The organism is Kitasatospora gansuensis (assembly GCF_014203705.1).
Lineage (GTDB): Bacteria > Actinomycetota > Actinomycetes > Streptomycetales > Streptomycetaceae > Kitasatospora > Kitasatospora gansuensis.
The window spans coordinates 2,569,825-2,625,482 of record NZ_JACHJR010000001.1; the positions used below are offsets into that span (position 1 = coordinate 2,569,825).

Below are 55,658 nucleotides of genomic sequence, written 5' to 3' on the forward strand. Positions count from 1 at the left end.
TCGAGACCACCGAACCGAACCGCTCGGAGAACAGCTGGGACATGATCTTCGGGATCGGCTCCCTGGGCTGCTCACCGTCCAGCCAGCGGCGCACCCGGGAGGTGTCGGTGCTGACGTGGTGCGCCCCGATCTGCCGGGCCCTGCGGTTCACCTGACGGGCCAACTCACCCTTGGACCAGCCGCTCCGGCCGAACCACGAGGTCAGCTTCTCGTTCGGTTGCTTCTCTGCCATGGGAACGTCCCCATCCCGCCCGGCCCCGCACAAGAGGCCCCGCTCGTCTTCGCCCGCTTCGCCCGCCTCTTACCCGCCCGAATGTGGACGGTCCGCTGCGTTCCGTGTGCTGAACGTAACGCGACAACCGCCATCCGGGGGAGCATCACCCGAGAATCGCCACCTTTCGCCACCCCCACGAGTGAACTACGCGAGGGCACCGCGCGCTTCACTGGTAGTCAACGAAGCAGCGGCCCAACTCGCCGAGCTCATAGGGATCTTGACGGCCGGACAGGCCACCGGCCAGGAAGGGGACTCCCATGCAGCACCGACGATCCGGCATCCGTGACACCGGTGCAAGGAGCCTCCTGACCCTGACCGCGCGAATCGGAGCACTCCGGTTGCTGCGCGCCGCCAACGCGCGACCCGCTTCACGCCGGACAATCGACGGACCGTCACAGTCCCGTAACCACCGGCAATCCGAACCTGTTGGGGGAGGCATGGACAACCTCTTCGGCGAGCTGCGCTTCGGCTCCCGCCGCCGCCTGCGCGGTACCGCGTTCGAAGCGGCCGCGGAGTACACCGGCCGCTGGGGCTGGGCGGTGACGATCGGCACCGGCACCACCCGCGCCGACGGCCGCTGCAGCTGCCAGGCCGCCCACTGCGCCGCACCCGGCCTGCACCAGGGGCTCGGCCCCGCGCACACCGTCGACCCCGCCACCGGCGCGGGCGCCGCCGACCTGAACCGGCTGCGCGGCGGTGAGACCGCCCTGCTGCTGCCGACCGGCCACTCCTTCGACGTCCTCGACGTCCCCGCCCAGCCCGGCCTGCAGGCCCTGGTCCGACTGGAACGGATGGGCACCCAGGTCGGCCCCGTCCTCGGCCTGCCGACCGGCCGCCTGCTCTTCTTCGTGGCCCCCGGCGCCGCCCAGCGACTCCCCGAACTCCTGTACCGGATGGGCTGGGACGACACCACCCTCGACCTCGCCTGCCACGGCGAGGGCGACTACGTGGCCGCCCCGCCCACCGTCCTCGGCCCCCTCGGCCCGGCCCGCTGGCTCCGCCACCCCTGTCGCGACAGCGCCGCCTGCCCCCCGGAGGCCCGCCTCCTGCTCGGCACCATCGCCTACGCCTGCCACCGCACCCGCGAGCGCACGGCCGAACCGGCCTGGACGGCCTGACCGCGTTGCTCGGCCAGAGCTGACCAGGGGCTCGGGGAACTGCGACGCCGACCTCGTACAAGGTGATCCGTGCGTAGCGGGTCAGGCACTTTCGCAGTGACCCACACGCCAGATCTCGTCGCCGTTCCCCGAGCCCCTGGATAGTGCAACCTCGGGCTCCGCCGGACGCTAGTCCCCGATGAGCGCGTCCACGAACGCCCCCGCCTCGAACGGCGCCAGATCGTCCGCACCCTCGCCGAGCCCGATCAACTTGACCGGCACGCCCAGCTCCCGCTGCACCGCGATCACGATCCCGCCCTTCGCGGTCCCGTCCAGCTTGGTGAGCACGATCCCGGTGATGTCCACCACCTCGGCGAACACCCGCGCCTGCACCAGCCCGTTCTGGCCGGTGGTGGCGTCCAGCACCAGCAGCACCTCGTCCACCGGACCGTGCTTCTCGACGACCCGCTTGACCTTGCCGAGCTCGTCCATCAGGCCGGTCTTGGTGTGCAGCCGGCCTGCGGTGTCGATCAGCACGGTGTCCGCGCCCTCGGCGATGCCCTCCTTGACCGCGTCGAACGCGACCGAGGCGGGGTCACCGCCCTCGGGGCCGCGGACGGTGGCGGCGCCGACCCGCTCGCCCCAGGTCTGCAGCTGGTCGGCGGCGGCCGCGCGGAAGGTGTCGGCGGCGCCGAGCACCACCTTGCGTCCGTCGGCGACCAGCACCCGGCCGAGCTTGCCCGAGGTGGTGGTCTTGCCCACACCGTTCACGCCGACCACCAGCACCACGGCCGGACGGCCGTCCTCGTGCTTGGCGGTCTTCAGCGAACGGTCCGCCTCGGTGCCGATCAGGGCGACCAGTTCCTCGTGCAGCAGGGCCCGCAGCTCGTCGGGGGTCCGGGTGCCGAGCACCTTCACCCGGGTGCGCAGTCGCTCCACCAGCTCCTGGGTGGGCGTCACGCCGACGTCGGCGGTGAGCAGGATCTCCTCGATCTCCTCCCAGGTGTCCTCGTCGAGCCGCTCGCGCGAGAGCAGCGTGAGCAGGCCCTTGCCGAGCGAGTTCTGCGAACGGGAGAGTCGGCCGCGCAGCCGGACCAGTCGCCCGGCGGTGGGCTCCGGCACCTCGAGCGCGGGAGCAGCCGGCGGGAGCGTCACCTCCTCGACGGTCTTGACCGGCTCGGGAGTCGGTACGGCTGACTCCTCGCCGATCCCGGGCTCGCGCGGGGGCGTGATGACGGGCGCCTCGGCCTGGGGAGGCAGTTGCTTACGTCGTCTGCCGCTGACGACGAGGCCCGCGATCGCACCGACGGCGACCACGGCGATGACTACGGCAAGGATCAGATATTCCATAACGGGACCCAGTATCCGCGACAGACCCGTCCCCGAGAACGGGGACATTCGCCCCTTATGACTTATCCGGGGCAACCTATACCTTTTTGTCCCATGAGCGAGAAGCACGCCGTCGAGACCCGCGGCATCGAACCCGTCCCCGACAGCGAGCGCCACGGCCGGGTGCGCGAGCTCTTCCACACCTGGTTCGCCGCCAACATCAGCGTGCTGCTGCTCACCATGGGCGCCGGACTGATCGTCTTCAACGGCCTGAACCTCTGGCAGGTCCTGCTGGTCGCGCTCTGCGCGGCGGTGGTCTCGTACGGGATCGTCGGGCTGCTCACCGTCTCCGGCAAGTGGGGCGGTGCCCCGGCCATGACGCTCTCCCGCTCGGTCTTCGGCACCCGGGGCAACCTGGTGCCGGGCGCGGTGACCTGGGTGGCCCGGTTCGGCTGGGAGACGGTGAACGCCGTCACCGGCGCGTACGCGCTGCTCTCGGTGCTCGACCTGCTGTTCGGGATCAGGAGCAACACCGCGCTGATCGTGGTCACCCTGCTGCTCTTCGTCGGCACCACCTTCCTGGTCTCCGGCCTCGGCCGGAACGCGCTGCTCTGGTGCAACCGCTGGTCGGCGTACCTGTTCGGGATCTTCAGCGTGCTGGTGCTCGGCTACCTGGTGGCCACCGTCGACTGGTCGGCCGTGTTCAGCCGGCCGTCCGGCACCACCGCGATGGTGATCGCGGGCATCGGCACCATCGCGGCCGGCGGGCTCAGCTGGGCACCGTCCGGCGCGGACTTCGCCCGCTACCTGCCGCGCGGCACCCGCAGCCGGGGCATCGTCGGCACCGCGATCGGCGGCGCGGGGGTCGTGGTGGTCCCGATGGTGCTGATGGGCGCCGTGATGGCGGTCGGCACCCCGGACCTGGCCACCGCCTCCGACCCGGTCTCCTTCATCGGCGACCTGCTGCCGATCTGGCTGGCGGTGCCGTACCTGCTGATCGCACTGGTCGGGATGGTGCTGATCAACAGCCTCTCGATGTACTCGGCCGGCTTCACCGCGCAGACCATGGGCGTGAAGCTGCCGCGGGCCTGGGCGGTCTCCATCAACGCGGTGATCAGCCTGGTCGGCGGTCTGCTGCTGATGCTGGTGGCGACCAGCTTCTACGGCTCGTTCATCACCTTCCTGACCATCCTGGCGGTCTCCTTCTCGGCCTGGATCGGCGTCTACGGCGCGGACATGCTGCGTCGATACCGAGGGGGCCGCCACCGCCAGGGCCGGACCCGCTACGACGAGGCCGCGCTGCTCGACACCACCCCGCGCAGCGCGTACTGGTTCAAGGGCGGGTTCTGCTGGCAGGCGCTCACCGCCTGGGTGCTGGCGATCGGCACCGGACTGATGTTCACCCGGGCCGCGCTGAGCCCCACCGACGTCTGGTTCGCCGGCCCGTGGGCGGACAGCTGGATCGGCCGCAACGGCCTGGCCTGGGTGGTCACCATCGTCGTCGGCGCGCTGGTCTACTCGCTGCTCCCGCAGGCGAGCACGGGTGCCGTGGAGACCGAGCCGGAGCCCGAGCAGCCCCACGCGCTCATTCCGAGCTGACCTGGGCCTCCGAGGACTGCCGGGGCACCGCGCGCGCCGGACGCTCGCGGTGCTCCTCGCGCAGCCGCTGGCTGATCACCTGGGAGATCCCGTCGCCCTTCATGGTGACGCCGTACAGCGCGTCCGCCGACTCCATGGTGAGTTTCTGATGGGTGATCACGATCAGCTGTGAACTCTCCCGCAGCTCCTCCATGATGGCGATCAGCCGGCGCAGGTTGGTCTCGTCGAGGGCCGCCTCCACCTCGTCCATCACATAGAACGGGCTGGGGCGGGCCTTGAAGATCGACACCAGCAGCGCCACCGCCGTCAGCGAGCGCTCACCGCCGGAGAGCAGCGAGAGCCGCTTCACCTTCTTCCCCGGCGGCCTGGCCTCCACCTCCACCCCGGTGGTCAGCATGTTCTCGGGGTCGGTCAGCACCAACCGCCCCTCCCCGCCCGGGAAGAGCCGCGAGAACACGCCCTCGAACTGCGCCGCCGTGTCGTGGTACGCGGCGGTGAACAGCTGCTCCACCCGGACGTCCACGTCCTTGACGATCTCCAGCAGGTCCCGCCGGCTCCGCTTCAGGTCGTCCAGCTGCTCACCGAGGAACTGGTGCCGCTCCTCCAGCGCCGCGAACTCCTCCAGCGCCAGCGGGTTGACCTTGCCGAGCTGCTGGTACGCCTTCTCGGCGGCCCGCAGCCGCTTCTCCTGCTCGGCCCGGACGTACGGGCGTGGCTCGCCCGGCTCCTGCCCTTCCTCCGGCAGCGGCGGGGGCACCAGCTGCGCGGGGCCGTACGCGGCGAGCAGCTCCTCGCCCTCGATGCCGAACTCCTCGAGCGCCTTGGCCTCCAACTGCTCGATCCGCAGCCGCTTCTCCGCCCGCAGCACCTCGTCCCGGTGGCCCGCGTCGACCAGCTTGTCCAGCTCGCCCTTGAGTTCACGGCCGTGCTCGCGGCCGGCCCGCAGCTCGGTCTCCCGCTCGGCCCTGGCCTGCTCCACCTCGGTCCGCTCGGCTTCGGCCCGGGTCAGCGAGACCTCCAGCCGGGCCAGCAACTGCCGCGCCCCGGCCGCCACCGCACCCGCCACCGCGGCCTCGTGGCGGGCCCGCTCGCGTCGTTCGGCGGCCCTGGCCCTGGTCTCCCGCTCGGCTCTGGCCGCCCGGTCGAGCTGGTCGGCCCGGCCGCTCAGGCCACGGACCCGCTCCTCGTGGGTACGGACCGCGAGCCTGGCCTCCAGCTCGGCCTGCCGGGACTCGGCGGCACCTCCGGCTAGCTCGTCCCGCCGGGCGCCGTCCGGCTCGTCCTCTCCGGAGTCGGCCAACTCCTCGGCCACCGCCAGCCGTTCGGTCAGCTCCTCGGCCGCCGCCAGCGCCTGGGCCAGCCCCTCCTCGGCGCGGAGTGCCGAGGAGGCCAGCCGCTCGGCCTCCCCCGCCGCCGCCCTGGCCTGCCCGCCGAGCCGCCCGAGCGCCCCGGCGACCCCGGCCCGCTCCTTCTCGGCGGCCCGCCGCCGGGCCGCCAACTCCTCCACCTCGGCGGCAAGTTCACGCTTCTCGGCGGCGACCGAGGCCAGCTCGCCGGCCAGCCGCTCGCACCGCTCGGCCAGCAGCTCGATCTTCCCGGCCGCCTCGTCCACCGCCGCCTGGGTCTCCAGCAGGCTCGGCGCCCCGGCCGCACCGCCCTGCGCGTAGCCGGTGCCGAGCAGGTCACCGTCCCGCGTGACGGCGGTCAACTCCGGACGGTCCCGCACCAGTTGGCGCGCCTCGTCCAGCCCGTCCACCACCACGGTCCGGGCCAGCAGCGCGGCCACCGCGGGCATCAGCTCGGCCGGGCCGGTCACCAGCTCGACCGCCCCGCCCCGCTCACCACCCACCGCCCCCGCTCCGGCGATCAGCAGCGCCGCCCGCCCGGCGTCCTCGCCACGCAGCAGCCGCAGGGCGGCCACCGCCGCGTCCAGCCCGTCCACCGCGACGGCCTCCGCCGCCGCGCCGAGCGCCGCCGCCACCGCCGTCTCGTACCCGGGCTCGACCTTGAGCAGTTCGGCGGCCGGGCCGAGCAGGCCGGTCAGCCGCTCCCCCGCCGCCAGCAGCGCCCCGCTGCCGTCCTTGCGCCGCAGCCCGAGCGAGAGCGCCTCGTGCCGGGCCAGCAGCCCGGCCCGCTCCCGCTCGGCCAGCCCGAGCGCGTCCCGGACGGCGGCCACCCCGGCCTCGGCCCCCGCCACCGAGGCCCGGGCCCGCTCGTACCCCGCGTCCAACTCCTCGCCCCCGGCGGCCTGTTCGTCCACTTGCGCCTGGAGCTCCTCGAACTCCGCCTGCGCCGCCTCGGCCCGCAGCACCGCCTCGTCCCTGGCCTCGGCCAGCCGGCCGATCTCGGCCGCCGCCCCGGCCGCCTTCGAGCGGGCGGCGGCGACCTGGCCCTGCAGCCGCGCCAGACCCTCCCTGCGGTCCGCGATGGCACGCGCCGCGGCCTTCAACCGGCCTTCCTCGGCCGCCAGTTCACGTTCCAGCTCGCCCCGCCGCTCGACTGCCTCGGCCAGCGCGTACCGCGCCTCCTCCAGCGCCTCGGTCAGCGCGGCCTCCTCCTCGCGGACCCGCTCGGCCTCCCGCTCCAGCTCCTCCGGATCCCGCCCGCGCCGCTCCTCGCCCTGCGCGCTGCTGACCGCGTGCCGTACCCGGGCCTCGGCCAGGCCGATCGTCCCCCTGGTCCGCTCGGCCAGCGCGGAGAGCCGGTACCAGGTCTGCCGGGTCTCCTCCAACTGCGGCCCGAGCTGCTGGACCTGGGCCTCCAGCACGGCTTCGCGCTGCTGCGCCCGGCTCAGCTCCTGCTCGACGGTGGAGCGCCGCAGCCGGAGCGCCAGCTCGTCCGCGATCTCGGCCTCGACCGCCTTGCGCAGGGTGAGCAGGTCGTCGGCGAGCAACCGCAGCCGGGCGTCCCGCAGTTCGGCCTGGATCCCGGCGGCCCGCCGGGCGATCTTCGCCTGCCGGCCCAACGGGCCGAGCTGGCGGCGCAGTTCGGCCACCAGGTCCTGCACCCGGTTGAGGTTGGCGGCCATCGAGTCCAGCTTCCGCAGCGCCTTCTCCTTGCGCTTGCGGTGCTTGAGCACCCCGGCCGCCTCCTCGATGAAGGCCCGGCGGCCCATCGGGTCGGCGTGCAGCACGGAGTCGAGCTGGCCCTGCCCGACGATCACGTGCATCTCCCGGCCGATGCCGGAGTCGGAGAGCAGCTCCTGGATGTCCAGCAGCCGGCAGGTGTCGCCGTTCAGCGCGTACTCGCTGCCACCGTTGCGGAACATCGTCCGGGTGATGGTGACTTCGGCGTAGTCGATCGGCAGCGCGCCGTCGGAGTTGTCGATGGTGAGGCTGACCTCGGCCCGGCCGAGCGGCTGGCGTCCGCTGGTGCCGGCGAAGATGACGTCCTCCATCTTGCCGCCGCGCAGCGACTTGGCGCCCTGCTCGCCCATCACCCAGCTGAGCGCGTCCACCACGTTCGACTTGCCGGAGCCGTTCGGCCCGACCACGCAGGTGATGCCGGGCTCGAAGCGCAGCGTGGTGGCGGAGGCGAAGGACTTGAACCCGCGCAGCGTCAGACTCTTCAGATGCACGCGCCCGCTCTCCTCACCTCGGCTTCTTCCTCCGTTTGCCGACTGTATCCGGCAGTGCGGACGACGAGCGGGGAGGCGGCGGTTTGGCCACGCCGGGGTTGGGCACTCTCCTGGCAAAAGGTTTCGGATACGACGAAGGGACGCCACGCGGGCGTCCCTCGAAAGCTGCGACCCCGTACGGGAAGCTCAGTGCGCAGCAGCGTCGATCAGTGATCGGGTCCGGATCAGGTGAGTGCCGGCTCCCGCTGATCCAACTCGATGCTGCTGAGCAGCGAGTGCTCGTCAGCGACAGCGATGAGTGCGTCGTTCTCCGCCTGCATCCGAGTGAGCTCGGACTCCAGGTCCTGGACGCGCTGCTGAAGCCGTCGCATCTCGGAAAGCATTCGCGGGTCGGGGCCGCCGACGTACCCGAGAAGCGCCTTTGCCATGATGAATGGTCCTCCACGCTGAGTGACCGAACCTTTGCGGTACAGGTCTAGGGGGAAGGTGAGTCACGCACCCGTCCGCGGGCCGGAAGTGCTGGCTGGGCACTACGGGAGAGCCGTGTGAGCTGGGCTCACGACGGCATGACCCTGCCGGGAGAACGCATATTGGTGCGCGGGCTTTCAGCGTCTCACCAAAGACGGTACGGGTCAACACGATCACCGCACGCTACCGCGACCCTGTCACCTGCATGGCGGGAAGGACACGCCGTGCGGCCGGGCGGGGGCCCATCGTGTTCGGAGATGGATCACTGCTCGCTGCGGAGTCAACCACGAGTCTGCCCAGAAGGCAACCGCCTGACACCGGCAGTTGTGGCGAGGACTCCGGGTGGGCCCGGTCAGCGGATCGCGAAGCTGTCGTAACCGTCGCCGGTCGCGCTCCAGATCTCGGTGACACCGGTGACGGCGCCCGGGGTGCCGGGCCCGCGGAGCAGGGCCAGCAGCCGTTCGCAGTCCTGGTGACTGCCCTCCGCCACCACCTGCACCCGGCCGTCGCCGAGGTTGCTGGTGTACCCGGTCAGCCCGATCTCCATCGCCCGGGCCCGTGTCCACCAGCGGAAGCCGACCTCCTGGACCTTGCCGCGCACCCAGGCGGTGCAGCGGACCGGATCATCGCTGTGCATGGCGAGAACCCTATGCCCCGGAGCCACCAGCCCCGGGGCACAGGGGTCAGCGGGCGGTGCCGGCCAGCACCTGCGCCTGCTGGGCGTCCATCTCGATCGCGGCCAGCGAGCCGTCGGCGAAGTGCAGGTCGACCCGGTCGGACATCGAGTGGTGCCGCAGCTCGACCTTGCGCAGCTGCCCGTACGGGAGCTCGCCGAGCACAGCGACCCTGCCGATCGCGCCCTCGAAGATCACTGTCCGGCTGCCGGTGAGGACCAGCAGGGCACCGTCGTTGTCGGGCTGGCCGCCACCGATCGGGCTGTGCCGGACCGCGATCACGAACTGGCCGGCCTGGCTGGTCCAGCCGCCTTGCAGGCCACGGCCGCGGAACAACCGCCGAAGGTTGCGGAAGAAGCCGAAGATGCTTTCGTAGATCGCCTCGACGATCACCGCGATCAGGTCCAGCAGCACCATCAACCCGAGCAGGGCGGCCGGCGCGGGCTTCCCCCGCTGGTGCTTGCGCGGCACCCGGCGGATCAGGTCGCTGAGCTTCAGCTCCAGCACGGCGTGGATCTGCTCGTTCGGGTGCAGGTACGGCGCGACCAGCGGGCGGTACGAGTCACCGCCCAGTGGCCTGGGTTCGGTGAAGCCCTGGGGTGCTCCGTACTGACTCTGCATCATCCGAATGCCTCCTCGAGCCGGGCCTTGTCGACCCGGAACGGCTCTCCCTTGGGGCCGCCGTCCAGCTCACCGGTGACGGCGTCCACGGTGGCGTCGTCGGTGGCCGCGTCCAGCAGCGAGCCGGTGTAGTCGCCCGCGCCGATCACGGCGCCGACCCCGGTCGCGATGCCGCCCTTGACCGCGCCGAACACCATCTTGGTGCCCTGGGCGGCGGCGAACTCGCCGAGGTTGGCCACCGAGGGAGAGAGGAGCATGTCCTTGGTGGACTTCATCCGGTTCCCCATCCCACCGATCTTGCGGACCGCCTTCGCCGCCTTCAGCCCGTCCTTGATGGTCCTGAAGGACTTGCCGGCGCTCTGGATCGTCCGCACCTCCTCCATCAGCTTCTCCAGCGTTTTGGCGAGCCGCAGGGAGACCTGGGAAACCCGGGCGATGAAGACGGTGACCTCGGCCTCGACCACCAGCGCGTTGGCCACCGCGGCCAGGCCCAGGGTGAGGATGTCGACCAGGATCATCGCCGCCAGGGTGGCGATCAGGACCTCGATCGCCTCCCGGATCAGCTCGATCACCAGGTTCTCGGCCAGCTCGCAGGCGGCGGCGGCCTGGCTGATGATCTGGGCGACCTGGTTCATGTCGGCGGCGGTGGCGTCGATCGCCTCCACCACCTTGCCCATGTGGTTGCCGAACGCGACCGAGGCCTCGCCCTCCCACTGACCGGCCAGGGTCGAACCGCCCTGGCGCAGCTCGGTCGCGATGTCCTGCATGGCCTTGGCCTGGGCCTGCCACTCCTCGGCGGCGTTGGTGAGGGTCTCCAGCTCGCCGGTGACCTCCTCCAGCATGCTCATCAGCCCGGTGAACTCCAGGGCCTCGCGGACGATGTCGTCCAGGCCCGCGTCCAGCCCGTCGGCCACCGGGTTGCTGAAGCTCGGTAGCGGCAGGAGCGGCTCGTTGACGAAGTCCCGGGTCCACTTGAAGCCCGCGCCCACGTCCCCGAACGAGACGTCCGTACCGGCGATCACCGGGCACCCCCGTAGACCGAGGCGATCGCGTCGTCGTGGCTCGCGTAGTTGTCCGCCGAGTGCTGGAGGCCCTCGGCGGTCCCCGTGAGCACCTCCCGCAGGTCGGCGAAGTTCTGCTGCTCCGCCTCGGCGTGCTCCTGGTACGCCTCGAAGAGGTTCTGCGCGTCCGGCAGCTTGCCGAAGTCGTTCGAGTTCAGCGGCACCGAGGCCAGCCGGGACTGGATCTCGGCGATCCGCTCCGCCTGTGCGTCGATCAGTGCCGCGTACGCCCTGAGTGCGCCCGGTTCTACCCGGAAGCCTTGCTCCCCCATGAAACTGCCCCTTGCTGCTGTGCTGGCTGATCATCGTACTGTTAGCTCCCCGATGATCAGCGGGCAAGGGGCTTCACACCACCTGCCTCAGAAGCCCCCGAAGTCCCCTCCGCCTCCGAAGTCACCCCCGCCACCGCCGTCGAAGCCACCGAAGTCCGACGGGTTGAAGTCCGCACCGGAGTCGTCGCCGCCCTGGTAGCCCTCCCCGCCGGCCGCCCAGGCCGTGCCGGGCGAGGCGATCATCGAGCCGAGCATGGTGCCCACCAGCAGCCCCGGCAGCATCCCGCCGCCGAAGTACCCACCGGCCCACGGGCTGTACGCCGGGCCCGCGTTCCAGTACGGCTCCCGGCCGTGCTCGGTCTCCACCGTCCGGACCTCCGGCTCCTGACCCGCCGCCAGCCGAGCCGCGTCCGCCGCGCAGACCGGTACGGTCCGCCGGGCAGCGCCGACCGGGGCCCAGTCCGCGTCCTTGGCGGACGGGCCGTGCCGCGGGTCGAAGAAGCACGGCGGCCGGCGGTCCGGCAGCGGTCGCTGCTCCCGACGGGCCGTCAGGGTGGCCAGCGCGAACCGGCCGTCGGCCAGCGCCTCGGTCACCGGCCGGACCTGCTCCGGGGCGGTCGCCCGGCCCATCGCCAGCTTGGCCCCGTCGTAGCAGTCCAGCGCGTGCGCGTAGTCGGCCCGCTGGGCGTCGTCCGCCGAGGGGTCGCCGGGGGCGAAGTCCAGCCGGTCCAGCTCCTCGCCGAACGCGGTGATGTCCTCGTCCACCACCACCCGCAGCTTGGCGAGCGCGGCCTGCGCCTCCTCCTCCTTGCGCCGCTTCGACCGGCGGAACAGCAGGAACACGCCGGTGCCGGCCAGCGCCAGCAGGGCCACCGGCACCACGATCGCCGCCACCCCGACCCCGCCGTCGTCGGAGGAGGCCACCACGCCCTTGCCCTTGACCTGGCCGACCGCCTGGCCGACGAAGTCGTTCAACGTGCCGTTGATGTCGCCCGGGTGGGCCCGCAGCGCGGCACCCGCCAGGCTGTTCGCAGCGGCCGGGGAGATCGCCGCCGGGTCCGCGAAGGCCTTGAACTCCTCGCCCCGCCAGATCGCGTACAGGCCGGTCACCCCGACCCTGGTCCGCAGATCACGGGCCACCGTCTGGGCCGGGTACTGCTCGCTCGCCGGGACCACCGCGACGAAGACCGGCTTGTCGGCCGTCCTGATCCGCGCGGTCAGCGCGGCCGCGTCGGCCGCGGAGAACCGCCCGGTCATCGCCGGATCGACGTAGACCTGACCCTGTTTCAGCACCCGGGCCGCCTCCTCCACCCCGCTCGCCGCCGCCGAGGCGGCGGTGGCGGGCAGGAGCAGCAGAGCGGCCAGCACCAGCGCGAGGAGGGCGGTGGCTTTCGAGCGGCAGAGCTGCGTGGTTCTCATGTTTCGACGCTACTCGTGCGCACGGCCTTCGGCCCCATACCTCCGGTCGGCGTCTCCCCCGCCTTCGGGACGACCCCCGGTCCTCCTGGTGGCTGACTCGACCACCCGCCCGAGCGGGCATAGTGGTGCCTGATCCACCACGCCTGCCACATCCAGATCGGAGCACCCGGTGATCCTGGGCCTCGTCACCGCCGTCGCGGCATCCGCCTGCTACGGCATCGGCTCGGTACTCCAGGCGGTCGGCTCACGCCGCTCCGCCCGCGAGGAGGCGGCCGCCAACGGCCGCTCCGCCGGAGTCACCGAACACGGCGGACCCAACCTCTCCTCCACCGCCAAGGCCGCCGTCACCTGGGAGTTCATCCTCGGCACGGTGCTCGACCTGATCGGCTTCGGGCTCGGCGCACTGGCCGCCCGGCTGCTCCCGCTGTTCCTCTCCCAGACCATCATCAGCGCCAACCTGGTGGTCACCGCCGTGCTCAGCATCAAGCTGCTCGGCATCCGGCTGAAGCGGCCCGAATGGGCCTCGATCGCGATCCTGTGCGCCGCCCTGGTCCTGCTCGCGGTGGCGGCCGGGCCCGAGGGCGGGCACCACGCCGCGATGGCCGTGCACTGGTGGCTGCTGGGCGCCTCGATCGCCATCATCGGCGGCGGCGCGCTGATCGTCCGGCTGCTCGGGGCGAGCGGCGCGATCGTGGCCGGCCTGCTCTCCGGGCTCGGCTTCGGCGCACTCGGCGTCGGCGTCCGGATCCTGAACGGCATCGAGCCGTTCGACCTCGGGAAGCTGCTCTCCGACCCGGCCCTGTACGCGATCCTGATCGGCGGCATCGGCGGGATGTACCTGCACACCATCGCGCTGCAGATCGGCTCGGTGAACGGGGCGACCGCCGCCCTGGTGGTCGGCGAGACCGTCATCCCCGGCGCGGTCGGCGTCATCTGGCTCGGCGACTCCTCCCGGGCCGGCCTCGGCTGGCTGGCCGCCTTCGGCTTCGTCCTCGCCGTCGTCAGCGCGGTCGGCGTCGCCTACTACGGCCAGGGCGAACAGGACCTCTCCGAGGAAGCTGAACTCACCTCGGCGCTCAAGTGAGACGAGCCCCGCAGGGGCTCGGGGAACGGCGACGAGATCTGGCGTGCGGGTCAAAAAGCGAAAGTGCCTGACCACTTACGCACGGATCACCTTTTACGAGGTCGGCGTCGCGGTTCCCCGAGCCCCTGATGGCTGATGCCCGGAGGGCTTAGCGAGGCGGGCGTTGGCACTTGGGGCAGAAGTAGCTGGAGCGGTTCATCCACGGCTCGCGCCGGATGGCGGTGCCGCAGCGGCGGCACGGTTCGCCCTCGCGGCCGTAGGCGTCCAGCTCGCGGGAGAAGTAGCCGCTCTCGCCGTTCACGTTGACGTAGAGGCTGTCGAAGCTGGTGCCGCCCACCGCGAGGGCGGCGTTCATCACGTCGCGGGCGTGGCCGAGCAGGGTGGCGGCCTGGGGCCGGGTGAGGGTGGCGGTGGGGCGCTCGTAGTGCAGCTTGGCGCGCCAGAGCGACTCGTCGGCGTAGATGTTGCCGACCCCGCTGATCAGCGTCTGGTCGAGCAGGGCCCGCTTCACGGTGGTGCGCTTGGCCCGCAGCGCGGCTGTGAAGGCGGCGTCGTCGAAGCGGGCGTCCAGCGGGTCACGGGCGATGTGCGCGATCGAGAGCGGGGTGGACTCGGGGTCGCCGGGCTCGGACTCCTCGACCGCGAGGCCGCCGAAGGTGCGCTGGTCGACGAAGCGCAGTTCGCTCCCGCCGTCGGTGAACCGGAGTCGGACCCGCAGGTGGGTCTCGTCCGGCACCGAGGCGTCCTGGACCAGGAGTTGGCCGCTCATGCCGAGGTGGCCGATCAGCGCCTGGTCGCCGCCGAGCGGCACCCAGAGGTACTTGCCGCGGCGCTGCGCCTCCCCCAGGGTCGTCCCGGTCAGCCGGGCGGCGAACTCGTCCGCGCCGCCGGGCTGACGCCGGACCGACCGTGGGTGCAGCACCTGGGCCTCGGCCACGGTACGGCCTGCGGCCCAGCGGGCCAGGCCGCGCCTGACCACCTCGACCTCGGGTAGCTCGGGCACGCCTGCCGCCTCGACTCTGGTGTCAGCTGGTGGGGTTGAGCTGGTCCGCGTACTTGGCGCGGATGGCTCGCCAGGCGCTCTCGGCGGCCTTCTGCTCGGCTTCCTTCTTCGACCGCCCACTGCCGTGCCCGAAGTCCTCGCCGGCCACCCGGGCGGCGGCGTTGAAGGTCTTCTCGTGGTCCGGACCGGACTCGGCGACCACGTACTCGGGCACGCCGATACCCACCGAGGCGGTGAGTTCCTGGAGGCTGGTCTTCCAGTCCAGGCCCGCGCCCAGCTGAGAGGACTCCTCGATCAGCGGGTCGAACAGGCGGTGGACGAAGTCGGTCGCGGCGTCCAGCCCCTGGTCGAGGTAGATGGCGCCGATGACGGCTTCGACGGTGTCGGCGAGGATCGACGACTTGTCACGGCCACCGGTCCCCTCCTCGCCCTTGCCGAGCCTGATGAAGGTGCCCAGTTCGAGGCCGCGGCCGACCTCGGCCAGGGCACGCGAATTGACCACCGCGGCGCGCAGTTTGGCGAGCGTGCCCTCGGCGACCTCCGGGTGGAGGCGGTAGAGCGTGTCCGTCACGACCAGGCCCAGCACCGAGTCGCCGAGGAACTCCAGGCGCTCGTTGGTGGGCAGCCCGCCGTTCTCGTAGGCGAAGCTACGGTGCGTCAGGGCACGCACCAGAAGGGCGCGCTCGAGTACGAACCCGAGGCGCCCTTCCAGAACGTCGTATTCGGTCGAAGCCGGACCGCCGGCCTTGCTCCCGTTGGCAGGAGCCGACTTGCGGGGTGAGTTACTGTCCGACATCGATCCGTACACCCGCCGATCAGACCGAGAGGACCTGGCGACGGTTGTACGTGCCGCAGCTCGGGCACGCGATGTGACCCAGCTTCGGCTCGTGGCAGCGGTCACACGCCACCAGGGCCGGAACAACGGCCTTCCAGTTGGACCGACGGTGGCGCGTGTTGCTGCGCGACATCTTCCGCTTCGGAACAGCCACGGCTACTTCTCCTGGTTCTCGGCTCCACCCTCACGGGTGTCGCTGTTCTTGATTCCGTCACCCTCGTCGCCGGGGGCGGCGGAGAGTCCCTGCAGAGCCGCCCACCGGGGGTCGGCGGCGTCGTGGTGGTGGTCCGGGTCGTCGCTCAGGCGCGCTCCGCATTCGGAGCACAGGCCCAGGCAGTCTTCCTGGCACACCGGCTGCAACGGCAGTGCGAGCACCACCGCGTCACGCAGCACCGGCTGGAGGTCGAAGAAATCGCCCTCCAGGCGGTAAGTCTCGTCTTCCGAGTCCTCGTCGAGGTCGTCGGCCCCGGCGGTCCGGGCGCGGTGACGCTCGTCGGACTCGGGGTAGTAGTACAGCTCCTGGAACTCGACCCGCAGGCGGTCCTCGACCGGCTCCAGGCAGCGGACGCACTCGCCCTCGACCCCGGCCCGGGCGCGGCCGGTCACCAGCACGCCCTCGACCACGGACTCCAGCCGGAGCTCGATCGCGATCTCGCTCTTCACCGGGACGGCGATGACATCGATGATGCCCAGCCCCTCCGGGGCCTCCACGACGCGTTCGACCTTGCGCAGCGATCCCGGGCGACGGCCGAGCTCATGCGTGTCGAACACGAGCGGGTCGCGGTGGTCGAGGCGGTTCAAGGTGTCCTGACTTCCTGGAGGCGGCACGCATCCCTGCGTGGCGCGGATTTGGTTCGATCCGGCTGCTTCGAGGCAGCAGAACAGCCCAGCAACGAACAGGCCGGAGTGGTCAGACTACCGGACACTCCGGCCTGGCCCAACTTCACCTGCCGCCGAGCTCCCGGAGCCGGGTCATGTCGATCATGCTGGTGTCGAAGAAGCTGGTCTCGTCCAGCGCGGCCTGCTGCGGCACCTGGGCGGCCTGCTGCGGGTAGCCGTAGGCGTCGTACGCCTGCTGCTCCTGCGGCTGCTCCTGGTAGACCGGCTGCTGCTGGTAGCCGTAGTCGAAGCCCTGGGTGCCCTGGGTGTCGAAGCCCTGGCCGCCGTAACTGGGCTGCGGCTGCTGCGGGTAGCCGTACGGGTCGGTCTGCGGCTGGCCGGCCGGGTCGTAGCCGCCGCCGTAGACCTCGTTGTACTGCGGGGCCGCGTACTGGTCGGCCTCCGGGGCCTGCCAGCCGGCCGCCGCCGGGGTCGGCTCGGGCCAGCTCTGCTGCTGCGGGACCTCGGCCCGGTACCAGGGCTGCTCCTCGCCGTTGGCGTCGAAGCCACCGCCGCCGGCCGGGTCGAAGCCGCCCTCGGAGAAGCCGGCCGCGACCGCCTCGGCCCGGTCCTTGAGCTGCTGGGCCTCGTCGGCGGCGGCCAGGTAGGCGCCCAGCTCGTCGATCGAGGCCTTGCCGAGCAGCTTGTCCCGGCCCTTGCCGACCGCTTCGAGGGTCTTGCTGAGCACCGTCTCCAGGGTGGCCAGCTTCACATCGACGTACTCGTCGACCTCGGGGCTCGGGCTGACCCGGGAGCGGAACTCCTCGCCGTCGGTCTCGGCCTCGTCGAAGGGCTGCTCGAAGACGCTGGCGTCGCCGCGCAGCTTGGTCCGGCCGCGGCCGACCGCGCCGAGCGTCTTGGTGAGCACCACCTCGAAGTTGGCCAGCTTGGAGTCGACGTAGTCGTCCGCCTCGGCCAGCTTGGTCTGCACCTCGGCCTTGGCCTCGCCGAGGATCCGGTCCGCCTCGGCCTGGGCGCGCAGCACCACCTCGGTGTCGGAGATCAGCGAGCCGCGCTCGCTGTGCGCACCCTGGATGATCTGGTCGGCCTGGGCCTGGGCGTCCGCGACCACCTGCTCGTGGTCGGCCATCACCGACTGGGCCTGGGCGAGTTCGGCGGGCAGCGCCTCACGGAGCTGCTGGAGCAGGCCGACCAGCTCGGCCCGGTTCACCACGCAGGACGCCGACATGGGCATCGAGCGGGCGTTCTCCACCGCCGTGACGATCGCGTCAAGTCTGTTCTGCACGTCCACGGGGGCTTCTGTCTTTCCGTGTGCCGCCGAGCTGCGGCGGAGGCAGTGCCCTTCGGCGTGGCGCCTCCGGGCAGGAGTACAGACTGTACGTCCAGAGCGGGGGGAGCTCACAACGCCCGAGGCCAGCCGCTCGGCCGGGCGGGGGACGGTATGTGACGCTTCGCCAGCGCTCACCCGATTTGTTCGGGTGCTACTGCTTCGCCCGCTCGGCGATCCGCTCGACCAGCCGGCGGTTCACCGTCTCCGGCAGCAGGTGCGAGACGTCGCCCCCGTACGAGGCGACCTCCTTGACCAGGGTGGAGGAGAGGAAGCTGTAGGTCGGCGAGGTCGGCACGAAGAGCGTCTCGACACCGCTCAGGCCGCGGTTCATCTGAGCCATCTGCAGCTCGTAGTCGAAGTCGCTGACCGCCCGCAGGCCCTTGATGATCGCCGGGATGCCGCGCTCCCGGCAGAAGTCCACCAGCAGGCCGTAGTGCGACTCGACCACGATGTTGCCGTACTGGGCGGTGGTCTCCTCGATCAGCGCGATCCGCTCCTCGACGGTGAACATGCCCTGCTTGTTCTTGTTGATCGCCACGGCGACATGGACCACGTCGTACAGCTTCGAAGCACGCTCGATGATGTCGAGGTGCCCGTTGGTGATGGGGTCGAAGGAACCCGGGCAGACGGCGCGGCGCATGGCATGGACTCCCTTGTGGGGCCTGATGGGTGGGCTGCTACGAGTCTTCGGCAGGTCCGTTGGCGGCGCGACCGTACCAGAGGGTCCCCTCGCCGTAGCGGCGGGAGCGCTCGGCCTCGAAACCCTCGGGCCAGCCGAACTCGCCGCCCCTCGTGCTGCGTTCCACGGTGACGAGTGCGTCCGGCGTGAGCCAGCCCCCGGCCAGGAGTGTGACCAGTATCTCCCGCACCTCGTCGTCGGTGACGGAGTACGGCGGGTCCAGGAAGAGCAGGTCGTACGGCGCCTCCGGGGCCCGGCCCGCGATCACCCGTTCGGCCCGGTCGGCCCGCACCTCGGCGCCCGGCAGGGCGACGATCCGGACGTTCTCCCGGATCACCTTCGCGGCGCCGGCGTCCGCCTCCACCAGCAGGACGTGCGCGGCGCCCCGGGACAGCGCCTCCAGGCCGACCGCGCCCGATCCGCCGAACAGGTCGAGCATCCGGGCCCCGTGCAGGGTGCCGCGCAGCGAGGCCAGGGTGGAGAACATCGCCTCCCGCGCCTTGTCGGAGGTCGGGCGGGTGGTCCGTCCTGGCAGTACGGACAGACGGCGGCCACCGGCCACCCCGGCGATCACGCGGGTCATGAGAAGTGCGGTCCCTTCCTGGGTGCACCCTGCCTGGATGCACCTGACACGCTATCCGCTGGCCGGCCGCCGGGCGCACGCGCAGCGGCGCGGGCGCCCACCGACCGCCGTCGGTGAACGCCCGCGCCGCTGACTACGGAGGGGCCTACTCGGCCGCGCCGACGATGCTCGGCGAGGCGTACCGGGACCAGGACAGGCAGCCGTCGGGCGGGCAGTACTCGGGCTTGCGCGGGTCGTGGCCGAGCTCGCGCAGCTTGGTGCGGACGGAGTCGGGCGTCCGGCCGAAGCGGGCGGCGATCCGGGCCACCGTGTCGCCGTCGTGGAACCGGCGGGTCAGCTCCTCCTCGTGCTGCGGCACCCAGGGGGCACCGTGGCCGGGGTACAGCTCGCGCAGCACGTCGCGGTCGGGGATGGGCTCGGAGACGTCGGCGACGATGGCCATCGCCCGCAGCGCGCGGTTCAGCGCGATCCGCAGGTTGGCCACGTCCTCCACCGGCAGGCGCAGCTTGCCGGTGGCGAGCGGGGTGGCGGCGGCGCCCTCGCGCCAGCCGGTCAGGGTGAGCGTGACCTCACGGTCGTCCTCGCTGGCCAGCTCGATCCGGAAGACCTTGTCGCCCAGCGGAAGCTCGTTGAGATGACGGAAAGCCAAGGCGGAACCCCCAGGTGTCGTGCCGGGAACGCACCTTGGGGGTGCGTCCCGAACAACTACATTCTCTCCTCCGGCACTGACAATTCCGGGGCTCCAACAGCCTTGCCGAGCAGGGGAATTAGCCCTTTTCCAGGTACTCCGCGCGGTCCTCGTCGAGCAGGCTCTCCAGGGCGGTGCGCAGCTCCGGATGAGCGGCCAGCGTCGGGTCCTCGGCGACCAGCTTGGCGGCCTCCTCGCGGGCGGTCGCGATGACCTCCTCGTCGTCCAGCACCGAGAGCACCTTGAGCGAGGACTTCACCCCGGACTGCGCCTGGCCGAGCACGTCGCCCTCGCGGCGCTGCTCCAGGTCGATCCGGGACAGCTCGAAGCCGTCCAGGGTGCCGGCCACCGCGTCCAGCCGGGCCCGGGCCGCGCTGGCCGCGGGCATGTCGCTGACCAGCAGGCAGAGCCCGGGGGCCGAGCCGCGGCCGACCCGGCCGCGCAGCTGGTGCAGCTGGGAGACGCCGAACCGGTCGGCGTCCAGGATCACCATCGCGGTCGAGTTGGGGACGTTTACGCCGACCTCGATCACCGTGGTGGCGACCAGCACGTCGACCTGCCCGGCCGCGAACCGGCGCATCACGTCGTCCTTGGCCTCCGGCGTCAGCCGCCCGTGCAGGATCTCCACCCGCAGCCCGGCCAGCGGCCCCTTGGTGAGCATCTCGGCGGTCTCCACCACCGAGAGTGGCGGCCGCTTCTCGTCGCTCGCGGCGCCGAGGTCCTCCGGGTCGTCCGTCACCGCCTTGCGCTTCTTCTTCCCCGGCGCGTCCGGCGGCTCGTCGCCGATCCGGGGGCAGACCACGTACGCCTGGTGGCCCTTGCCGACCTCCTCGCGGACCCGCTCCCAGGCCCGGGCCAGGAAGTTGGGCTTCTCCACGGCGGGCACCACATGGGTGGAGATCGGCGAACGCCCGGCCGGCAGCTGGTCCAGCACCGAGGTCTCCAGGTCGCCGAAGACCGTCATCGCCACCGTGCGCGGGATCGGCGTGGCCGTCATCACCAGCAGGTGCGGCGGCTGCTCCCCCTTGGCCCGCAGCGCGTCCCGCTGCTCGACGCCGAACCGGTGCTGCTCGTCCACCACCACCAGGCCGAGGTCCTGGAACTGCACCTTGTCCTCGATCAGCGCGTGCGTCCCGATCGCGATCCCGGCGTCCCCGCAGGCCATGTCGAGCATCGCCTGCCGCCGCGCGGCCGTCCCCATCGACCCGGTCAGCAGCACCACCTTCGTCCCCAGGTCGGAGCCGCCCAGCATGCCGCCCTCCGCCAAGTCCCCCATCATCTCGACGATCGACCGGTGGTGCTGCTGCGCCAGCACCTCGGTCGGCGCCAGCAGCACCGCCTGCCCACCCGCGTCCACCACGGCCAGCATGGCCCGCAGCGCCACCATGGTCTTTCCAGAACCGACCTCGCCCTGGAGCAGGCGGTGCATCGGGTGTTCGGTGGCCAGGTCAGTGAAGATCTCGGCGGAGACGGTCTTCTGTCCGTCCGTCAGCTCGAACGGGAGGCGGGCGTCGAAGGCGTCCAGCAGGCCGTCGGGGACGGGCTTGCGGGCGATGGCGGGGAGGGCGGAGTCGGCGGCCCGGCGCTGGGCCAGGGCAACCTGGAGGACGAAGGCCTCGTCCCAGCGCAGGCGGTCCTGGGCGCGCTCCTTGTCGGCCTGGTTGCGCGGGCGGTGGATCAGCTCCAGGGCCTCGGGGAGCGGGATCAGCTCGTGCTTCTCCCGCAGCTCGGCGGGGAGCGGTTCGCCGACGTCGGCGAGGTGCTTGTCGAGGGCCACCTCGACGCAGAGCGAGAGCTTCCAGCTGGGCATCTGGGCGCTCGCGGGGTAGACCGGGATCAGCCGTCCGGCGAACTTGTCGGCCTCCGGGGCGCCGTCCTCGGCGTCGATCAACTGGTAGTCGGGCGAGGCGAGTTGGCGCTTGCCGTTGAAGACGCCGACCTTGCCGGCGAACAGGCCCTGGGAGCCGGTGCGGAGGTCCTTCTGCCGCCAGCCCTGGTTGAAGAAGACCAGGCTGAGCCGCCCGCGCCCGTCGGTGACCACCACTTCGAGGCGGTCGCCCTTGCGGGCCTTGAACGGGATCAGGGTGACCTTCTCGATCCGGGCCAGCACGGTGACGTGCTCGTCCACCTCGAGGTCGTCCAGGCTGGTGAGCTGGCCGCGTTCCACGTACCGCCGGGGGTAGTGGTGCAGCAGGTCGCCGACCGTGCGCAGCTTGAGGCTGTCGGCCAGCACCTTGGCGGTGCGGTCGCCGACCAGCTTGGTCAGAGATTCATCGAGAGCGCCCATCGGACCTATTGGACACCACGGGGGCGACAGCCCGGATCACTCCACCCCGATCAGCAGGGTGGCCGACTGCTGGCGGCCGTCGTAGACCACGGTGTCGACCTCGGGGCGCTGCCGGCGGGCGTGCGCGACCAGCCGGTCGGCCAGCTCGGCGGGGGCGCCCTCGCCGAGCACCAGGGTGACCAGTTCGCCGCCGGCCGCGAGCATCCTGCCGAGCAGTTCCTCGCCGATGGCGACCAGGTCGGCGCCGATCACCACCACGTCGCCGTCGATCAGGCCGAGCACGTCCCCGGCCTGGCAGACCCCGGCCATGGTCCAGGACTCACCCTCGGCGACCGCGAGTTCGGCGTACCGGGTGGCCCCGGCGGCCGAGGTCATCGCGACCACGTCCTCGTCGAACCGGCGGGCGGGCTCGTGCACGGCCAGCGCGGCCAGGCCCTGGACCGGCGAGCGGGTGGGCAGCACCGCGATCCGTACGCCGTCCTGCCGGAGCTGGTCGGCGGCGGCTCCGGCGGCGGCGCGCAGCTCGGGGTCGTTGAGCAGCAGGATCACCTCGCGCGCGGCGCAGCGGCGGACGGCGGTGACCAGTTCGGCGCTGGCGGGCGGCCGGTCCGGGTCGGCGTGCAGGACGTGGGCGCCGGCCTGTTCGCAGAGTTCGGCCAGTCCGGCGCCGGTGACCACGCTGAGCACGGCCCGGCCCGCGGTGGTCTCCCGGTCGCGCTCCCCGGCCCGGGCGGCGGCCTCGGCGAAGTGGGTGATCCGGATCTGGTACGGCCGTCCGGCCCGGACCCCGGCCTCGACGGCGGCGCCCGCGTCGTCCACGTGGACGTGCACGTTCCACAGGCCGTCGCCGCCGCCGACCACCAGGGAGTCGCCGAGTCCGGCCAGTTCGGCGCGGAGCGTCGGCAGGGCCTGGTCGGGGGCGTCCAGCAGGTAGATCACCTCGAAGGCGGGGTGGCCGGGGCCCGGCGGGCGTTCGTGGCCCTCGCAGCCCCCGAGCGGCCGGACCGGGCGGTCGAACTCGCGGCGCTGGGCCACCGGGCCCATCGGGGTCTGGCCGGTGACGGCGTCCGAGAGGGTGCCGAGGATGGCGACCAGGCCGCGGCCGCCGGCGTCCACCACGCCGGCCTCGGCGAGCACGGCGAGCTGGGAGGGGGTGCGCAGCAGCGCCTCGCGGGCGGCCCGGTAGGCGGTGTCGGTGGCCTCGGCCAGCGAGCCCGCGCCCTGGGCGGCGGCCCGGGCGGCGGCGGCCGCGACGGTGAGCAGGGTGCCCTCGACCGGTTCGGCGACCGCCTGGTAGGCGGACTCGGCGGCCCGCAGCAGGCCCTTGCGCAGGTCGGCGGGCTCACCGCCGAGCGCGAGCACCTCGGCCAGGCCGCGCAGCCACTGGGCCAGGATCACCCCGGAGTTGCCCTGGGCGCCGATCAGCGCGCCCCGGGCGCCGGCCGCCATCGCGCTGCCGAGCTCGGGTTCGGCCTGCTCGGCGAAGCACCGTTCGACGGCCTCGGCGGCGGACTCCACGGTGAGGTAGAGGTTGGTGCCGGTGTCCCCGTCCGGGACGGGGTAGACGTTGAGCGCGTCGATCTCCTCGCGGGCCTGGCCGAGCGCGGTCAGGGCGAGGCGGCACCAGGTGCGGACGGTGGTGGCGTCGAGCGTGTCCAGCACCAGGTCTCTCCTCCGGGTGAACGCCACCGGAACCCTGGGCGGGGACACGGGTGAACGCGGTGGCAAGGGGCGATGCTGGCAGGTTATCGGGCCGGGGTCGGAATCGGCGCTGGCCGGAGGGCCGCAGGAGATGATCAAGGGCGGGATCGTGGTAGTTTCGTTGAACGGGATTCGGCGTTGTATGCTCTCCCGGTTGCCCGGAACAGTCCGGGCTCACCCCTTGAAGCGGTCCGGTCCACGCGAGTGGAGCGGTTGGTTCAGCCGGGGTTTTCGAACGTAAATGATCTGAAGTCTTGGAGTGACTCCTGTGGCTGCCAACTGCGACGTCTGCGGCAAGGGGCCGGGCTTCGGCAACAGCATCTCCCACTCGCACCGCCGTACTCCCCGTCGTTGGAACCCCAACATTCAGACGGTGCGTGCGACGGTCGGTCGGACGCCGAAGCGGCTCAACGTCTGCACCTCGTGCATCAAGGCCGGTAAGGTCTCGCGCTGACGCGCAGACCGGTTAGCCGGTCCTCCAGATCGCCGATTCACCCTCGGGTGGGTCGGCTTTCTGTCTTACTGCCTCACCTGCACCGGTTGAAGGGCGGACCCTCGGGTCCGCCCTTCGGTCGTTTTTCGTACGGGGTCAGCGCCAGCGCCAGGCGTGGTCCACCGGCCCGATGCCCGCGCCCAGCGCGAAGCCGCCCCGGATCGCGCCGGTGACGTACTCCTTCGCGCCCGCCACCGCCTCCGGCATCGCGGCGCCCTTGGCCAGTTCGGCCGCGATCGCGCTGGCCAGGGTGCAGCCGGTGCCGTGGGTGTGCCGGTTGTCGTACCGGGACGCCCGGTACCAGTGCGCGGAGCCGTCCGCGCCGACCAGCAGGTCGGCGGCCTCCCCTTCGAGGTGGCCGCCCTTGATCAGCACCCAGGCCGGGCCGTACCCGAGCAGCGCCTCGGCGGCCGCCGCCATGTCCCGTTCGCCCGTCACCTCCAGGCCGGTGAGCTGCGTCACCTCGTGCAGGTTGGGCGTGGCGAGGGTGGCCACCGGCAGCAGCCGCTCCCGGACGGTGGCCACCGCCTCGGCGGCGAGCAGCGCGTCCCCGTGCTTGGAGACGCCGACCGGGTCGACCACGACCGGGGCGTCGACCCCGGCGAGCAGGTCGGCGACGGTCTCCACCAGCTCGACCGAGGCCAGCATGCCGGTCTTCACGGCCTGGACGCCGATGTCGTCGACCACGCTGCGGAACTGGGCCCGGACCGCCTCGGCCGGCAGCTCCCAGTAGCCCTGGACCCCGACTGAGTTCTGCGCGGTGACGGCGGTGATCACGCTCATGCCGTGCGTGCCGAGCGCGAGCATCGTCTTGAGATCGGCCTGAATGCCGGCGCCGCCGCCGGAATCGGAGCCGGCCACGGTGAGTACGCGAGGAGGAGCAACCATGCCGCCAACCTACCGAACAACCGTCAGAGGACGGCTTCGGACTCCGCCCAGCGGTCCTGCGGCACGGTCTTCAGCTGGGTGACCGCCTCGGCGACCGGGGCCAGCACGATCTCGGTGCCGCGCAGCGCGGTGAAGTGCCCGAAGGCGCCCTTGTGCACCGCCTCCACGGCGTGCCAGCCGAACCGGGTGGCCAGCACCCGGTCCCGCGCGGTGGGGGTGCCGCCGCGCTGGGTGTGACCGAGGATGACCGGCCGGGACTCCTTGCCGAGCAGGTCCTCCAGCTCGTGCGCGAGCTTGGTGCCGATCCCGCCGAAGGTCTGGTGGCCGTACTGGTCGACCGCGCCGTGGTCGAAGCGGAGCGTGCCCGGCATCGGCTTGGCGCCCTCGGCGACCGCGATGATGGCGAACTTCTTGCCGCGCCGGAAGCGCTCCTCGATCATCCGGGCCACCGCCTCGATGTCGAACGGCTTCTCCGGGATCAGGATGCCGTGCGCGCCGCCGGCCATCCCGGCGGTGAGCGTGATCCAGCCGGTGTGGCGGCCCATCAGCTCGACCACCATCACCCGCTGGTGCGACTCGGCGGTGGTCTTCAGCCGGTCGATCGCCTCGGTGGCCACGTGCACGGCGGTGTCGAAGCCGAAGGTCACGTCGGTGGCGTCGATGTCGTTGTCGATGGTCTTCGGTACGCCGACCACCGGCAGCCCGGCGTCACTGAACATCTTGGCGGCGGTCAGCGTGCCCTCGCCGCCGATCGCGATCAGCGCGTCGATGCCGATGTTCTTCGCCAGCCGCTCGGCGTTCTCCACGGCCCAGTTGATCCGGTCCCGCTGCACCCGGGCCGAGCCCAGGATGGTCCCGCCGAGGGTGAGCAGACCGGTCACGTCGTCGTGCGAGACCGGCCGGGCGCGGCCCTCGATCAGACCGAGGAAGCCGTCCTCGATCCCGACGATCTCGTCGCCGTGCACGTCGGTGCCACGGTGCACCACCGAGCGGATCACCGCGTTGAGGCCGGGGCAGTCTCCGCCGCTGGTCAGGACACCGATTCTCATGGGGGCGTGCTCTCCCGCTCCTGGGGCAGCGCAGGCCCCCGAGTTGTTGGATTCTCGTACGAACCGGACACCCGGGACAGACCGGACATGCCGACAGCGACAGGCTACCCGTCCGACCTGTCGTCAGCTCAAATCCCGCGCCTCTTGCCCGTTACTCCGCGGCGAAGTGGTCCCAACCGCCGGCCCGGTCCCACGGAGCGCCGTCCACCGTGACCTGTCCGCCCCGGGCCGTACGCGCCGTACGCACCACCTCGCCGACCACACGCCATCGGGCGGGCAGCTGGACGGTGCTCGGGAAGGTGGCCACGATCGCGTGGTCCTCCCCACCGGACAGCACCCATACAAGCGGATCGACCCCGACCGCCTGACCGATGTCCGCCATCTGGGCAGGCACGTCGAAGTCGGCCGCGCGCAGGTCGATGTCCACCCCGCTGGCCTTGGCGACATGGCCGAGGTCGGCCACCAGCCCGTCGCTCACGTCGATCATCGAGGTGGCGCCGAGATCGGCCCCGGCCGGGCCCGCGTGGTACGGCGGCTCCGGGCGGCGGTGCGCCTCGACGAAGGCCCGCGGCGAGCGGAAGCCCCGGGACAGCACGGTCAGCCCGGCGGCCGACCAGCCCAGCCAGCCGGTCACCGCGACCACGTCGCCGACCTGGGCGCCGGAACGCTTCACCGGGGCCCGGCCCTGCAGGTCGCCGAGGGCGGTGATGGCCAGCGTGATGGTCTCGCCGCGCACCACGTCGCCGCCGACCACGGTCGCCCCGGCCACCTGGCACTCGTCCCGCAGGCCGTCCATCAACTCGGTGGCCCAGGTGGTCGGCAGGTCGGCGGGGGTGACCAGACCGAGCAGGATCGCGGTCGGCACGGCGCCCATCGCGGCGATGTCGGCCAGGTTCTGCGCGGCGCACTTGCGGCCCACGTCGTACGCGGTGGACCAGTCCCGGCGGAAGTGCCGGCCCTCGATCAGCACGTCGGTGGTGGCCACCACCCGGCCGTCGGGCGTCCGCACCACGGCCGCGTCGTCGCCCGGCCCGAGCTCCACGGCCGGGGTGAGCGGCAGCCGGGCGGTGAGCTCCCTGATGAGTCCGAACTCGCCGAGCTCGCCCACGGTCCCCTGCATCTGCCGTCCTCTCTCACTGACCTGACTCCAGGCCGCTCCTGCGCGCCCCCGCGCGCAGCGTACGCCCTCGGGCCGTGCCGAGGTCTCCCGTACCTGGCCCACCGGGCGGTAGCGTGGTGATCAGACTGCCGATCAGCCCACCCCGCTGGAGGTCCCCCGTGGTACAGGCATACATCCTGATCCAGACCGAGGTGGGCAAGGCCACCGCGGTGGCCCAGTCGATCGCCAAGATCGACGGAGTGCTCACCGCCGAGGACGTCACCGGTCCGTACGACGTGATCGTGCGCGCCGAGGCCGAGACCATCGACGACCTCGGCCGGCTGGTGGTCGCCCAGGTCCAGCAGGTCGAGGGGATCACCCGGACGCTGACCTGCCCGGTGGTCCGGCTGTAAGGGCCAGGGGCTGTCTCCCGACGCCCACCCGGCGGGAATCGGGAGACAGCCCCTGGCTACCATCGGCGGGTGAGCCGTCTCCGCAGCCTGCCTGCCACCGTCCGCTGGGGTGTCCCGCCCGCCGCTCTGCTGACCTGCGCCGGTCTGCTCGGCTGGAGCTGGAGCCTGCCCGCCGACGTCACTCCCCCGACGCCCCGGGCCGCCGAGGCGGGCTTCTGCGAAGCACTCGACAAGGCACTGCCCGGGGCCGTGCTCGGCCACGACCGTGACGACCCGTCACCCGCCTCGCCGTACACCGCCGCCTGGGGCAGCTCGCCGCGGACGGTGCTGCGGTGCGGGCTGCCCCGGCCCGGCTACCTGGACGACAACCCGCTGGCCGCCGCCCCGGAGGTCAACGACGTCCAGTGGGGCATGACCCAGGACCCGGACGGCGGCTACCGCTTCGTCACCACGCTGCGGAAGACGTACGTCGAGGTGACGGTGCCCAAGGGCGCGTACCCCAACTACGCGGACCCGCTCAGCTCGTTGACGGACGCCATCAAGGCCACCGTCCCCGAAGGACTCTAGGCAGCATCCGAGGTTGCACTATCCAGGGGCTCGGGGAACTGCGAGGAGATCTGGCGCCGGGGTCAAAGAGCGAAAGTGCCTGACCATCCACGCACGGATCACCATTTCCGAGGTCGGCGTCGCAGTTCCCCGAGCCCCTGATGGCTGATGCCCGGAGGGCCTAGCGGAGGCCGGTGGAGCGGTTCAGGGCTGCGGTGAGGAGTCGGTCGATCAGTTCCGGGTAGGGCAGGCCGGTGGCTTCCCACATCTTCGGGTAGGCGGAGATGGGGGTGAAGCCGGGCATGGTGTTGATCTCGTTGACGATCCAGCTGCCGTCGGGGAGCAGGAAGAAGTCGACCCGGGCCAGGCCCTCGCAGCCGAGGGCGTCGAAGGCGAGCACCGCCTGCCGGCGGATCTCGGCCGTCTCACGCTCCGTCAGTCGAGCGGGGATCTGCACCTCGGAGGAGTCGATGTACTTCGCCTCGAAGTCGTAGAACTCGAAGTCCCCGTCGATCAGCACCTCGGCCGGCAGGCTGGCCTTCGGGCCGTCCTCGAACTCCAGCACGCCGCACTCGATCTCGCGGCCCTGGACGCCGAGTTCGACGATCACCTTGGGGTCGTGCCGGCGGGCCTCGTCCATCGCGGCGTCCAGGTCGGCCAGGTCCTTGACCTTGCTGATGCCCATGCTGGAGCCGGCCCGGCAGGGCTTCACGAAGAGCGGCAGGCCGAGGGCGGCGATCCGCTCCCGGGCGGCGGCGCGGCCGGTCTCGGTCTCCCACTCGCGCGGGCGGACCACGGTGTAGCTGCCGACGCCGATGCCGTGCGACTCCAGGATCCGCTTGGTGAACTCCTTGTCCATGCCGGCCGCGCTGGCCAGCACGCCGGAGCCGACGTACGGGACGCCGGAGAGCTCCAGCAGGCCCTGGATGGTGCCGTCCTCGCCCCAGGGGCCGTGCAGCAGCGGCAGCACCACGTCCACCTCGCCGAGCACCTTGGGTGCGGCGCCGGGCTCGCTCCAGACCACCTCGCGGCTGGTCGGGTTGCTGGGCAGCGTGATCTGGCCCTCGGTGGACTCGGCGACGCCGTCCACGTCGGGGAGCTGCCGGTCCGTGATGGCCATCCGGGACGGTTCGTCGCCGACCAGGGCCCAGCGGCCCTCATGGGTGATGCCGATCGGCAGCACCTCGTACTTGCTCCGGTCGATCGCCCTGAGCACGCTGCCGGCCGTGACGACCGAGATGCCGTGCTCGGAGCTGCGGCCGCCGAAGACGATCGCAACGCGCGGCTTGGCCGCGTTGGGGGAGGTCTTTTCGATGCTCATATCGTGTTCGAGACTACCGTGCGGGTGTTTCGGCGAAAGTCACCCGCGCGGTAGCGAGTTCAGTGGCGTTCGGGCTTCGCCGACCTGGCCATCAGCCCGGCCAGCACTTCCTGGGTGGGCCGCCCGTGGTGCACCACGTCCACCACGGCCGCCACGATCGGCATGTCGACCCCGTGCCGGCGGGCCAGGTCGAGCACCGACTCACAGGACTTGACGCCCTCGGCGGTCTGCTTGGTGGCGGCGATGGTCTCCTCGACCGTCATGCCGCGGCCGAGGTTGGTGCCGAAGGTGTGGTTGCGGGAGAGCGGCGAGGAGCAGGTCGCCACCAGGTCGCCCATCCCGGCCAGCCCGGCGAAGGTGTGCGGGTCGGCGCCCAGGGTCAGCCCGAGCCGGGTGATCTCGGCCAGTCCGCGGGTCATCAGGGTGGCCTTGGTGTTGTCGCCCAGGCCCATCCCGTCGGCCATCCCGACCGCCAGGCCGATCACGTTCTTCACCGCGCCGCCGAGCTCGCAGCCGACCACGTCGGTGTTGGTGTACGGGCGGAAGTACGGCGTGTGGCAGGCCGTCTGGAGCCGCTTGGCGATCAGCTCGTCGGTGCAGGCCACCACGCTGGCGGCGGGCTGCCGGTTGGCGATCTCCAGGGCCAGGTTGGGGCCGCTGACCACCGCGACCCGCTCGGGGCCGACCTTGGCGACCTCCTGGATCACCTCGGACATCCGCTTGGCGGTGCCGAGTTCGATGCCCTTCATGAGCGAGACCAGCACGGTGTCGGGGCCGAGCAGCGGCGCCCAGGCGGCGAGGTTCTGACGGAGGGTCTGGGAGGGCACGGCGAGCACCGCGAACTCCGCCCCGGCCAGCGCCTCGGCCGGGTCGGTGGTGGCCCGGACGGTCTCCGCCAGCCGGGTGTCCGGCAGGTAGTCCGGGTTGACGTGGGTCGCGTTGATCGCGTCCACCAGCTCCTGGCGGCGGCCCCAGAGGGTCACCTCGCAGCCGGCGTCGGCCAGGATCATCGCGAAGGCGGTCCCCCAGGACCCGGTCCCGAACACGGCGCAGCGGGTCACTTGGTGCTCTCTTCGTCGTTCCGGTGGCCCGCGGCGCGGTCCTTCTTGGCGGCGTGGTCCTCGGCCCGTTGCTGGGCCGCCTTCCGCATGTCGTAGCGCTCGGCCGGCGGCTGCTCACCGCGGATCCCCGCGAGCACCTCGGTGATCGCGGTCATGATGTCCTCGGTGGCGTCCCGCAGCACCTCGGCGGTCAGTTCCTGGCCCTGGTACCGGGTCAGATCGACCGGCGGCCCGGCCGCCACGGTCACCTTGTGCCGGGGGAAGAGGTTCAACTTGCCCTTCCCGCCCCGGCCGTACGGCGGGATGATCTCGTGCGCGCCCCAGTGCGCGACCGGGATCACCGGCGCGCCGGTCATCAGCGCGACCCGGGCCGCGCCGCTCTTGCCGGTCATCGGCCAGACGTCCGGGTCCCGGGTGAGGGTGCCCTCGGGGTAGAACTGCACGCACTGGCCCTGCTCGACGGCGGCGATCGCGGCCCGGAACGCCTTGGACGCGTCGGTGGAGTCGCGGAACACCGGGATCTGGCCGGTCTTCCTCAGCATGAAGCCGATGAACGGCACCGAGAACACCCCGGCCTTGCCGAGCATCCGGGGCGGCCGGCCGCTGTTGTACTGCCAGTGCGCGTAGATCAGCGGATCGATCAGCGAGTTGTGGTTCACCACCACCAGGAAGCCGCCCCGCTCGGGCAGATGCTCCCACCCGTGCCAGTCCGGCTTCACCAGGGCGGTGGTCACCGGCTTCACGAGCGCGGCCGCGAACCGGTACCAGATCCCGTAGTCCGCGTTGCCGAACCTGGCGTACGAGCGGCGAGCCACTCCTGCTCCTCTTCATCGGGCTGCGGCACGTGGGGTGCCGCAGGTCGTTCGTCGCCCCTCCGGGCGCGGACCAGTCTCACCACTGGCCCTGCCGCTGTCGAGCGGCTTACCGGGCCGTCCCCGGCACGCGCGCAGCACACCTCGGTCCGGCCGGGCCGCCTGGTCAGGGGTCCGCCACCGGCGCAAGAATGGCGCCGATGACCCAGGACACCGTACGCCCCGCAGTGCCGCCCGCGCCCGCGCCCCACCCCGAGTGGTCGCTGGTGTTGCCGGTGAAGCCGCTCGCCCTGGCGAAGAGCCGGCTGGCGCCGTACGCCGGTGCGCGGCGGCCCGCGCTGGCCCTGGCGTTCGCGCTGGACACGGTGACGGCCGCGCTGGCCTGTCCGCTGGTGGCCCGGGTGCTGGTGGTCACCCAGGACGCGGTGGCCGGGGCGTGGTTGGCCCGGCTGGGGGCGCTGGTGGTGGCGGACGAGCCGGGTGGCGGGCTCAACGCGGCGCTGACGCACGGCGCCGAGCTGGCCCGGCGGCTGGCTCCGGACGCCCCGTTGGCGGCGCTCTCGGCCGATCTGCCCGCCCTGCGCAGCGCGGAGCTGGCCCAAGTGCTGGCCGCCGCCGCGGCGGCCGGTGGGCGGTCCTTCCTGGCCGACTCCCCCGGGCTCGGCACCACGCTGCTGGCCTGTCAGCGGGGCCACGCGCTGGCGCCCCGGTTCGGCGACGGATCGCGGGCCGGGCACGCGGCCGGTGGCGCGGTCGAGCTCAGCCCGGGCGAAGTGCCCTCGGTGCGCCGGGACGTGGACACCGGGGAGGACCTGCGGGAGGCGCTGGCGCTCGGCGTCGGGCGGCACACCGCCGCGGTCGCCTGCGCGCCGGTCTGCTCCTGACCGCGTCCGGCCCGTCGCTATGCTGCTGGCATGCAGGCCACCTCGTACACCTTCGACCCAGCCACCCGCACCGGCTCGGTCCTCCTGGACGACGGCACCCCCGTCCCGTTCGACGCCCCGGCCTTCGACGCGGGCGGCCTGCGGCTGCTCCGCCCGGGCCAGCGCCTGCGGATCCGCACCGAGGGCACCGGCGAGGCCCGCCGGGTGGTCTTCCTCACCCTGCAGACCTTCCCGGACCCGGCGGACCAGGCGAACTGACGCCCGCTCCGATCAGGGCCGGCTCACCTGGATCAGGTGGGAGCGGCCGCCGATCGCGAAGCTGAGGGTCAACTCGCCGTCGCGGTCGAGGAATTCGGTGACCCGTTCGACCGCTCCCTCGCCGAGGAAGAAGCGGTAGGCCTCGTACTGGGTCCAGCCCAGCGGCAGTACCCGGAGGGCCTGCCAGAGGGCCGCCAGGGCGTCCGGGAGGTGCTGGAAGGTCGCGGGTGGGGCGATGTCCTCGATGGACACGGTGTAGCCCCCGGTGGTCGTCACTGCGTCGGCTCCTGCTCGTGGTCGCGGTCGAAGTCGGCCCAGACCCGCTCGGCGGTGTCGGTCCGGTCATGGCCGAAGCGGTCCGCCCCGGCCAGCAGATCCAGCACCGTGAGCTGTGCGTCGGCGCTCAGCCCAGCCGGCAGCACCAGGTACAGCCGCCATCCGCCGTCGAGCCTGAGGCGGACCCTGGGCCGTCCCCCGGTGGCTCTGGCCAGCCGGTTCGCAACGTCAAACACGCTGGTGGTTCGCACGCAACGACTCTCCCCGCGAGCAGCTGGTCACGGAACGTAAATCTAAGTAATTAGATTCCACCTGATGCATTAGATTGTCAACGCTGAATCACCCGCCCTGCCGAACCGGCCGGGTCGTGCCTGCCGCCGGGAGAGCCAGATGTCACCTGCTGAGCGCCAGTACCAGCGCATCGCCGCCGACCTGCGCCGCCGCATCGGCCTGGGCGAGTGGCAGACCGGCGACGTCCTGCCCTCCCGCGCCAAGTTGGCGATCGAGTACGCCGTCGACGCGAACGTGCTCCAGCGCGCCCAGCAGCTGCTGATCACCGAGGGCCTGCTGGAGGGACGCACCGGCTCCGGCACGTACGTCCGCCGCCCCGTGCCGCGGCGCGCGATGGTCCGCTCCCGGATCGGTGCCCCGGTGTCCTTCCGGGCCGACCTGGGCGCGATCGACGGCACCGGCAGCTGGGAGTCCAGCACCGACACCAACAGCCCGGCCCCGCAGCGGGTGGCCGCCCGGCTGGGCGTCGAGCCCGGGGCGCCGACGGTGCACACCGTGTACGAGTTCCTGATCGACAGTCAGCCCGTCCTGCTCGCCAACAGCTGGGAGCCGCTGGCGCTGACCCAGGGCTCGCCGGTGATCTGCCCCGAGTACGGCCCGCTGGCCGGCCAGGGCGTGGTGCGGCGGATGGCGGAGATCGGGGTGCGGGTGGAGCGCGCGGTGGAGCGGACCCGCCCCTCCCGCGCCACCGCGACCCAGGCCAACCTGCTCGGCGTCTCGGCCGGCGACCTGGTGACGTTGATCGAGCGCACTCACTACGACCAGGACGGGCGCGCGGTGGAGACCGCCGAACTGGTCGTGCCGGATTCGCGCTGGGACATCAGTTACGAACTCCCGATCGGGCGTCAGGAGTCATGACGGAAAAGAGCCGTGGCGGCTCGCTCCGGGAATGACCCGGATGCGAGCCGCCACGGCTCACGGCGGATTGACCCGCCGTCGGTTTGACCGATCGCCAGAACTACTTGGCGGTGGACCGGCGCGCGGTGGTCTTCCGCGTGGCGGTCTTCTTGGCGGGGGCGGTCTTCTTCGCCGTCGCCGTCGCCTTCTTGGCGGGAGCGGCCTTCTTGGCCGCCGCGGTGGTCTTGGCCGGGGTGGCCTTCTTGACCGCGGTGGTCTTCTTCGCGGCCGTGGTCTTGCCGGCCGCCGCCGTCTTCTTGACCGCGGTCGCCTTCTTGGCGGCGGTCGCGGTGGTCTTCTTCGCCGCGGTGGTCTTGGCCGCCGTGGTCTTCGCCGCGGTGGTGGCCTTCTTGGCCGCGGTGCGCTTGGCCGGAGCGGCGGCAGCGGCGGTGGCGGCGCGCTTGGTGGCGGCGCGCTTGACGGCAGCGGTGGTGCCGCTCTTGCCCGGGGTCAGCGAGCCCTTGGGGGCCTTCTTGACCGAGGGGCCCTCCTTCGGCAGCTTCTTGCTGCCGCTGACCAGGTCCTTGAAGCCCTGGCCGGGACGGAACCGCGGCACGGCGGTCTTCTTGACCTTGACCTTCTCGCCGGTCTGCGGGTTACGGGCGAACCGCGCGGAGCGGTCGACCTTCTCGAAGGTGCCGAAGCCGGTGACCGACACCCGGTCACCGGCCACAACGGCACGCACCATGGTGTCGAGCACTGCGTCGACGGCCTCTGCGGCAGCCTTGCGACCGCCCAGCTGCTCGGCCACCGCTTCGACAAGCTGAGCCTTGTTCACGTCTTCCCCTTCGGAAACGGGCGCCGGATGATTCCATCCGTTCATTTCGCACGTTAGGTATGTATCTGCGGACTTTCAATTACCAAACGCGCGAATCACCCTAGTGTCGCAATGGATTTGCGCGTCCGGGACCTCACCCGAGAGGCAGGCGCCCCTCGTCGAGGTCTTGCACAAAGCGCGCCAACCGCCTTGCCGCCCCCGGAAGATCGCGCTTGGCGGTCTCCGTGACGATCAACAGTTGACGGGTGAGAGCGGTCTTTGCCTCCGTTGACACGTTCAGCGCATGAACGCGGTCATGAGCCTGCTTCAACCGCTCGGCCACCAGCGCGAAGAGCGCGGTGACTTCCGGGTCGCCCATCCCCTCCGAGGACGCTGGTTCGCAGTCCCCGTACGGAGGTTCATGGTGCCGGTGCATGCAACGATTGTGCCATCTGTACGGAGTTGCGCTGCCCGGGGGTTTATCCGGAGCTCAACTCGGGCCCGGAACAGACCGATGGCCCACCCCTCGGGAGGGGTGGGCCATCCGGCGGACCGTCAGGAATCGAGGGCTCAGAGGACCGGCAGCGTACGCGGCTTGAAGCTCGGCCTGGTGGCCTCGAACTCGGCGATGTCGCCCTCGTTCTGGAGCGTGATGCTGATGTCGTCCAGGCCGTTGAGCAGACGCCAGCGGACGTTGTCGTCCAACTCGAAGGAGGCGGTCACGCCCTCGGCGCGGACCTCCCTGGTCTCCAGGTCAACGGTGATCTCGGCGGTCGGGTCGGCCTCGGTCAGCGCCCAGAGCTGATCCACCGTCTCCTGCGGCAGCAGCACGGTGAGCAGACCGTTCTTCAGCGAGTTACCGCGGAAGATGTCGGCGAATCGGGACGAGATGACGGCCTGGAAACCGTAGTTCTGAAGTGCCCAGACCGCATGTTCGCGCGAGGAACCGGTACCGAACTCCGGACCGGCCACCAGCACTGAGGCGCCCTGCCGCTCGGGCTGGTTGAGGACGAACTCGGAATCCTTGCGCCAGGCCTCGAACAGCCCGTCCTCGAATCCGGTTCGGGTGACCTTCTTCAGCCAGTGCGCCGGGATGATCTGGTCGGTGTCGACATTGCTGCGGCGCAGCGGAACGGCCCGGCCGGTGTGCGTGGTGAACTTCTCCATGGCTGCTCAGACCTCCACAGCGACGTCGGACGACAGATCGGCGGGCGCGGCCAGCCGGCCCAGCAGGGCGGTGGCGGCGGCGACCTGAGGGGACACCAGGTGGGTACGGCCGCCCTTGCCCTGCCGCCCCTCGAAGTTGCGGTTGGAGGTCGAGGCGCAGCGCTCGCCCGGAGCCAGCTGGTCCGGGTTCATGCCCAGGCACATCGAGCAGCCCGCGTGCCGCCATTCGGCGCCGGCGGCGGTGAAGACCTTGTCCAGGCCCTCCTCGATCGCCTGCAGGGCGACCCGGACCGAGCCGGGGACGACCAGCATCCGGACACCCTCGGCGATGGTGCGGCCCTCGACGATGGCCGCGGCGGCCCGCAGGTCCTCGATCCGGCCGTTGGTGCAGGAGCCGACGAAGACCGCGTCGACCTTGACCTCGCGCAGCGGCGTACCGGCCTCCAGGCCCATGTACTTGAGCGCGTTCTCGGCCGCGACCCGCTCCGAGGGGTCGGCGAACGAGGCCGGGTCCGGCACGTTGGCGCCGAGCGGGGCGCCCTGGCCCGGGTTGGTGCCCCAGGTGACGAACGGGGTCAGCTGGGTGGCGTCGATGAACACCTCGGCGTCGAAGACCGCGTCCTCGTCGGTGTTCAGCGTGCTCCAGTACTCCACCGCCGCGTCCCAGTCGGCGCCCTGGGGGGCGTGCGGGCGCCCCTCCAGGTAGTCGAAGGTGGTCTGGTCCGGGGCGATCATGCCCGCCCTGGCACCGGCCTCGATCGACATGTTGCAGATCGTCATCCGGGCCTCCATGGAGAGGCTGCGGATCGCCGAACCGCGGTACTCCAGAACGTAGCCCTGGCCGCCGCCGGTGCCGATCCTGGTGATGATGGCCAGGATCAGGTCCTTGGCGGTGACGCCCTCGGGCAGCTCGCCCTCGACCGTGATCGCCATCGTCTTGAACGGGGCCAGCGGCAGCGTCTGGGTGGCCAGCACGTGCTCGACCTGGCTGGTGCCGATGCCGAACGCCAGTGCCCCGAAGGCGCCGTGGGTGGAGGTGTGCGAGTCACCGCAGACCACCGTGGTGCCGGGCTGGGTCAGACCGAGCTGCGGGCCGACCACGTGCACGACGCCCTGCTCGATGTCGCCGAGCGAGTGGATCCGGACCCCGAACTCGGCGGCGTTGGCGCGCAGCGTCTCCAGCTGGACCCGGGAGACCGGGTCCGCGATCGGCTTGTCGATGTCCAGCGTCGGGGTGTTGTGGTCCTCGGTCGCGATCGTCAGATCGGTCCGGCGGACCTTCCGGCCGGCCAGCCGGAGCCCGTCGAAGGCCTGCGGGCTGGTCACCTCGTGCAGCAGGTGCAGATCGATGTAGAGCAGGTCGGGCTCGCCCTCGGCGCGCCGGACGACGTGGTCGTCCCAGACCTTCTCTGCGAGTGTCCGTCCCATCGCTTTCCCTCCAGCCGGCCGCTCTGCCGGCCTTCTCGTGTGATCGAGGTCGTGTCCCGCCGGCCTGGTGAGGCACTTGTCCGGACGACCTGCACGCCGGATCGTGTCCAGCATGCGGACGTTGGATGATGGTCCGTAGCTGGGTGTCTCCCGGGCTGCTCCACCAAGAGTGGCGCTTTTCTCGGAGAATTGAACTTGCGTCTCGCGGAATGAGACTGCAGTATCAGGGCATGGACAACTCTAGCGGCGTCGGCGTTCTCGACAAGGCCGCTCTGGTGCTCAGCGCACTGGAGTCGGGCCCCGCCACGTTGGCGGGGCTGGTCGCCGCCACCGGCTTGGCGCGGCCCACCGCCCACCGACTCGCCGTCGCACTCGAACACCACCGCCTGGTCACCAGGGACATGCAGGGCCGGTTCATCCTCGGCCCCCGACTCTCCGAGCTCTCCGCCGCGGCGGGCGAGGACCGCCTGCTCGCCACCGCCGGGCCGGTGCTCACGCACCTGCGCGACGTCACCGGCGAGAGCGCCCAGCTCTACCGCCGACAGGGCGAGATGCGGATCTGCGTGGCCGCCGCCGAGCGGCTCTCCGGTCTGCGCGACACCGTGCCGGTCGGCTCCACGCTGCCGATGAAGGCCGGCTCCGCCGCCCAGGTCCTGCTGGCCTGGGAGGAGCCCGAGCGCCTGCACCGCGGCCTCCAGGGCGCGCGGTTCACCGCAACCGCCCTGAGCGGCGTACGGCGGCGCGGCTGGGCCCAGTCGATCGGCGAGCGCGAGCCGGGTGTGGCGTCCGTCTCGGCACCCGTCCGTGGCCCCTCCAACCGCGTGGTGGCCGCCGTCTCGGTGTCCGGGCCGATCGAGCGCCTGACCCGCCACCCCGGCCGGATGCACGCCCAGGCCATCATCGAGTCCGCCAACCGCCTCACCGAGGCCCTGCGCCGCGGCTAGACCCCGTCCGGAAACGACGAAACGACGAACGGCCCCCTCGGGGGCCGTTCTTTCGTGCACGGGTCTTTCGTGCTCCGGAGAAGTCCGGAAAAGCAAAAAGCCCCGGATCTCCGGGGCTGTACTGCTGGCTGGGGTACCAGGACTCGAACCTAGACTAAATGAACCAGAATCACTCGTGCTGCCAATTACACCATACCCCAACAAAGCATTGGGCCAGTGGGCTGCGAAGCCCACCGGCCGTTCTGCTCTGGTACCCCCGACCGGATTCGAACCGGCGCTACTGCCGTGAGAGGGCAGCGTGCTAGGCCGCTACACAACGGGGGCAAACTTGGTGATCCCATGCTTCGTCAGGACCGGGGTTGCGAACTCGTCCGGTGGTGACAGTGGAGAGGATCTGGTACCCCCGACCGGATTCGAACCGGCGCTACTGCCGTGAGAGGGCAGCGTGCTAGGCCGCTACACAACGGGGGCTTGTTCTTTTGTGGTGCGTACCCCCGACCGGATTCGAACCGGCGCTACTGCCGTGAGAGGGCAGCGTGCTAGGCCGCTACACAACGGGGGCTTGCAGTTAAAAATTACTACCTGCGAATACTGCGCTGGGGTACCAGGACTCGAACCTAGACTAAATGAACCAGAATCACTCGTGCTGCCAATTACACCATACCCCACCAGAGTTCAACCCCTGACGGGGTTTCGCTCGGCGTTGCGACCACCGGTCTGTCCCTGACGAGGTTTCTGGTCCCTCGCCCTGTCCCTCCCGGGCGGCGCAGAAAGAACATTACCCGACACCCGGCCCCGCTCCAAAATCCATAACCGCAGGCAGTGCCCCGAGGGGCTGCGTCGCTGGTCAACGCAGCCCCTCGGAGCGGCCGGGATCAGGCCCCCGGAGTGAGCTCCAGGGCCGCCGTCAGCCGGCGCAGCGTCTCGGCGCGGCCGAGCAGCTCCATTGACTCGAAGAGCGGCGGGGAGACCCGGCGGCCGGTGACGGCCACCCGGAGCGGGGTGAAGGCGAACTTGGGCTTGATGCCCAGGCCGTCCACCAGCGCCTCGCGCAGCGCCGCCTGGATCGGCTCCGGGGTGAAGTCCGCCAGCTCGGTGAGTGCCTGGACGCTGGCCTCCAGCACCGGACGGGCGTCCGCGGTGAGCACCTTGGCGGCGTCCTCCGGGTCCACCGTGAAATCGGCCGGGTCGACGAAGAGGAAGCCCGCCATGTTGACGATCTCGCTCAGCACGACCATCCGCTCCTGGGTGAGCGGCGCCACCTTGGCCAGCAGGTCGAGCTGGTCGGCGGTCGGCTCGGCCGGCAGCAGGCCGGGGGCCTGCAGGTACGGCACCAGGCGGCGGACGAACTCGTCCGGCGCGAGCAGGCGGAGGTGGTCGCCGTTGATCGACTCGCACTTCTTCAGGTCGAAGCGGGCCGGGTTCGCGTTCACCTTGGCGATGTCGAAGGCCGCGACGAACTCCTCCATGGAGAAGCGGTCCTGGTCCTCGGAGAGCGACCAGCCCAGCAGCGCCAGGTAGTTGAGCAGGCCCTCGGGCAGGAAGCCGCGCTCGCGGTAGAGGTTGAGGCTGGCCTGCGGGTCGCGCTTGGACAGCTTCTTGTTGCCCTCGCCCATCACGTACGGCAGGTGGCCGAAGCGCGGGGTGGAGCCGTCGCCGACGCCGATCTCGGCCAGGGCGGCGTAGAGGGCGATCTGACGCGGGGTCGAGGAGAGCAGGTCCTCGCCGCGGAGCACGTGGGTGATGCCCATCAGGGCGTCGTCCACCGGGTTGACCAGGGTGTAGAGCGGCGCGCCGTTGGCCCGGACGATGCCGTAGTCCGGCACGTTCTCCGGCTCGAAGCTGAGCTTCCCGCGGACCAGGTCGTCGAAGGCGATGGTCGAGTCGGGCATCTTGAACCGCAGGATCGGCTGCCGCCCCTCCTGCCGGTAGACCTCGACCTGATCGGTGCTCAGCTCGCGGCAGTGGCCGTCGTAGCCGGAGGGCTTGCCGGCCGCGCGGGCCGCCTCGCGGCGGGCGTCCAGCTCCTCGGTGGAGCAGTAGCAGTGGTAGGCGTGGCCGCCCTCCTGCAGCTTGCGGGCGACGTCGGCGTAGATGTCCATCCGCTGCGACTGCCGGTACGGCTCGTGCGGGCCGCCGACCTCGGGGCCCTCGTCCCAGTCGAAGCCAAGCCAGCGCATCGCGCCCAGCAGCTGGTGGTACGACTCCTCGGAGTCCCGGGCCGCGTCGGTGTCCTCGATCCGGAACACCAGCTTGCCGCCGTGGTGGCGGGCGAAGGCCCAGTTGAAGAGGGCGGTCCTGACCAGGCCCACGTGCGGGTTGCCGGTCGGGGAGGGACAGAAACGGACCCGGACGGTCGGGTCCAGGTCAGCGGTGTTAGCCACGCTTGATCACCCTATTGGTGAGAGTGCCGATGCCTTCGATGGAGACGGCGACCTCGTCGCCGACGTTGAGCGGGCCGACCCCGGCCGGGGTGCCGGTGAGGATCACGTCACCGGGCAGCAGGGTCATGGCCTCCGAGATGTGCACGATCAGCTCGGCGATCGAACGGACCATCAGGGAGGTCCGGCCGGTCTGCTTGAGCTCACCGTTGACGGTGCAGGTGATCGCCAGATCGCTCGGGTCCAGCTCGGTCTCGATCCACGGACCGAGCGGGCAGGAGGTGTCGAAGCCCTTGGCGCGGGCCCACTGGCCCTCGCGCTGCTGGACGTCGCGGGCGGTCACGTCGTTCGCGCAGGTGTAGCCGAAGATGATCTCGGGGACCCGCTCCAGCGGGACCTCACGGCCCATCCGGCCGATCACCACGGCGAGTTCGGCCTCGTGCTGGACGTCCGAGGAGAACGGCGGGTACGCGATCGACTCGGTCGGGCCGATCACGGCGGTGGACGGCTTGAAGAAGGTCAGCGGGACGTCCGGGACCTCGTTGCCGAGCTCCTTGGCGTGCGCCGCGTAGTTGCGGCCGACCGCGACCACCTTGTTCGGCAGGATCGGCGACAGCAGCCGGATGTCCTGCATCCGGTAGCTCTCGCCGCTGAGCTGCATCGAGACGATCGGGTGGCCGGCCAGGCCGTGCACCACCAGAGACTCGGGCTGGGTGGGGTCACCCTCCACCACGCCGAAGGAGACGCTGCCGGCGGCAGGGCTCCCTTCCCGGACGGAGAACCTGGCAATACGCACGGTGGGGAGCCTCTCGGTCTGTCGGGCGCCGGCCTTACCGGGCCCTGCTCGAACGGTCCCCAGGCTATCGCGAGAGGGGCGCCGTCCCGCTGGTCTGCGGGTCGGCGCCCCTCGGGCGGTGTCTGAGCGGGTGTCAGTCCTGCGGCAGGCGCGGGGCCGGGGCGACCGACAGCACGGTGCGGCGCGGGTTGGCGGTGACCATCGGCAGCGTGGTCGCGTACTCCCGCGGGCCCTGGGCGGCGCGCACGCCGGGCAGCTGGCCGAAGTCCTCGATCGAGGCCAGCGAGGTCCGACGCGGATTGGCGGTCGAGCCGCTCGTGGGCGTGGACGTGGTGGCCTGGTTCGCCGGCTGGGACATTGCGTCACACCTTCGGGTTCGGGGCCGCTCGCAGGAGTCGGCGACGGAGATTCTGGGCAGGCTCACGCCTGGGCACCGCGCACCAGGGTAGACGGTCCGGGAGCGGAGCATCCGGAGCTCTTTCCATAGCCATCCTGATCACGGCTACATAATTCGGCTGTGATTTTGCTCACAAATTGCCGGACAATGTCGTCATCTCGGGCATTTCGCACGAGCAGGCCATTGCGACAATCCCGATATCTCGGACATTCAGGAACGTCTACGACTCCAGGTGACCTAGGGTCCAGTTGGCATGTATCCGGCGAGTGTCCGAAAAGGGTGGTATTCCGGGTCCGTTACCGCACAGTCCGTGAGACGGTGCGCGCACTGGGTAGCCCAGGACACCGACAGGTAACGCCCCTTGTTGGACTTCTCCCGCTGTGCTGGAATGCGACGGAAAAACTCGACACCGCCCCATCCGCGCAAGCGGGGAGGGGCGCCCGGTCCAGAGGTTGCGACGCCAGTGCAGGGACGTTTCAAGAGGGGCAGCGGCGCCGCGGGAGACCCGGAGTCGCGTGAGCCCGTGGCAGGCCCCCACCAGGCAGCGCCGCTCACCGGCCCCGGTGAGCAGATAGTCGGCGGCGGCGAGCCCGAGATGCAGGACGGCACGGAGTCCGAGCAGCGCCGGTCACGGCTGCGCAGCACGCTGACCCGGCGCCGGGCCACCGGTCTGCGCCGGTTCGCCATGCGCAACTGGCGGATCCGTACCCGGCTGATCGCCCTGCTGCTGCTCCCCGTGGTGGTCGCGCTGGTCCTGGGCGGCCTCCGGGTCGAGTCCTCGCTGCAGAACTCCAAGCAGCTCTCCCAGATGGCCAACCTCTCGGACCTGGCCAAGAAGGCCTCCGCGCTGGCGAGCGCCCTGCAGACCGAGCGCGACATCAGCGCGGGCCCGATCACCACGGCCAACGGCAACCAGGGTGTCCAGGACGACGACATCGTCAACGCCCGGAAGAACTCGGACGCGCTGAGCAAGGCCTTCGCGGCCAGCTCCGACAACTTCGACGAGCTCGACCTGGCCGGTGGCAAGGCCCTGCTGCTGCAGGTCCGCCGTGACCTCAACCAGCTCTCCGAGGCCCGCAGCAACGCGTACCGGGACGTCGACAACATCCAGGCGACGATCACCAACTACGACGTGATCATCAAGAACCTGCTGTCCATCACGCAGGACATCGCGATCGCGTCGAACTCGACCGAGCTGGTCAAGATCACCCGTGCGCTGCAGCAGTTCTCGCTGGCCAAGGAGAACACCTCCATGCAGCGCGCGCTGATCAGCGCCGCGCTGGCCAACCCCAAGGGCCCGCACCTCAACTCCTCCGACGAGACCTTCGGCATCCGGCTGCAGATCTCCGAGGGCAACGCGCTCACCAACTTCACCGCGATCTACGGCGACAGCGAGGCCCAGGCGCTCAACGCCGGGATGACCCGCAACCAGCAGATCGCCGACTCGGACCGCTACACCAAGCGCGTGCTGAGCGCGAACGGCATCAAGCAGACCGAGCCGATCACCTACAAGGCCTGGTACGACCAGGCCAGCGTGAAGATCAACGCCCAGCAGAAGAGCGAGACCAAGCTGCTCGAGGCGCTGGACGGCAAGGCCGGTGAGCTCCAGGACGAGGCCGACACCGAGGCCCTGGTCAACGGCGCGCTGATCGCCCTGGTGCTGATCGTCGCCATCGCCGGCGCCGCCCTGGTGGCCCGTGGCATGGTGCGCTCGCTGACCCGGCTGCAGGTCGCGGCCGAGGACGTCGCCGAGCGCCGCCTGCCCGAGCTGGTCAAGACCCTCTCCGAGAGCGACCCGCACGACGTCGACGTCACCGTCGAACCCGTCGGTGTCGACTCGGCGGACGAGATCGGCCACGTGGCGCACGCCTTCGACATGGTGCACAAGCAGGCGGTCTCGCTGGCCGCCGAGCAGGCGCTGCTCCGAGGCAACATCAACGCGATGTTCACCAACCTCTCGCGCCGCAGCCAGGGCCTGATCCAGCGTCAGCTGTCGCTGATCTCCGAGCTGGAGAGCCGCGAGGCCGACCCGGACCAGCTGGCCAACCTGTTCAAGCTCGACCACCTCGCGACCCGTATGCGCCGTAACGGCGAGAACCTGCTCGTCCTCGCGGGCGAGGACCCGGGCCGCCGCTGGACCCGCCCCGTCCCGCTGGTCGACGTGCTCCGCGCCGCCGCCTCCGAGGTGGAGCAGTACGAGCGCATCGAGCTCGCCTCGGTGCCGTCGGCCGAGGTCGCCGGACGCGTCGTCAACGACCTCGTCCACCTGCTCGCCGAGCTGCTCGAGAACGCCACCTCGTTCTCCAGCCCGCAGACCCGGGTCCGGGTCACCGGCCACGCGCTGCCGGACGGCCGGGTGCTGGTCGAGATCCACGACACCGGCATCGGCCTCTCCCCCGACGACCTGGCCGACATCAACGAGCGCCTGGCCAACCCGCCCGTGGTGGACGTCTCGGTCTCCCGCCGGATGGGTCTGTTCGTGGTCGGCCGCCTGTCGCTGCGACACGGCATCCGGATCCAGCTCCGCCCGAGCGACTCCGGCGGCACCACCGCGCTGGTCATGCTCCCGCTCGACGTCACCACCTCGGGTGACCGGCGCGGCCCCGGCCGCCCCGGCTCCGCCCAGGGCAAGCAGCAGCGCGGCGTCGGCCCGACGCCGCGTCAGCAGGGCCGTCCGAACGTCGCCGAGGCGCTGGCCGGCCGTGGCGCGGCCGCGCTCGGCCAGGGTGGCCCCGGTGCCGCTCCGGGCGCCCGTCCGCAGCTCGGCCAGGGCGGTCGCCCCGGCGGTCCCGGCGGCGCTCCCGGTGCCCCCGGTGCCGGCGGTCTGTTCGGTGCTCCCGCCGGTGCGCTGCCGAGCCGCGAGGCCGGCCAGCCGCAGCGCGAGAACCCGGCCGACGGGCTGCCGCCGCGTCGCGTCCCCGGTGCCTCCGGTGCGCCCGGCCTGCAGGGCCAGGCCGGCCCCGGTGCCGGTCCGCAGCGCCGCGGTCCGCAGGAGCAGGGCTTCGGTCAGGGCCGTCCCGGCCCCGGCTCCGGTCCCGGCCAGCAGCGTCGGCGCCCGGTCGGCGAGCCCACCGGGAACGCGGCCGACACCGCCTGGGCCGACCAGCCGCAGCACGGCCGGGCCGGCCAGCCCGACCCCGCCCGGCGCCGTCCGCAGGAGCCGACACAGCGTCAGCAGTTCGAGCAGGGCGCTCCGCAGGCCCCCGTTCAGCAGCAGGCGCCGGCCCCGCTGGAGTCCGGCATGCCGGACAGCACCGCGCAGTTCGCCCGGCCCCGGTTCGAGGCCAGCGAGATCGACCCGCGGGACCCGCTCGGGCTCGGCCTGGTCGAGCCGGTGCTGCCCACCGTGCCGACCCCGGCACCGCAGCAGCACGCTCCGCAGCCGCTGCCCCAGCCGGTCCAGCAGCAGCCGATGGCGCTGCCGACCGGGCCCGGGGTGGAGGACACCCAGCAGTGGGCGCGTCCGCAGGACGCCCAGGCGGGCCGGCCCCGGCAGGCTCCGCAGCAGGGCCAGGGCCAGGGCCTCGGCCAGCGTCCGCAGCCCCAGGGCCAGCAGGGTCAGGGCGGCGGCCAGCCGCTGCCCGGCCGGGCCAGGGCGGCCGAGGGCCGGCCGATGCCGCAGCAGGCGCCGGGTCAGCCCGGTGACTCGGAGGACCGCTCCCGGTCGTACCAGCCCCGGCGGCCCGGTACCTCCGCGCCCGGCTTCACCGAGCCGTCCGCCCCGCGCCCGCAGCAGCAGGCCGGTCCGGCGCAGGGCCCGCAGCGGCCGCAGGCGCCCCAGCAGGAGCAGGCCCAGCGTGCCCCCGGATTCGGGGACGCGCCGTGGCGTCCGTCCGCCAACGACGAGCGCTGGCGCCGGGCCGAGCAGGTCCGCGAGCCGTCCTCCGACGGGCTGACCATGTCGGGTCTGCCCCGGCGGACCCCGCAGGCCAACCTGGTCTCCGGCACCGCCGAGGCGGCGCCGCTGACCGGTCCGCAGGTCTCCCGCGCCCCCGAGGAGGTGCGTGGCCGGCTCACCAACCTGCGCCGCGGCATCCAGCAGGGCCGGCAGGCGGGCGCGGAGCAGGCCCAGGGTCAGCAGCCGGGCCAGGGGCAGTCCGGCCAGGGGCAGCAGCAGAGCCGCGGGCCGCAGGGCTTCGACGGCTTCGGGGGAGGCCACCGCAACGGCGGCGGCCAGCAGAACGGTGCGCAGGGCAACCCGGGTTCCGGGGAGTTCGGCCCAGATCACCAGGAGCGTTGAGTTGAGTCAGATGAGCCAGGCCGCACAGAACCTGAACTGGCTGATCACCAATTTCGTGGACAACACCCCCGGGGTGTCGCACACGGTGGTGGTCTCCGCCGACGGTCTCCTGCTCGCCATGTCCGAAGGCTTCCCCCGCGACCGGGCCGACCAGCTCGCCGCCGTCGCCTCCGGCCTGACCTCCCTCACCTCCGGCGCCAGCCGGATCTTCGAGGGCGGCGACGTCAACCAGACCGTCGTCGAAATGGAACGCGGCTTCCTCTTCCTCATGGCAGTCAGCGACGGCTCCTCCCTCGCCGTCCTCGCCGCCCCCGACTCCGACATCGGCCTCGTCGGCTACGAAATGGCCCTCCTCGTCGACCGCGCCGGAGCCGTCCTCACCCCCGCACTCCGCGCCGAACTCCAGGGCAGTCTCCTGCACTGACGGTTCGTCACCCCCGACGCGCCGGACCGACCGACCCGGTCCGGCGCCCCAACCGTCGACCGCCGCGAGGCGGTTGGCCATCCCGCCTCGGCTGGCCTTCACCCAGCCGGAACCTGCTGCGAACGGCGGCAGCACAAGGAGGACTCATGACCCCGACACCCGCCGGCTCCTACGGCAACAACGGGTACGGCGGCGGCGGTTACGGTGCCCGGCAGTCCGGCAGTGGCTACGGCGGCCAGGAGTCCGGTGGGTACGAGCAGCAGCCGCTGGTCCGCCCGTACGCGATGACGGGTGGCCGCACCCGGCCCCGGTACCAGCTCGCGATCGAGGCGCTGATCTCCACCACCGCCTCGGCCGAGCGCACCGGTGGCCTGCTGCCGGAGCACGCCCGGATCGTGAGTCTCTGCCGCGAAGTGAAGTCCGTCGCCGAGATCTCCGCGCTGGCCGGTGTGCCGCTCGGGGTTGCCCGCATCCTCGTCGCCGACCTCGCCGAGGCCGGCCTCGTGGCCATCCACCAGCCCGCCGCCGCGGGCGAGTCGGGCGGAACGCCCGACGTCACGCTGCTCGAAAGGGTCCTCAGTGGACTTCGCAAGCTCTAACGCGGCCACCCCCACCCGCGCCACCACCTCCGCGAAGATCGTCGTCGCAGGCGGCTTCGGCGTCGGCAAAACCACCCTCGTCGGCGCGGTCTCCGAGATCAACCCCCTGCGCACCGAAGCCGTCATGACCAGCGCCAGCGCCGGCATCGACGACCTCACCCACACCGCAGGCAAGACCACCACCACCGTCGCCATGGACTTCGGCCGAATCACCCTCGACGAAGACCTCATCCTCTACCTCTTCGGCACCCCCGGCCAGGACCGCTTCTGGTTCATGTGGGACGACCTCGTCCGCGGCGCCATCGGCGCCGTCGTCCTCGTCGACACCCGCCGCCTCGCCGACTGCTTCCCCGCCCTCGACTACTTCGAAAACAGCGGCCTCCCCTTCGTCGTCGCCCTCAACGGCTTCGACGGACACCAACCCCACACCGCCGACGAAGTCCGCGAAGCACTCCAACTCGGCCCCGACACCCCCGTCATCACCCTCGACGCCCGCCGCCGAGACAGCGCAAAAAGCGCCCTCATCACCCTCGTCGAACACGCACTCCTCGCCCGACTGCGCTAGCCCCGCCCCGAGGTGAACGGGTGGGTGAGAGTGATAACGGTTCGGTAGGCATTTAAAGATCGAAAGTAACTCCCTGTAAGGTCTGGACCGCGCAACGCAGCATTCGGTCCACTCTTGCTAGGTAATGTCTGATTTGTACGCAGCAAAACGTGCGCAGATGCCTGTTTGTCCCCCATCCGCGCACGTGCTGAAATGCCAGCTACCCCCGTAGCCACCCTGGCAGTTCCACCCAGCAGCGGGCTGCGGCCAGCGGGGATTAGAGAGGTTGTTGTCGAGTGAGGCGTAAGCAGCCAGTCACCCCACAGCGGCGCTCCGAGCCCCGCGAGAACGAGCCGGGCGGCAGCGGCCAGGCCCCCGGGTTCTCGGCGTTCACGCCGAGCGCGGAGGAGCGTCCCGCTTCCCAGGTGACCAACGGACCGGACGGAGCGAAGAGTTCCGCGAGCGCCGCACCGGCCCCGAGCCGGTACGAGTTCCTGGCGCCCCGGAACTGGCGGGTGCCCACCCGTCTGATCGCGATCCTGCTGATCCCGGTGGTGATCTCGCTCGTCTTCGGTGGCCTCCGGGTCAACAGCTCGTTCGACGACTTCGTCAAGGCCACCCACGCCGAGAAGACCGCCCAGCTCGCCAAGGCCGCCACCGAGCTGGCCCACGCGCTGGAGACCGAGCGTGACCTCACCTCGATACCTCTGCTGGTCGGGCAGGACGACAAGGGCGAGGTGAAGAAGTACCGGGACAAGACGGACCAGGCGCTCGCCGAGTACCGGTCCGCCTTCGCCGAGGTCTCCGACGACGACATGCTCGCGCGTCGCAACGCCGCCTTCCAGCAGCTCGTGGTGCACCTGCCGCACCTGCGCGAGAACGCCTACAAGCGCGAGCTGTACGCGACCGCGACCCAGGCCGCGTACTCCATGCTGCTCGCGCCGCTGATGGCCTTCGACAACTCGGTCGGCTTCGGCAGCTCCAGCGTCACCAGCAAGGGCCGGGCGATCTACGCCATCTCGCTGGCCAAGGCCTCGGCCTCGACCCAGCGCGTGCTGATGTTCAACCTGCTGGTCGGCATCAGCCAGAAGCGGACCACCCCGCAGGAGGAGCTGGAACTGGTCCAGCAGCTGGCCGTGGCCAGCAAGCTGGAGCAGGTCTCGGTCAACGAGTTCAACACCGGCAGCCCCGCCGAGGACGTCCGGGTCTACGCGGAGGCCCTGGTCACCCAGGCCGCCACCGACCAGCGCGCCGCGCTGAAGGTGCCCGGCACCGACAACGCGCCGACCATGCAGGGCCTGATCGCCCTCGGTCTGTCGTTCGTCGGGACCGCGCGGAACAACCCGGCCGAAGAGGCCAAGGCCTTCCAGGCCGCCCGCGACGCCGGTCTCACGCCCGAGGCGTGGAACCAGGCCACCGCGAGCCACATCAACGCACTCCGCACCACGGAGACCCACCTGCTCGAGCAGGTCGTCGGCGACGCCGCCAACATCAAGAACCGCGCGCAGACCGACATGATCCTCAACTCGGTCATCGTGGTGGTCTCGCTGGCGCTGGCCGGTCTGCTGACCGGTCTGATCGCCCGCTCGATGATCCTCGGCATGCGCACCCTGAACAGCGCCGCGCTGGAGATCGCCAACCACCGCCTGCCCGACCTGGTCGAGAAGCTCTCGAAGACCGACCCGGACCGGGTGGACACCTCGGTGTCGCCGATCCCGCTGCACGGCAAGGACGAGATCGGCGAGGTCGCCCGCGCCTTCGACCAGGTCCACCGGCAGGCGGTCTCGCTGGCCGCCGAGCAGGCCCTGCTCCGAGGCAACGTCAACGCGATCTTCACCAACCTGTCCCGCCGCAGCCAGGGCCTGATCCAGCGTCAGCTGGCGCTGATCACCGACCTGGAGAACAACGAAGCCGACCCGGACCAGCTGGAGAACCTCTTCAAGCTGGACCACCTGGCGACCCGTATGCGCCGTAACGGTGAGAACCTGCTCGTCCTCGCGGGCGAGGAGGCCGGCCGCCGCTGGAACACCCCGGTCCCGCTGGTCGACGTGCTCCGCGCCGCCGCCTCCGAGGTGGAGCAGTACGAGCGCATCGAGCTGGCCGGCATCCCCGAGGCCGAGGTGATCGGCGCCGCCGTGACCGACCTCGTCCACCTGCTCGCCGAGCTGCTGGAGAACGCCACCTCGTTCTCCAGCCCGCAGACCCGGGTGCTGGTCAACGCCACCCGGCTGCCGGACGGCCGGGTGCTGGTCGAGATCCACGACAAGGGCATCGGCCTCACCGCCGAGGACTTCGCCGAGATCAACGAGAAGCTGGCCGAGCCGCCCACGGTGGACGCCACCATCTCCCGCCGGATGGGCCTGTTCGTGGTCGGCCGGCTGTCCCAGCGGCACGACGTCCGGGTCCAGCTCCGCCCCTCGGGCGAGTCGGCCGGCACCACCTCGCTGGTGATGCTGCCGCAGCACCTGACCGAGCTCGCCGTCCTGCCGGAGCCGGAGGAGCAGTTCACCGTCTCCCGGATCTTCGCCGAGCAGGAGCCGCAGAACGAGTGGAACGGGGTCGAGGCGGGCCGCAGCGCGGCCGAGCTGGGCTTCGACGACCACCTGACCGGCCGCGGCGGCAGCAGCGGCTTCAGCCCCGCCCTGGAGGCCATGCAGCGCTCCCAGCGGCTGGACCAGCGCCGCCGGACCGCCCTGGAGGCGGGCCCCGGCCAGGACCAGGTGATCGACGCCGAGGTCGAGGACTCGCCGTACGCGCCCGAGCGCTACACCGAGGACGGCTACGGCTACCAGCAGCAGGACCAGTACGGCGGCGAGCAGCAGTTCACCGAGGACGCCTACCGCGACCCGTTCGGCGCCCAGCAGTCCCAGCAGCAGTACGCCGAGGACGGCTACGGCTACCAGGACGAGCAGTACACCGACACCTCGTACAACGGGCAGTCGTTCGCGGAGCCGCAGTACGCCGAGGCGGCCGTCCAGGACCCGTACGGGCAGCAGGAGCAGTACGGCTACCAGCAGGACCAGTACCAGCCGTACGAGCGCTACGAGGAGCCCTCGGGCCACCCGTACGCCCCGGAGCCCGCGGCGCTGCCCCCGGCCGTGCCGTCCGGGCCGGCCAGCACCCTCGGCTCGGGCCTGCCGCAGCGCCGTCCCGGCCAGCAGCTGGCCGGTGCCGGTGCCCCGACCGAGCGCATCAACGCGTTCGGTGCTGGGCAGGGTGACTCGGAGAAGCCCAACTGGTTCACCGGCGCCAAGGACAACACCGAGGCTCCGGAGAACCGGGGCCACGAGGTGTCCGCGCTCGGCGGCTACGGGCCGACCGGGCCGACCGGTGCGCCGGGCGGTGACTGGCAGTCGCCCAACGACGGTGACTGGCAGCGCGCCAACCAGCTCCGCGAGCCGGCCGCCGGCGGGACCACCCCGTCCGGCCTGCCCCGCCGGGTACCCAAGCAGAACCTGGTCGCCGGGAACGCCAAGCCCAGCACCCAGGAAGGCCCCCAGGTCTCGCGCAGCCCCGAGGAGGTCCGCGGTCGCCTGACCAACCTGCGCCGCGGCGTCGAGCAGGGCCGTAGTGCGGGCGCGGACCAGGGCAACACCGGAAGCTTCCGGATCGACCCCCAGCAGCAGAACAGCACCGATCTCTTCGGCGGCTCGAACCACCAGGAGCGTTGAGTTGAGTCAGATGAGCCAGGCCGCACAGAACCTGAACTGGCTGATCACCAATTTCGTGGACAACACCCCCGGGGTGTCGCACACGGTGGTGGTCTCCGCCGACGGTCTCCTGCTCGCCATGTCCGAAGGCTTCCCCCGCGACCGGGCCGACCAGCTCGCCGCCGTCGCCTCCGGCCTGACCTCCCTCACCTCCGGCGCCAGCCGGATCTTCGAGGGCGGCGACGTCAACCAGACCGTCGTCGAAATGGAACGCGGCTTCCTCTTCCTCATGGCAGTCAGCGACGGCTCCTCCCTCGCCGTCCTCGCCGCCCCCGACTCCGACATCGGCCTCGTCGGCTACGAAATGGCCCTCCTCGTCGACCGCGCCGGAGCCGTCCTCACCCCCGCACTCCGCGCCGAACTCCAGGGCAGTCTCCTGCACTGACGGTTCGTCGGATACCGTCCTGGTATTCGAATGACCTCATGTCCGTCCCGGGCCCCAACAGTGGGCCCGGGTTCGGGCGTTGTACGGCCTTCGCACCACCGGCAGCGGCCCCTCGGGGGTCGGTGCCTGCACCGCACCGCCGCACCTTGTGAGGAGAGGAACCGTGACCCCGCCCGACGACCGCAGCGGCCAGTACGGCGTTCCGTACCCAGGCACCGGCCATGACGCCTTCGGAGCCCCCGGCGTCGGCCCCGGTCAGCCGTACGGCCAACCCGCCTACGGCCAGCCGCAGTTCGCGCAGCAGCAGCCCCAGTACGGCCAGCCGAGCCAGTCCCCGTACGAGCAGTCCGCGCAGTACGGACGGCACTACGGCGACCAGCAGCCCCAGCGCCACGGCTACCAGGACTACCCGGGACCCGAGGCCTTCCCTGAACAGGCCGAAGAGCCGGGCCACGTCGAGGAGTTCGACGACGACCACGACTCGGGGCCGCTGATCCGGCCGTTCGCGATGACCGGTGGCCGCACCCGGCCCCGGTACGAACTGGCCTTGGAGGCACTGGTTTCGGCCAATGTCTCGCCGGACCGTCTGGCCTCGATGCTCCCCGAGCACCAGCGGATCTGCACCCTGTGCACCGAGGTGAAGTCCGTCGCCGAGGTCTCCGCGCTGCTCAACCTCCCCCTTGGGGTGGCGCGCATCCTCGTCGCCGACCTCGCCGAGGCCGGCCTCGTGGCCATCCACCAGCCCGCAGCCGGCGGCGAATCCGGCAACCAGCCCGACGTCACGCTGCTCGAAAGGGTCCTCAGTGGACTTCGCAAGCTCTAACGCGGCCACCCCCACCCGCGCCACCACCTCCGCGAAGATCGTCGTCGCAGGCGGCTTCGGCGTCGGAAAGACCACCCTGGTCGGCGCGGTGTCGGAGATCAACCCGCTGCGCACGGAAGCCGTCATGACCTCGGCCTCCGCCGGCATCGACGACCTCACCCACACCGCAGGCAAAACGACGACCACCGTCGCCATGGACTTCGGCCGAATCACCCTCGACGAAGACCTCATCCTCTACCTCTTCGGCACCCCCGGCCAGGACCGCTTCTGGTTCATGTGGGACGACCTCGTCCGCGGCGCCATCGGCGCCGTCGTCCTCGTCGACACCCGCCGCCTCGCCGACTGCTTCCCCGCCCTCGACTACTTCGAAAACAGCGGGCTCCCCTTCGTCGTCGCCCTCAACGGCTTCGACGGACACCAACCCCACACCGCCGACGAAGTCCGCGAAGCACTCCAACTCGGCCCCGACACCCCCGTCATCACCCTCGACGCCCGCCGCCGAGACAGCGCAAAAAGCGCCCTCATCACCCTCGTCGAACACGCACTCCTCGCCCGACTGCGGTGAGATCAGGACATCGAAAAGGGCCCGCCGTCGGTACGGCGGGCCCTTTCTGACGTACGGTCAGCTCTCGGCGGCGGTCAGCTCTCGGCCGCGGCCGGGTCGAGGCCGGCGCGGATCAGGCCGTAGGTGTAGGCGTCCTCAAGTGCCAGCCAGGAGGCCCCGATCACGTTGTCGGCCACGCCGACCGTGGACCAGGTGGCCACCCCGTCGGTGGACTCGATCAGCACCCGGGTCTTGGAGCTGGTGCCGTGCGCGCCCTCCATGATCCGGACCTTGTAGTCCACCAGCTCCAGCTCGGCCAGCTGCGGGTAGATGTGCTCCAGCGCCGTCCGCAGCGCCTGGTCCAGCGCGTGCACCGGGCCGTTGCCCTCGCCGGTGGCGATCCGGCGCTCGCCCTTGGCCCAGAGCTTCACCGTCGCCTCGTTGCCCGAACTCCCGTCCGCCAGCTGCTCGCTGATGGTCCGCCAGGACTCCAGGGTGAAGAACCGCTGCCGGCTGCCGCGCACCTCGTCCCGGAGCAGCAGCTCGAACGAGGCGTCGGCGGCCTCGTACGTGAAGCCGAGGTTCTCCTGCTCCTTGACCTTGGCCACCACCCGGCCGACCAGGTCGCGGTCGGCGGAGAGGTCGTAGCCGAGCTCCTTGCCCTTGAGCTCGATCGAGGCCCGGCCGGCCATGTCGGAGACCAGCATCCGCATGGTGTTGCCGACCAGCTCCGGGTCGATGTGCTGGTACAGGTCCGGGTCGACCTTGATCGCGGAGGCGTGCAGCCCGGCCTTGTGCGCGAAGGCGGAGAAGCCCACGTACGGCTGGTGGGTGGAGGGCGCCAGGTTGACCACCTCGGCGATGGCGTGCGAGATCCGGGTCATCTCGGGCAGCTTCCCGGCGGGCAGCACCCGGCGGTCGTACTTCAGCTCCAGCGCGCCGACCACCGGGAACAGGTTGGCGTTGCCGACCCGCTCGCCGTAGCCGTTCGCGGTGCACTGCACATGGGTGGCCCCGGCGTCCACGGCGGCCAGCGTGTTGGCCACCGCGCAGCCGGTGTCGTCCTGGGCGTGGATGCCGATCCGGGCCCCGGTCGTGGCGATCACGTCGGCGACGGTCTCGCGCACCCCGAGCGGGAGCATCCCGCCGTTGGTGTCGCAGAGCACGACGACGTCGGCGCCCGCCCGGTGGGCGGTGGCGACCACCGCGAGGGCGTACTCGCGGTTGGCCTGGTACCCGTCGAAGAAGTGCTCGCAGTCGATGAAGACCCGGCGGCCCTGCGAGCGCAGGTACTCGACGCTGTCCCGGACCATCTCCAGGTTCTCGTCCAGCGTGGTGCGCAGGGCCAGTTCGACGTGGCGGTCATGCGACTTGGCCACCAGGGTGATCACCGGGGCGCCCGAGTTGACCAGCGCGGCCAGCTGCGGGTCCTCGGCGGCCTTGCCGCCGGCCCGCCGGGTGGCGCCGAAGGCCACCAGCTGGGCGTTCCTGAACTCCAGCTCGGCGGCGGCGCGGGCGAAGAACTCGGTGTCCCGGGGGTTGGCCCCCGGCCAGCCGCCCTCGATGAAGCCGACGCCGAACTCGTCCAGGTGCCGGGCGATGGTCAGCTTGTCGGCCACGCTGAGGTTGATGCCCTCGCGCTGGGCGCCGTCGCGCAGCGTGGTGTCGAAGACGTGGAAGCTGTCGTTGGGTCGGCTGCTGGCCTCGGTCATGGCCCTGGGTTCTCCGTTCGGGGAGGTACTGCTGCTGTTGCCGGGATACGTGATCCGGCTCCACTGTCCAGCATCCCGCGCGCTCCCGGTGTCCCCGAACCCCCTCGTGAGGGGCCGGTGGCCGGTCCGGGTCAAAACAAAAGACCCCTCGCGGATGCGAGAGGTCTGCGCGCGGGTCTGGACGCTGGTGGTCGCTCCGCGAGTCTGGTTACTCAGGAGCGGTCACTGCGGACCGGCGCGCCTGCTGCTAATAATCAGCGAAAGCGAGGACACCCTCGGAGTCTGGCACACCATCCGCGATGCGGCTGCGCCGTCTCGCGATCCGGGACGGCGTGGTGGACACAGCGCCCGACGCCGGGCGTCCCGCAGTCGGCGGGACGCCCGGGTGGGGGTCAGACGATCTTGTGGAGCCAGTTGTGGGTGTCCTCGGCCTGGCCGCCCTGGAGGGCGAGGAGGGCCTTGCGGAGCTCCATGGTGATCGGGCCGGGATTGCCGGTGCCGACGGTCCAGTCGGCGCGGGCGGACTTGACCGAGCCGACCGGGGTGATGACGGCGGCGGTGCCGCAGGCGAAGACCTCGGTGAGGGTGCCGTCGGCGTTGCCCTGCTTCCACTCGTCGGTGGAGATCTTCCGCTCCTGGACGGCGTAGCCGCGGTCGGCGGCGAGCGAGAGCAGCGAGTCGCGGGTGATGCCGGGGAGCAGCGCGCCGGAGAGCTCGGGGGTGACGATGGTGGCGTCCGCGCCCTCGCCGAAGACGAAGTACAGGTTCATCCCGCCCATCTCCTCGATCCACCGGTGCTCGGCGGCGTCGAGCCAGACCACCTGGTCGCAGCCCTTCTCGGCGGCTTGGGCCTGGGCGACCAGCGAGGCGGCGTAGTTGCCCGCGCACTTGGCGGTGCCGGTGCCGCCGGGCGCGGCCCGGACGTACTCCTCGGAGAGCCAGACCGAGACCGGCTTCACGCCACCGGGGAAGTAGGCGCCGGCCGGGGAGGCGATGATCATGAAGAGGTACTCGTTGGCCGGGCGGACGCCCAGGCCGACCTCGGTGGCGAACATGAACGGGCGCAGGTAGAGGCTCTGCTCCGGCTCACTCGGCACC

54 protein-coding genes and 5 tRNA genes (2 of these 59 only partly in view) are annotated in these 55,658 nt (G+C 71.4%); 18 read left to right on the forward strand and 41 right to left on the reverse strand.

Going from position 1 to position 55,658, the window contains the following annotated elements:
• Positions 1 to 232 carry the start of a transcriptional repressor NsdA gene (gene nsdA / locus F4556_RS11170; protein WP_184913891.1) on the reverse strand. 1,223 nt of this gene lie to the left of the window's left edge, so the window shows 232 of its 1,455 coding nt (coding positions 1–232); the start codon lies at positions 230 to 232; its stop codon lies off the left edge, out of view.
• Positions 233 to 711: 479 nt separating this feature from the next.
• On the opposite strand from nsdA, the gene F4556_RS11175 reads away from it, so the two are divergent.
• Positions 712 to 1,392: a bifunctional DNA primase/polymerase gene (locus tag F4556_RS11175; RefSeq protein ID WP_184913893.1), complete on the forward strand. Its 681-nt coding sequence runs from the start codon at positions 712 to 714 to the stop codon at positions 1,390 to 1,392.
• 168 nt (positions 1,393 to 1,560) lie between these two features.
• On the opposite strand, the gene ftsY is transcribed toward F4556_RS11175, so the two are convergent.
• A complete protein-coding gene (gene ftsY / locus F4556_RS11180) occupies positions 1,561 to 2,721 on the reverse strand; it encodes a signal recognition particle-docking protein FtsY (RefSeq protein WP_184913895.1) in 1,161 nt (386 codons plus the stop codon).
• Between the two features lie 93 nt (positions 2,722 to 2,814).
• Between ftsY and F4556_RS11185 the strand changes: the two genes are divergently transcribed.
• The gene (locus F4556_RS11185; RefSeq protein WP_184913897.1) at positions 2,815 to 4,299 is read left to right on the forward strand and encodes a purine-cytosine permease family protein; all 1,485 of its coding nucleotides are present in this window, start codon (positions 2,815 to 2,817) and stop codon (positions 4,297 to 4,299) included.
• Here the strand turns inward: F4556_RS11185 and smc are convergent.
• From smc to F4556_RS11220, 7 genes are all read right to left on the reverse strand, one after another.
• Entirely contained in the window at positions 4,286 to 7,876 is a 3,591-nt protein-coding gene (smc, locus tag F4556_RS11190; RefSeq protein ID WP_184913899.1) for a chromosome segregation protein SMC, read from the reverse strand. The two genes, F4556_RS11185 and smc, sit on opposite strands and share 14 nt — an antisense overlap.
• 224 nt (positions 7,877 to 8,100) lie before the next feature.
• A complete protein-coding gene (locus F4556_RS11195) occupies positions 8,101 to 8,304 on the reverse strand; it encodes a hypothetical protein (RefSeq protein WP_184913900.1) in 204 nt (67 codons plus the stop codon).
• A 392-nt stretch (positions 8,305 to 8,696) separates the two neighbouring features.
• Positions 8,697 to 8,981 carry an acylphosphatase gene (locus F4556_RS11200; RefSeq protein WP_184913902.1) on the reverse strand — a complete coding sequence of 95 codons (285 nt, stop codon included), beginning with the start codon at positions 8,979 to 8,981 and terminating at the stop codon, positions 8,697 to 8,699.
• 46 nt (positions 8,982 to 9,027) lie between these two features.
• Positions 9,028 to 9,642, reverse strand: a complete 615-nt coding sequence (locus tag F4556_RS11205) for a hypothetical protein (protein ID WP_184913904.1) — start codon at positions 9,640 to 9,642, stop codon at positions 9,028 to 9,030.
• Positions 9,639 to 10,661 (reverse strand): WXG100 family type VII secretion target, encoded by a 1,023-nt coding sequence (locus tag F4556_RS11210; RefSeq protein WP_184913906.1) that lies wholly within the window; start codon positions 10,659 to 10,661, stop codon positions 9,639 to 9,641. The genes F4556_RS11205 and F4556_RS11210 overlap by 4 nt, the downstream gene beginning before the upstream one ends.
• Complete coding sequence (locus F4556_RS11215; protein WP_184913907.1) at positions 10,658 to 10,972, reverse strand: DUF2563 family protein; 315 nt, start codon at positions 10,970 to 10,972, stop codon at positions 10,658 to 10,660. The genes F4556_RS11210 and F4556_RS11215 overlap by 4 nt, the downstream gene beginning before the upstream one ends.
• 87 nt (positions 10,973 to 11,059) lie before the next feature.
• On the reverse strand, positions 11,060 to 12,391 hold the full coding sequence (locus tag F4556_RS11220) for a hypothetical protein (protein ID WP_184913909.1): 1,332 nt from the start codon (positions 12,389 to 12,391) through the stop codon (positions 11,060 to 11,062).
• A gap of 169 nt (positions 12,392 to 12,560) precedes the next feature.
• On the opposite strand from F4556_RS11220, the gene F4556_RS11225 reads away from it, so the two are divergent.
• Complete coding sequence (locus tag F4556_RS11225; protein ID WP_184913911.1) at positions 12,561 to 13,475, forward strand: DMT family protein; 915 nt, start codon at positions 12,561 to 12,563, stop codon at positions 13,473 to 13,475.
• A 148-nt stretch (positions 13,476 to 13,623) separates the two neighbouring features.
• Here F4556_RS11225 and mutM read toward each other — a convergent pair whose 3' ends face one another.
• The 10 genes from mutM to F4556_RS11275 all read right to left on the reverse strand — a co-directional run bounded on the left by mutM (position 13,624) and on the right by F4556_RS11275 (position 23,382).
• Complete coding sequence (mutM, locus tag F4556_RS11230; RefSeq protein ID WP_184913914.1) at positions 13,624 to 14,478, reverse strand: bifunctional DNA-formamidopyrimidine glycosylase/DNA-(apurinic or apyrimidinic site) lyase; 855 nt, start codon at positions 14,476 to 14,478, stop codon at positions 13,624 to 13,626.
• A gap of 22 nt (positions 14,479 to 14,500) precedes the next feature.
• The gene (gene rnc, locus F4556_RS11235) at positions 14,501 to 15,274 is read right to left on the reverse strand and encodes a ribonuclease III (RefSeq protein WP_184913916.1); all 774 of its coding nucleotides are present in this window, start codon (positions 15,272 to 15,274) and stop codon (positions 14,501 to 14,503) included.
• Positions 15,275 to 15,293: 19 nt separating this feature from the next.
• Entirely contained in the window at positions 15,294 to 15,467 is a 174-nt protein-coding gene (gene rpmF, locus F4556_RS11240; protein WP_030056747.1) for a 50S ribosomal protein L32, read from the reverse strand.
• A gap of 2 nt (positions 15,468 to 15,469) precedes the next feature.
• Positions 15,470 to 16,114 (reverse strand): YceD family protein, encoded by a 645-nt coding sequence (locus tag F4556_RS11245; protein ID WP_184913918.1) that lies wholly within the window; start codon positions 16,112 to 16,114, stop codon positions 15,470 to 15,472.
• Between the two features lie 142 nt (positions 16,115 to 16,256).
• Entirely contained in the window at positions 16,257 to 17,438 is a 1,182-nt protein-coding gene (locus F4556_RS11250; protein WP_313068261.1) for an ATP synthase subunit B family protein, read from the reverse strand.
• 196 nt (positions 17,439 to 17,634) lie between these two features.
• Positions 17,635 to 18,123: a pantetheine-phosphate adenylyltransferase gene (gene coaD, locus F4556_RS11255; RefSeq protein ID WP_057232264.1), complete on the reverse strand. Its 489-nt coding sequence runs from the start codon at positions 18,121 to 18,123 to the stop codon at positions 17,635 to 17,637.
• A 37-nt stretch (positions 18,124 to 18,160) separates the two neighbouring features.
• Positions 18,161 to 18,745 (reverse strand): 16S rRNA (guanine(966)-N(2))-methyltransferase RsmD, encoded by a 585-nt coding sequence (gene rsmD / locus F4556_RS11260; RefSeq protein WP_184913922.1) that lies wholly within the window; start codon positions 18,743 to 18,745, stop codon positions 18,161 to 18,163.
• 145 nt (positions 18,746 to 18,890) lie between these two features.
• Entirely contained in the window at positions 18,891 to 19,394 is a 504-nt protein-coding gene (locus F4556_RS11265) for a hypothetical protein (RefSeq protein WP_184913924.1), read from the reverse strand.
• A gap of 118 nt (positions 19,395 to 19,512) precedes the next feature.
• On the reverse strand, positions 19,513 to 21,720 hold the full coding sequence (gene recG / locus F4556_RS11270) for an ATP-dependent DNA helicase RecG (protein ID WP_184913926.1): 2,208 nt from the start codon (positions 21,718 to 21,720) through the stop codon (positions 19,513 to 19,515).
• Positions 21,721 to 21,756: 36 nt separating this feature from the next.
• Positions 21,757 to 23,382, reverse strand: coding sequence for a fatty acid kinase ATP-binding subunit FakA (locus F4556_RS11275; protein ID WP_184913928.1), 1,626 nt, complete (start codon positions 23,380 to 23,382; stop codon positions 21,757 to 21,759).
• A gap of 307 nt (positions 23,383 to 23,689) precedes the next feature.
• Between F4556_RS11275 and rpmB the strand changes: the two genes are divergently transcribed.
• Positions 23,690 to 23,875: a 50S ribosomal protein L28 gene (gene rpmB, locus F4556_RS11280; protein ID WP_082598345.1), complete on the forward strand. Its 186-nt coding sequence runs from the start codon at positions 23,690 to 23,692 to the stop codon at positions 23,873 to 23,875.
• Positions 23,876 to 24,010: 135 nt separating this feature from the next.
• On the opposite strand, the gene thiD is transcribed toward rpmB, so the two are convergent.
• The 3 genes from thiD to F4556_RS11295 all read right to left on the reverse strand — a co-directional run bounded on the left by thiD (position 24,011) and on the right by F4556_RS11295 (position 26,971).
• Positions 24,011 to 24,802 carry a bifunctional hydroxymethylpyrimidine kinase/phosphomethylpyrimidine kinase gene (gene thiD / locus F4556_RS11285; RefSeq protein ID WP_184913930.1) on the reverse strand — a complete coding sequence of 264 codons (792 nt, stop codon included), beginning with the start codon at positions 24,800 to 24,802 and terminating at the stop codon, positions 24,011 to 24,013.
• Between the two features lie 23 nt (positions 24,803 to 24,825).
• The gene (locus F4556_RS11290; protein WP_184913932.1) at positions 24,826 to 25,851 is read right to left on the reverse strand and encodes a 6-phosphofructokinase; all 1,026 of its coding nucleotides are present in this window, start codon (positions 25,849 to 25,851) and stop codon (positions 24,826 to 24,828) included.
• 151 nt (positions 25,852 to 26,002) lie between these two features.
• Entirely contained in the window at positions 26,003 to 26,971 is a 969-nt protein-coding gene (locus F4556_RS11295) for a thiamine-phosphate kinase (protein WP_184913935.1), read from the reverse strand.
• 158 nt (positions 26,972 to 27,129) lie between these two features.
• Between F4556_RS11295 and F4556_RS11300 the strand changes: the two genes are divergently transcribed.
• Together F4556_RS11300 and F4556_RS11305 are read left to right on the forward strand one after the other, a co-directional pair.
• Entirely contained in the window at positions 27,130 to 27,363 is a 234-nt protein-coding gene (locus tag F4556_RS11300; protein ID WP_057232247.1) for an Lrp/AsnC family transcriptional regulator, read from the forward strand.
• Between the two features lie 69 nt (positions 27,364 to 27,432).
• Positions 27,433 to 27,930 (forward strand): DUF3515 domain-containing protein, encoded by a 498-nt coding sequence (locus F4556_RS11305; RefSeq protein ID WP_184913937.1) that lies wholly within the window; start codon positions 27,433 to 27,435, stop codon positions 27,928 to 27,930.
• A gap of 160 nt (positions 27,931 to 28,090) precedes the next feature.
• On the opposite strand, the gene F4556_RS11310 is transcribed toward F4556_RS11305, so the two are convergent.
• From F4556_RS11310 to F4556_RS11320, 3 genes are read right to left on the reverse strand one after another with little or no spacing between them, the layout of a single operon-like run.
• Positions 28,091 to 29,230 (reverse strand): D-alanine--D-alanine ligase family protein, encoded by a 1,140-nt coding sequence (locus F4556_RS11310; protein WP_184913939.1) that lies wholly within the window; start codon positions 29,228 to 29,230, stop codon positions 28,091 to 28,093.
• 59 nt (positions 29,231 to 29,289) lie between these two features.
• Positions 29,290 to 30,291 (reverse strand): NAD(P)H-dependent glycerol-3-phosphate dehydrogenase, encoded by a 1,002-nt coding sequence (locus tag F4556_RS11315; RefSeq protein WP_184913941.1) that lies wholly within the window; start codon positions 30,289 to 30,291, stop codon positions 29,290 to 29,292.
• The gene (locus F4556_RS11320) at positions 30,288 to 31,106 is read right to left on the reverse strand and encodes a lysophospholipid acyltransferase family protein (protein ID WP_184913943.1); all 819 of its coding nucleotides are present in this window, start codon (positions 31,104 to 31,106) and stop codon (positions 30,288 to 30,290) included. Before F4556_RS11320 ends, F4556_RS11315 begins: the two co-directional genes overlap by 4 nt.
• 197 nt (positions 31,107 to 31,303) lie before the next feature.
• Here F4556_RS11320 and cofC point away from each other — a divergent pair, with 197 nt between their 5' ends.
• Positions 31,304 to 31,987 carry a 2-phospho-L-lactate guanylyltransferase gene (gene cofC / locus F4556_RS11325; RefSeq protein WP_184913944.1) on the forward strand — a complete coding sequence of 228 codons (684 nt, stop codon included), beginning with the start codon at positions 31,304 to 31,306 and terminating at the stop codon, positions 31,985 to 31,987.
• A 30-nt stretch (positions 31,988 to 32,017) separates the two neighbouring features.
• The gene (locus F4556_RS11330; protein ID WP_184913945.1) at positions 32,018 to 32,245 is read left to right on the forward strand and encodes a hypothetical protein; all 228 of its coding nucleotides are present in this window, start codon (positions 32,018 to 32,020) and stop codon (positions 32,243 to 32,245) included.
• Between the two features lie 12 nt (positions 32,246 to 32,257).
• On the opposite strand, the gene F4556_RS11335 is transcribed toward F4556_RS11330, so the two are convergent.
• The gene (locus tag F4556_RS11335) at positions 32,258 to 32,521 is read right to left on the reverse strand and encodes a hypothetical protein (protein WP_184913947.1); all 264 of its coding nucleotides are present in this window, start codon (positions 32,519 to 32,521) and stop codon (positions 32,258 to 32,260) included.
• Positions 32,518 to 32,772: a hypothetical protein gene (locus tag F4556_RS11340; RefSeq protein WP_184913949.1), complete on the reverse strand. Its 255-nt coding sequence runs from the start codon at positions 32,770 to 32,772 to the stop codon at positions 32,518 to 32,520. The genes F4556_RS11335 and F4556_RS11340 overlap by 4 nt, the downstream gene beginning before the upstream one ends.
• Before the next feature lie 139 nt (positions 32,773 to 32,911).
• Between F4556_RS11340 and F4556_RS11345 the strand changes: the two genes are divergently transcribed.
• Positions 32,912 to 33,670, forward strand: coding sequence for a GntR family transcriptional regulator (locus F4556_RS11345; protein ID WP_184913951.1), 759 nt, complete (start codon positions 32,912 to 32,914; stop codon positions 33,668 to 33,670).
• A gap of 100 nt (positions 33,671 to 33,770) precedes the next feature.
• On the opposite strand, the gene F4556_RS11350 is transcribed toward F4556_RS11345, so the two are convergent.
• The 4 genes from F4556_RS11350 to leuC all read right to left on the reverse strand — a co-directional run bounded on the left by F4556_RS11350 (position 33,771) and on the right by leuC (position 37,061).
• Positions 33,771 to 34,487 carry an HU family DNA-binding protein gene (locus tag F4556_RS11350; RefSeq protein ID WP_184913953.1) on the reverse strand — a complete coding sequence of 239 codons (717 nt, stop codon included), beginning with the start codon at positions 34,485 to 34,487 and terminating at the stop codon, positions 33,771 to 33,773.
• Positions 34,488 to 34,620: 133 nt separating this feature from the next.
• The gene (locus tag F4556_RS11355; protein WP_512699291.1) at positions 34,621 to 34,902 is read right to left on the reverse strand and encodes an SCO5555 family protein; all 282 of its coding nucleotides are present in this window, start codon (positions 34,900 to 34,902) and stop codon (positions 34,621 to 34,623) included.
• Positions 34,903 to 35,036: 134 nt separating this feature from the next.
• The gene (gene leuD, locus F4556_RS11360) at positions 35,037 to 35,633 is read right to left on the reverse strand and encodes a 3-isopropylmalate dehydratase small subunit (protein ID WP_184913957.1); all 597 of its coding nucleotides are present in this window, start codon (positions 35,631 to 35,633) and stop codon (positions 35,037 to 35,039) included.
• A gap of 6 nt (positions 35,634 to 35,639) precedes the next feature.
• Positions 35,640 to 37,061: a 3-isopropylmalate dehydratase large subunit gene (gene leuC, locus F4556_RS11365; RefSeq protein WP_184913959.1), complete on the reverse strand. Its 1,422-nt coding sequence runs from the start codon at positions 37,059 to 37,061 to the stop codon at positions 35,640 to 35,642.
• A 230-nt stretch (positions 37,062 to 37,291) separates the two neighbouring features.
• On the opposite strand from leuC, the gene ndgR reads away from it, so the two are divergent.
• Positions 37,292 to 38,005: an IclR family transcriptional regulator NdgR gene (gene ndgR / locus F4556_RS11370; RefSeq protein ID WP_057232382.1), complete on the forward strand. Its 714-nt coding sequence runs from the start codon at positions 37,292 to 37,294 to the stop codon at positions 38,003 to 38,005.
• A gap of 125 nt (positions 38,006 to 38,130) precedes the next feature.
• On the opposite strand, the gene F4556_RS11375 is transcribed toward ndgR, so the two are convergent.
• The 8 genes from F4556_RS11375 to F4556_RS11410 all read right to left on the reverse strand — a co-directional run bounded on the left by F4556_RS11375 (position 38,131) and on the right by F4556_RS11410 (position 41,540).
• Positions 38,131 to 38,205 (reverse strand) — tRNA-Gln (locus tag F4556_RS11375).
• A gap of 48 nt (positions 38,206 to 38,253) precedes the next feature.
• Positions 38,254 to 38,329 (reverse strand) — tRNA-Glu (locus F4556_RS11380).
• Positions 38,330 to 38,400: 71 nt separating this feature from the next.
• A tRNA-Glu gene (locus F4556_RS11385) sits at positions 38,401 to 38,476 on the reverse strand.
• Positions 38,477 to 38,494: 18 nt separating this feature from the next.
• Positions 38,495 to 38,567: transfer RNA gene (locus tag F4556_RS11390), tRNA-Glu, on the reverse strand.
• Positions 38,568 to 38,601: 34 nt separating this feature from the next.
• Positions 38,602 to 38,673 (reverse strand) — tRNA-Gln (locus F4556_RS11395).
• A 207-nt stretch (positions 38,674 to 38,880) separates the two neighbouring features.
• Positions 38,881 to 40,389, reverse strand: a complete 1,509-nt coding sequence (gene gltX, locus F4556_RS11400; RefSeq protein ID WP_313068264.1) for a glutamate--tRNA ligase — start codon at positions 40,387 to 40,389, stop codon at positions 38,881 to 38,883.
• Positions 40,382 to 41,182: a fumarylacetoacetate hydrolase family protein gene (locus F4556_RS11405; protein ID WP_184913961.1), complete on the reverse strand. Its 801-nt coding sequence runs from the start codon at positions 41,180 to 41,182 to the stop codon at positions 40,382 to 40,384. Before F4556_RS11405 ends, gltX begins: the two co-directional genes overlap by 8 nt.
• A 133-nt stretch (positions 41,183 to 41,315) precedes the next feature.
• Entirely contained in the window at positions 41,316 to 41,540 is a 225-nt protein-coding gene (locus F4556_RS11410) for a hypothetical protein (RefSeq protein WP_184913963.1), read from the reverse strand.
• A 562-nt stretch (positions 41,541 to 42,102) separates the two neighbouring features.
• Here F4556_RS11410 and F4556_RS39040 point away from each other — a divergent pair.
• The 8 genes from F4556_RS39040 (at position 42,103) to F4556_RS11450 (ending at position 52,869) form a co-directional block, all read left to right on the forward strand.
• The gene (locus tag F4556_RS39040; RefSeq protein ID WP_313068265.1) at positions 42,103 to 45,819 is read left to right on the forward strand and encodes a sensor histidine kinase; all 3,717 of its coding nucleotides are present in this window, start codon (positions 42,103 to 42,105) and stop codon (positions 45,817 to 45,819) included.
• Between the two features lie 10 nt (positions 45,820 to 45,829).
• Positions 45,830 to 46,243: a roadblock/LC7 domain-containing protein gene (locus F4556_RS11420; RefSeq protein ID WP_057232378.1), complete on the forward strand. Its 414-nt coding sequence runs from the start codon at positions 45,830 to 45,832 to the stop codon at positions 46,241 to 46,243.
• 146 nt (positions 46,244 to 46,389) lie between these two features.
• A complete protein-coding gene (locus F4556_RS11425) occupies positions 46,390 to 46,842 on the forward strand; it encodes a DUF742 domain-containing protein (protein WP_184913966.1) in 453 nt (150 codons plus the stop codon).
• Entirely contained in the window at positions 46,823 to 47,407 is a 585-nt protein-coding gene (locus tag F4556_RS11430; RefSeq protein WP_184913967.1) for a GTP-binding protein, read from the forward strand. Before F4556_RS11425 ends, F4556_RS11430 begins: the two co-directional genes overlap by 20 nt.
• Before the next feature lie 275 nt (positions 47,408 to 47,682).
• Positions 47,683 to 51,057, forward strand: coding sequence for a sensor histidine kinase (locus F4556_RS11435; RefSeq protein ID WP_313068266.1), 3,375 nt, complete (start codon positions 47,683 to 47,685; stop codon positions 51,055 to 51,057).
• 10 nt (positions 51,058 to 51,067) lie between these two features.
• Positions 51,068 to 51,481, forward strand: coding sequence for a roadblock/LC7 domain-containing protein (locus F4556_RS11440; RefSeq protein WP_057232378.1), 414 nt, complete (start codon positions 51,068 to 51,070; stop codon positions 51,479 to 51,481).
• A gap of 163 nt (positions 51,482 to 51,644) precedes the next feature.
• A complete protein-coding gene (locus F4556_RS39415; RefSeq protein WP_313068267.1) occupies positions 51,645 to 52,304 on the forward strand; it encodes a DUF742 domain-containing protein in 660 nt (219 codons plus the stop codon).
• The gene (locus F4556_RS11450) at positions 52,285 to 52,869 is read left to right on the forward strand and encodes a GTP-binding protein (protein WP_184913967.1); all 585 of its coding nucleotides are present in this window, start codon (positions 52,285 to 52,287) and stop codon (positions 52,867 to 52,869) included. The genes F4556_RS39415 and F4556_RS11450 overlap by 20 nt, the downstream gene beginning before the upstream one ends.
• A gap of 74 nt (positions 52,870 to 52,943) precedes the next feature.
• Here the strand turns inward: F4556_RS11450 and cimA are convergent, their stop codons facing one another.
• Complete coding sequence (cimA, locus tag F4556_RS11455; RefSeq protein WP_184913969.1) at positions 52,944 to 54,560, reverse strand: citramalate synthase; 1,617 nt, start codon at positions 54,558 to 54,560, stop codon at positions 52,944 to 52,946.
• Positions 54,561 to 54,952: 392 nt separating this feature from the next.
• A protein-coding gene (locus F4556_RS11460) for a branched-chain amino acid aminotransferase (protein ID WP_184913971.1) crosses the window boundary here: on the reverse strand, positions 54,953 to 55,658 show its 3' portion. The gene runs 407 nt beyond the window's last position; only the last 706 of its 1,113 coding nucleotides appear in the window; its start codon lies beyond the right edge, outside the window — the gene reads right to left on this strand; its stop codon occupies positions 54,953 to 54,955.

What these genes read in the sequence shown, in the direction of transcription:
- F4556_RS11175 (WP_184913893.1), top strand. Translation starts at nt 712, where the DNA reads ATGGACAACCTCTTCGGCGAGCTGCGCTTCGGCTCCCGCCGCCGCCTG.
- F4556_RS11420 (WP_057232378.1), top strand. Translation starts at nt 45,830, where the DNA reads ATGAGCCAGGCCGCACAGAACCTGAACTGGCTGATCACCAATTTCGTG.
- F4556_RS11310 (WP_184913939.1), bottom strand. Translation starts at nt 29,230, where the DNA reads ATGAGCATCGAAAAGACCTCCCCCAACGCGGCCAAGCCGCGCGTTGCG.
- F4556_RS11330 (WP_184913945.1), top strand. Translation starts at nt 32,018, where the DNA reads ATGCAGGCCACCTCGTACACCTTCGACCCAGCCACCCGCACCGGCTCG.
- F4556_RS11290 (WP_184913932.1), bottom strand. Translation starts at nt 25,851, where the DNA reads ATGAGAATCGGTGTCCTGACCAGCGGCGGAGACTGCCCCGGCCTCAAC.
- leuC (WP_184913959.1), bottom strand. Translation starts at nt 37,061, where the DNA reads ATGGGACGGACACTCGCAGAGAAGGTCTGGGACGACCACGTCGTCCGG.
- F4556_RS11425 (WP_184913966.1), top strand. Translation starts at nt 46,390, where the DNA reads ATGACCCCGACACCCGCCGGCTCCTACGGCAACAACGGGTACGGCGGC.
- ndgR (WP_057232382.1), top strand. Translation starts at nt 37,292, where the DNA reads ATGGACAACTCTAGCGGCGTCGGCGTTCTCGACAAGGCCGCTCTGGTG.
- F4556_RS11440 (WP_057232378.1), top strand. Translation starts at nt 51,068, where the DNA reads ATGAGCCAGGCCGCACAGAACCTGAACTGGCTGATCACCAATTTCGTG.
- F4556_RS11345 (WP_184913951.1), top strand. Translation starts at nt 32,912, where the DNA reads ATGTCACCTGCTGAGCGCCAGTACCAGCGCATCGCCGCCGACCTGCGC.
- F4556_RS11220 (WP_184913909.1), bottom strand. Translation starts at nt 12,391, where the DNA reads ATGAGAACCACGCAGCTCTGCCGCTCGAAAGCCACCGCCCTCCTCGCG.
- thiD (WP_184913930.1), bottom strand. Translation starts at nt 24,802, where the DNA reads ATGGTTGCTCCTCCTCGCGTACTCACCGTGGCCGGCTCCGATTCCGGC.
- ftsY (WP_184913895.1), bottom strand. Translation starts at nt 2,721, where the DNA reads ATGGAATATCTGATCCTTGCCGTAGTCATCGCCGTGGTCGCCGTCGGT.
- cofC (WP_184913944.1), top strand. Translation starts at nt 31,304, where the DNA reads ATGACCCAGGACACCGTACGCCCCGCAGTGCCGCCCGCGCCCGCGCCC.
- F4556_RS11295 (WP_184913935.1), bottom strand. Translation starts at nt 26,971, where the DNA reads ATGCAGGGGACCGTGGGCGAGCTCGGCGAGTTCGGACTCATCAGGGAG.
- F4556_RS11185 (WP_184913897.1), top strand. Translation starts at nt 2,815, where the DNA reads ATGAGCGAGAAGCACGCCGTCGAGACCCGCGGCATCGAACCCGTCCCC.
- F4556_RS11205 (WP_184913904.1), bottom strand. Translation starts at nt 9,642, where the DNA reads ATGATGCAGAGTCAGTACGGAGCACCCCAGGGCTTCACCGAACCCAGG.
- F4556_RS11200 (WP_184913902.1), bottom strand. Translation starts at nt 8,981, where the DNA reads ATGCACAGCGATGATCCGGTCCGCTGCACCGCCTGGGTGCGCGGCAAG.
- rnc (WP_184913916.1), bottom strand. Translation starts at nt 15,274, where the DNA reads ATGTCGGACAGTAACTCACCCCGCAAGTCGGCTCCTGCCAACGGGAGC.
- leuD (WP_184913957.1), bottom strand. Translation starts at nt 35,633, where the DNA reads ATGGAGAAGTTCACCACGCACACCGGCCGGGCCGTTCCGCTGCGCCGC.
- coaD (WP_057232264.1), bottom strand. Translation starts at nt 18,123, where the DNA reads ATGCGCCGCGCCGTCTGCCCGGGTTCCTTCGACCCCATCACCAACGGG.
- recG (WP_184913926.1), bottom strand. Translation starts at nt 21,720, where the DNA reads ATGGGCGCTCTCGATGAATCTCTGACCAAGCTGGTCGGCGACCGCACC.
- F4556_RS11355 (WP_512699291.1), bottom strand. Translation starts at nt 34,902, where the DNA reads ATGCACCGGCACCATGAACCTCCGTACGGGGACTGCGAACCAGCGTCC.
- F4556_RS11215 (WP_184913907.1), bottom strand. Translation starts at nt 10,972, where the DNA reads ATGGGGGAGCAAGGCTTCCGGGTAGAACCGGGCGCACTCAGGGCGTAC.
- F4556_RS11195 (WP_184913900.1), bottom strand. Translation starts at nt 8,304, where the DNA reads ATGGCAAAGGCGCTTCTCGGGTACGTCGGCGGCCCCGACCCGCGAATG.
- rsmD (WP_184913922.1), bottom strand. Translation starts at nt 18,745, where the DNA reads ATGACCCGCGTGATCGCCGGGGTGGCCGGTGGCCGCCGTCTGTCCGTA.
- F4556_RS11410 (WP_184913963.1), bottom strand. Translation starts at nt 41,540, where the DNA reads ATGTCCCAGCCGGCGAACCAGGCCACCACGTCCACGCCCACGAGCGGC.
- cimA (WP_184913969.1), bottom strand. Translation starts at nt 54,560, where the DNA reads ATGACCGAGGCCAGCAGCCGACCCAACGACAGCTTCCACGTCTTCGAC.